Consider the following 55,760-nt stretch of genomic DNA (forward strand, 5'->3'; position numbering starts at 1 on the left):
GGCGCGGGAGCCTGCGCGCTCCAGCCATTCCGTAGGATTTCCTCAAGGTTCCTCTTCCTCCTCTCGGGGATCTCTCGACGGACGCGGCGCGGGTCCGCCAGTGAATACGCACCGCACCGGCGCGAGGTTCAACGGTGTCCGGCAGACGTCACTTTTTCGCGCCTCCGAAATTCATCGCCGCGATGGTGCTCCCGGGACGCCGCCGACCACGCGGAGCGCCAATGCAGGGCACATCGCGACGGCCTTCTGCACGTCCTTCTCCAGCCATTCCGGGATGTCGGTGCCGAGCACCACGGGAAAGCCGTACCGGTCGAGCTGGATCAGTTCGGGGACGAGGTAGGCGCACAGCCCGTGCCCGTCGCAGCGGCTCCAGTCGATCGCCACCCGGCCCTCGGAGCCGTCCGGCACCGGCAGCGGCAGCACGCCGTAGGTGGACAGGCCGCAGCCGCCGCCCCAGCGGTGCGCGTCGATGTCGGCGCCGAACGCCTCCATCGCCGACAGCACGAACCGCGCCGTCCCGTCCGGGTGGGTGCAGGCGCCGCGGCCCCGGCCGACCCCGGCGGCGCGGCGCACGTCCTCCACCGTCCCGGCGCCCTCGGTCAGCGCGTTCAGCGACCGGACGACGTCCGGCAGCCCCAGCCGGCACGGGCCGCACTGCCCGGCGGACTGCGCCGCGAGGTAGGACGCGATGCGGGTGACCTCGCCGAGCGGGCAGGTGCCCTGCGTGAGCGGGAGGATGATGCCGGCGCCGACCGTCCCGCCGACGCGCCGCATCCCGGCTCGCGACAGCACGGCCCGCGCCACCCCGGCCGGGCCGAGCCACATGCCGTGGTAGCCGCCGACGAGCACGCCCGGCGACGGCGGCACCTGGCAGTGGTCGAGGACGGTCTGCAGCGGCGTGCCGAGCGGCGCCTCCACGACCTGGGTGCCGCCGATCGTGAGCAGCGTGGTGCCGGGCTCCTCCTCCGTCCCGGCCGAGGCGTACAGGTCGGAGCCGAGCGAGACCAGCACCGCGAGCTGCGCGAACGTCTCGGTGTTGGACAGCAGCGTCGGGAAGCCGTCCACCCCGGAGTCGGACGCGCGGACCTTGACGCCCGGCGGGATCGGCGTCTCCCCGTTGATCGCGCGGATCACCGCGCCGCTCTCCCCGGAGATGAACCGCTCGGTCAGCCGGACGACGCGGGCCGGCATCCGCCGCTCGCTTATCGCGGCGCGCACGGAGCGGGCGGCCTCGTCGTCCTCGACGGCCACGACGATCCGCTGCGTGCCGAGCGCGGACGCGGCGATCTGCGCCCCGTCCAGGACGAGGTGCGGGGCCCGGCCGAGCAGCACCTTGTCCTTGGCGCTGCCGGGCTCGCCCTCCGCGCCGTTCACGACCACGACGACGTTCTCGCTGGAGCCGCGCTCGTCGGCGCGCTCCCCCGGCAGCAGCGCGGTCTGGTCGGCGGCGGGGTGCCTGATCCGCGCCGCGACCGCCATCAGCTTGCGCGCGAAGGGGAACCCGGCCCCGCCGCGCCCCCGCAGGTCGACCTGCTCGGCCATGCGGATCAGCTCGTCCAGTCCGGGCGCGCGGAGCTTGCCGTGCACCGCCAGGTGCCGGTCGATGTCCAGCCGGTCGAACCGGTCGAACCCGAGCGTCAGGCGGGGGCCGCCGATGCCCGAGACCGTGACCGTCGACGTCATCGCAGCACCTCGGTGTCGCGGCCGGGCCCGGTGAGCGGCACGCCGCGCGGGTCGCGGGTGGTCCGGCGCGGATCGTCGTAGCCGTCCCGCTCGCCGAAGTCCCGCTCGGCGAAGTCGCGGCCGCCGAGGTCGCGGGCCGCCGCCGCGGCGCGCCCCTCGTCGTGCGCGCGGGCCGCCATCGCCCGCCGGTCGCGGGCGCGACCGGCGCCGTCCGGCACCGCGAACGGGTCGATCTCGGCGCCGGCGCGCGGCAGCTCCCGCGGCCTGATCACCACGATCATGCGGGTGACCAGCGCCAGCACGACCAGCACCACGCTCATCACGTAGCTCAGCACCACCCAGTTCGCCGCGGACCGGCCGGTGATGAGGCCGTGCACGATCGCCATCGGCCAGGCGATGTAGGCGAGCACGTGCGCCGACCGCCACATCCAGGTCTTGCCGCGGACCGCGAACCGGGCCCGCACCATCCCGGTGACCAGGACGAGCACCATCAGCTCGGCGGCGATCGTGCCGAGACCGACGGCGCCGCCGTCGGGGACGACGACCTGCGCCGGCAGCGCCAGCCCGTTCATCACCTTCACCGAGACGTGCGCGACGAGCATCGCGGTCGCCACGACGGCCGCCGCGCGGTGCACCGCCTGCGCGAGCACCCGGTGCCGGATCTTCAGGATCAGCCGCTCGGTGGCGAGGAGCCCGCACATCACGGCGGTGGTGTAGGAGACGAGCGCGAACACTCCGGCGTAGAAGTTGAGGAAGTACTGCACGTTCGCGACCGCGACCGCTCCCGGCGGGGTCGCCGCGCCGACGAGCACCAGCACCGCGCCGGCGAGCACGACGCGCAGCACCCAGGTGGGCACCGCGGGATCATCACTGCTGCGAGTTCGCACCGTTCGCACTCCTGTTCTCGGTTGCGGCCGCCGCCGGGGCGGCGGCCGTTCCTGCGCCGTCCGCCGGCGAGGGGGCGGGGGACGGTGACGGCGGCGCCGGCTCCTCCTCTTCCGCCGCCGGGACGGGGCCGAGGTTGGCCATCAGGCCCCCCGGGAGCACTTGCAGGGCGCCGCGCTCGGCGAACCCGAGCAGCGGCTTGGCCCGCTCCCGGAACGTCCAGCCGCCGATCTCGGCGCCGTCCAGCGGTACGGTCCCGGTGCCGCCGCGCAGCCCGAACCCGACCTCGGCGCGCGGCGCCTCCGCACCGCCGCAGGGCCGCTCGGTGCCGGTGCCGCCGAGCGCGCCGCCCTGCGCGACGACACCGCCGTCGCGCAGCCGGGTCACGTTCCGCAGCCGGTAGTAGGTGGTCGCGAGGCCGCTCGGATGGATCAGCATCACCATCGCGTTGCCGGACGCGTTGCCGCAGAACCGGTAGAGCCTGCCCTTGGCGGCCGCGACCACGCGGCCGTCGCCGCCGGAGAACGCCAGCGAGGCCAGGGGGCGGGCGGAGCCGTCCGAGGTCGTCATCGCCCAGACCTGGCCGATCTTCCACGGCAGCATCAGCCGGTCGCCGGCCCGGGTGCCGTTGACGAGCGCGGCGGCCCCCTCGGCGGTGACCGTCCCGTACTCGCGCAGCAGCCGGCCCTCCGCCGCCGGCATCACGGCCGCGGGCATGTCGCCGAGCAGCGTCGCGAACGCCGCCCCGCCGGACAGCCCGACCTGCCACCGCTCCCCGGTCCAGTGCGCCGCGTAGAACGCGACCTCCGGGTTGGCGGCGCTGGACTCGGGGACGGGGATCGCGGTCGTGCCGAACACCCAGGTCCGGTCGGCGCTGGTCCGGGTGGCGCCGACGATCGGCGGCTGCGTCGGCGCCGCGCCGTAGGCCTGCCGCGCGGCGGCGCCGCGCTCCTCCAGCGTCAGCTTCCGGACCTGCGCGGCGAGCACCCGCAGGCTGGGGCCGTCCGCCACCGGTCCGGCACCGCCGCCCTCGACGGGCTGCCGGGACGGCTGCCCCGGCTGCGCGGGCGCGTCCGTGCCCGGCTTCGGCGGCTGGATCGCGCGCTGCGAGCCGACCGGCCCGGACGTGCCGCCGAGCGGCCCCCCGTCCAGCAGCGCCCGCTCGGCGATGCCGAGCAGCGAGAGCCCGACGGCGGTGGATAGCACGATCGCGCCGATGCCCAGCCGGTCGCTGGGCCGCCGGCCGCGCCGCGGCCGCGCCTTGGGCCCGGACCGCGCCCCCCGCCGCTCCACCCGCCGCGACCGCCCGACCCCCTCGGCCCGCGCGTCGAACCGCGCCGTCCGCGCGTCAGACCGCGGCCTGCGAACCTCACCCGCGGCCCGCGCATCACGCGCATCGAACTGCGCCGTCCGCGCGTCACGCGCGTCAGACCGCGGCGTACGGGCATCACGCGCGGGCCGCGCCCTCCGCGCGTCACGCGCGTCGAACTGCGCGGTCCGCGCGTCAGACTGCGGCCTGCGGGCATCGCGCGTGGGCTGGGCCCTCCGCGCGTCACGCTCAGGCCGTGGTGTGCGGGCGTCGCGCGCGGGCTGTGCCGTCCGGGCGGTGCGTGGGGCCGGGGTGGGTGGTGGTGCAGCAGGTTGCACCGTCGGTACGTCGGTCCGCGTGGCGCGGGAGTCGGACGGGCGGGGGGTGCGCCGGTTGCGGGCCTCGAAGGGGTCGGCGCGGCCGGAGCCCTTGTTGCGCACGGCGAACGGGTCGGACCTCCCGTCGCGCCGCTTCGCGGGCGGCTCGCGCCGTTTCGCGGGCGGCTCGCGCCGTTTCGCGGGCGGCTCGCGCCGTTTCGCGGGCGGCTCGCGCCGCCTGGTGGGCGGGTCGGGCCGCTCCTCCGCCTCGCGGCGCGCGCGGGACCTGCCCTCGCGCCGCTTCGCCTCGCGCCGGCCGGGTTCGCGGCGGGCCGCCTTGCGCCCGCGCTCGAACCAGTCCGGCTGCTCCGACCACCAGGACCCCTCGGGCCACTGGGGCTCCTCGGACCAGCTCGCCTGCCCGGCGGCCGGTCTCGATGAGGGGCGCGCGGGCGTCTCCGCCCACGATGAAACATGCGTGTCGCCCCGGGACGCATGCCCGTTATCGCGTCGCGCCATGCCCTCTCCTGTGGAGGAGACGGAGGGCTCGGCGAACGCCGGTGGCTCCGCGCCGCCGGGCCTCGGGCCCGGCGGCGGTTCCGCTGAGACATCACGGGACCGCGGTGTCGGAGCCCGCTCGCTCCCACCGCGTTCCCCGGACGGATTCTCGGCGAACCCGCCCGATCACTCCGGGAGCATACGCCCTAGGAGTCGTTCTGACGGCAATTGGTGCCAAGAAACCGTCCCGGCCCTATCACCCGGCCGTTCCACTCTCCGGACGAGTACGCATGAACGGCGCAACGGGTTCATTTCTTCTGGCACCTATCGCAGGAACTTCGCGGCGAGGGGCGCCGCCACTTCCGGCCCGGACCCGCCGCCCTGGACGAACACCGCGAACGCGACGTCGTCCCGGTACCCGATGAACCAGGCGTGCGTCCCGCCGGCGAACTCCGCGGTGCCCGTCTTGCCCGCCGTCCCGCCGGGCAGGCCGGCGCCCGCCGCGGTGCCCTCGGTGACGACGGCCCGCATCATCGTGCGCAGCGCCGCCGCCCCGGGCACCGTGCGCGGTGCCGGAACCTCTCCCCCGCCCTCCCGGATCAGCTTCGCCGGCAGCAGCCGGGGCGGGCGCCATGTGCCGTCCGCCGCCGCCGCGGCGACCGTCGCCATCAGCAGCGGGCTCGCCTGGACGCGGCCCTGCCCGATCGCGGCCTCGGCCAGTTCCGCGCCGCTCTGCGGGTCGGGGAAGCTCCCCGCGGCCGCGTCGACGCCGGGCGCGAGGGGGGCGCCGAACCCGAAGCGGTGCGCGCTCGCCGCCAGCTTCGCGGCGCCGAGCCGCTCCACCGCCAGCCGCGCGAACGTCGTGTTGCAGGACGCGGCGAACGCGCCGCGCAGCGTCGTCCGGCCGAGCGCGTGGTCCTCGTCGTTGCGGATCGTGCGCTGCGCGGTGACCACCGAGGCCGGGCAGTCGGCGCCCGTCCCGGCGCCGGCCCCGTCGGCGACCAGCCCGCCCGCCGTGACCACCTTGAACGTCGAGCCGGGCGGGTAGAGGCCGGCGAACGCGCCGAGGCCGCCGAGGCCGTCCGCGACCGCGAGGACCTCCCCGGTGCCGGGCCGGACGGCGACGATCGCGGCCTGGCCGGAAGCGGACGCGACCGCCTTCTCCGCCGCCGCCTGCAGCCGCCGGTCCAGCGTCGTGCGGACCTTCCGGCCCTTCGGCACGTCGAACAGCTTCACCCGGCGCGGCGGCGCGTCGCCGTCCCGCAGCACGATCGCGTACCCGACCTCCTCCTCGTCCGCGTCGAGGCCCGCGGTGATCCCGTCGAGGTAGGGCGCGAGCAGCCCGTCGCGCGGCAGGGCCTTGCCGTCCCGCGCCGCGAGCGTCACCGCCGGGACGCGGACCTGCCCCACCGTCCACGCCCCCTTGCCCTTCAGGCCGGGGTACAGCGTCGCAGGCGTCCACAGGACCCGCCACCGGCCGTCCACGCGGCCCAGCCGGAGCACCGCCTGGAAGGTCCAGTTGCCGTGCCCGGACAGCGTCCGCGTGACGGTGAACGCGGCCTGCGCCGCGTCCTTCCCGGACCGGACGACCGGGCGCGGCTCCACCGCGATCGCCGTGACCAGGAGCCCCCGCGACAGCGCCCGGTACTGCTCGGCGAAGTCGGCCGGCGGGTCGGCGACCAGCTCCCGCATGCCGTCGAGGTCGCCCTCGCCCCAGGCGGTGAAGAAGCCCGCCGCGACCTCCTCGGGCGTGTCGTCCCGCCCGCGCCGCAGCACCCATCCGGCCGTGAGCCCCGCCACCAGCACGACCGATAAGACCACGGCCAGCACCACGACACCGCGAGACCGCATGACCCCTCCTCCACCCCGCCCGCCGTTCGAACACTTGATCATCCCAGTGTCCGAATATTCCGTACATGCGACATAGAGCCGTTTTTGTGGCCGAAACTGGAAGGCGGCTTAGCGACGACTCATCCGTCCCTTAAACCCGCTTTAACGGCGCCCCCGAAGCACCGAAACGCCCCTACCTTCGGAAACGTCAGCGACCGCGGACGGAACGGCGGCAGGGAGGTGGCCCCATTGCATCGATCACCGCGACAAGGGATCGGCCCGGGGGCCGCCCGGCCCCCGGAGCCGCGGTCGGGCACCGCCGAAGGAGCGATCCTCGCGGTGCCGGACGCCGCGGGCCGTGCCCCGCGCTCCCGTCCCGCGGACCCGGTCCGGCGGGCCGGCCCACCACGGCGCACCCCACCTCCAGGTCCTCCACGAGGGCGCCGGGCCGGCCGCGACCGGATCACACCCATCCCCCTCGGCAGGGGCGGGTCCGCGCGGAACGGCCTCCGGGCGCGGGGCACGACCCGGTTCACCCGTCCCCGGCCACACCCAGGGACCGGGCCCTGCCCACGGCGCGGGGGCAGGGCCCTCCTTCTACCTCTCAGCTCGTCCAGGGCAGGCGGACGGCCTCCAGCGCCGGATCCGTCAGGACGGCCTCGATGAGGGACGTCGGGCCGACGATCTTCGTGCCCCACAGGTCCCAGTCGCAGTAGACGACCCAGGACCGGTCCTCGGCCCACAGGTCGGACGGGCAGCTGTTCAGCCCGGGATGGTCGTACAGCGCGGTCGCGTCGCCGAGGCGGCCCGCGAGGACGGTGTCGTCGTCCCAGTCGTTGGTCACCAGCGGGCAGTAGTAGGCCAGGCAGCGGGTGTCCGCGTCGGACGGGCTGTGCCGCAGCAGCACCCCGATGAGCCGGTGCCAGCTCTCCCGGTCCAGGCAGCCCTCCGCGGGCGGCCGGACCGCCGCCGACCAGCTGCCCGCCGGGTGCCCCTGGCGCAGGCAGCGGCTCCCCGGCAGCGCCCCGTCCGGGACGACCGGCTCACCGAAGCCGCGCGCGAGCTCACGCCAGCGCAGCCGCCGCCACCCCGCGCCGGGGTCGCCGGTGCGGCCGAGGTCGACGCCGGTGACGATCGCGCCCTCCAGCAGGTCGCCCACGTCGGACGGACCGGTCAGCCCCGCCGCCGCCACCGACTGGTGGACATCGTCGTGCGTCGTGGTGACCAGGCCGCCCTCCCACACGTACATCGCGTGCAGGAGCCAGGCGGCGTCGGGGCGGCGCGGCGGCTCGAACCCCGAATGGCCGTGGGCCGGATCCAGCTCGCGCAGCCACCGGGCGGCCTCCCCCGGAACGCGGGCCCATGCGTCCTCGATGTCCATAGCCGCATCCTGCCATCTCAGGGCGTCAGCAGGCCGCCCAGCCGGGCGGCCTGGACCTCCCAGCGCCACTCGCGCTCGATCCAGGCGCGGCCCCGCTCCCCCATCGCGCGGGCGCGCGCCGGGTCGGCCAGCAGCCCGGTGAGCGCGGCGGCGATCCCGGCGACCGAGCGGCCCGGCACGACCAGGCCCGTCTCGCCGTCCAGGACGGCGTCGGGCGCGCCGCCGGAGTCGCCGGCGACGACGGGCAGCCCGGTCGCCGACGCCTCCAGGTAGACGATGCCGAGCCCCTCCACGTCCAGGCCGCGGCGGCGGGTCCGGCACGGCATCGCGAAGACGTCGCCCGCGTCGTAGTGGGCGGGCAGCTCCTCCCAGCTCACGCCGCCGGTGAAGACCACGCTGCGGTCGACGCCGAGGGACGCCGCGAGGCGCTGCAGGCGATCCCGGTAGGGGCCGCCGCCGACGAGAAGGAGGGCGGCGTCGGGCTGCTCCCGCAGGACGCGCGGCCACGCGTGGATCAGCGCGTCCTGGCCTTTGCGCGGCACCAGCCGCGACACGCACACCACCACCGGCCGGTCCGCGAGCCCGTGCCGGGCCCGGATCTCCTCGCCGCCCGTGTTCCGGTGGAAGACCTTCTCGTCCACGCCGGGGGCGAGCCGCGCCAGCCGGGCGGCGGCGCCCGGTGCCAGCGCCCGCGCCAGCCGGGTGCGGGTGTACTCGCCGAGGTAGGTCAGCACGTCCAGGTCGTCGCCGATGCGGCGGAGCAGGTGCCGCGCCACCGGGAGCGCCGCCCAGCCCGCCTCGTGGCCGTGCGTGATGCCGACGAGGCGCTCGGCGCCGCGCCGCCGCAGCGCCGGGGCCAGCAGGCCGAGCGGCGCCGCCGCGCCGAACACGACCGAGTCGCAGCCCTCAGCGCGGAGCACGTCCGCGGCCCGGCGCAGCACGCCCGGCTCCGGCAGCATCAGCGAGCCGGGATGCCGGACGACCGGGAACGGCTGCCGCGCGTCGAACTCCGCGGCGCCCTTCCACGCCGGGGCGTACACGACCACCGAGCCGGCCGGGCGGCGGGCCGCGAGGCCGTGCACGAACGCCTGGATGCCGCCGGGCCGCGGCGGGAAGTCGTTGGTGACGAACAGGGTCTTGGTCATCGTCCGGCCAGAATACGGAGAGGCCCGCCACCGCTGCTGCGGTGACGGGCCTCCGACGAGCGTGCGGTCAGTGGCTGATCTCCTGCGACTTGCGGCCGCCCTCGATCTCCTCGTGCTCGTGCTCCTCGACGGGGATGTCGTCGAAGGTCCACGCCCGGTTGAGCCGCGACCGCAGGTGGCCGATCGGGCCCTTCGCCCCGGGCGCCGGGATGCCCGCGGCGTCCCGGTCCGGCGGCTCCGGCCGCGTGTTCTCCTTCGACAGCAGGACGTGCCGCTCCTCGTCGCGCGCCGGCTCGTGGCGCTCGGAGAACTTGCCGTCCGGCGACATCAGGATCACGCCGCTCTCCACGCCGTGCCCGACGATGTCGGCGTCCTTGCGCTGCAGGCCGAGGCAGATCCGCTTCGTCACGATGAACGCGATGACCGGCCCGACGAAGAACGTCACCCGGAAGAACCACGTCGTGGCGAACAGCGACAGGTGGAACTTGTCCGCGAGGACGTCGTTCGCGCCCGCCAGCCACAGCAGCCCGTAGAACGTGACCGCGGCGACGCCCGTCGCAGTGCGGACCGGGGCGTTGCGGGGCCGGGTGTTGACGTGGTGGTGCCGCTTGTCGCCGGTCACCCACGCCTCGATCCACGGCCAGGCCGCCGCGCCGCCGAACACGATGCCGAGCGGCAGGGCCGCCGGGATCAGCACGCTCAGGCTGAGCGTGTGGCCCCAGGCGTTGATCTCCCAGCCCGGCATGATGCGCAGCGAGCCCTCCAGGACGCCCATGTACCAGTCGGGCTGGGAGCCCGAGGAGATGGCGCCGGGGTCGTACGGGCCGAACAACCAGATCGGGTTGATCTGCGCGAACGCCCCCAGCAGCGCCAGGACGCCGAAGGTGAACAGGAAGTAGGCGCCCGTCTTGGCCATGAAGACCGGGTAGAACGGGTAGCCGTAGACCTGCTTCTCGGACTGGTTCTTGACCGGCATCGCGGTGTGCTTCTGCACCCACATGATCATCATGTGCGCGGTGACCATGCCGAGCAGCAGCGCCGGGATCAGCAGGATGTGCACCATGTACAGGCGCGGCACGATGTCCTGGCCGGGGAACTCACCGCCGAACAGGAACATGTACAGGTAGGTGCCGACGATCGGGATGCCCTCGGCCACGCCCTGCGTGATGCGCAGGCCGGTGCCGGACAGCAGGTCGTCCGGCAGCGAGTAGCCCGCGAGGCCCTCCAGCATGCCCAGCGTGAACATGCCGATGCCGATCAGCCAGTTCAGCTCGCGCGGCTTGCGGTAGGCGCCGGTGAAGAAGACCCGGAGCATGTGCGCCAGGATCGACGCCATGAACAGCAGCGCCGCCCAGTGGTGGATCTGCCGCATGAGCAGGCCGCCGCGGACGTCGAAGCTGATGTGCAGCGTCGAGGCGTACGCCTCGGACATCTTCACGCCGTTCAAGGGCTTGTAGGAGCCCTCGTACACGACCTCCACCATGCTCGGCTTGAACCAGAGCGTCAGGAACGTCCCGGTCAGCAGCAGGATGATGAAGGAGTACAGGGCGATCTCGCCCAGCATGAAGGACCAGTGGTCCGGAAAGACCTTCTTCATATTGCGCTTGAAGAAGGTGGTGGACCCGAGGCGGTCGTCGAGGAACGTCAGCGGGGCCTCGACCGCCTTGGGTGCTGTCGCCTCGCTCATCCGCGCTCCCAGAAGCTCGGGCCGACGGGTTCGTGGTAGTCGCTCGTGGCGACGATGTAACCGTCCTCGACCGACAGCGGCAGCTGCGGCAGCGGCCGCGCCGCCGGGCCGAACACGACCTTCGCGGCGTCGGTGGCGTCGAACGTGGACTGGTGGCACGGGCACAGGATGTGGTGCGTCGTCTGCTCGTACAGGGCCGCCGGGCAGCCGACGTGCGTGCAGACCTTCGAGTACGCGACGATCCCGTTGACGTGCCAGTTCTCCCGGCCCTTGGCGGGCTTGAAGTCGCCGGCCGGGACGTTGATCAGGATCGTGACGGCCTTCGCGACCTGGGTGAGCACCTCGTCCTCGGGCAGGTGCTCCTCCATGCCCTCCGGCAGCACGGTGATCATCGAGCCGGGCGCCGAGAAGTCGCTGACCTTCAGCGGCACGTTGGTGCCGTCCACCACCAGGCGGACGCCCTTCTTGCCCTGCGCCTTCGCCTGCTTGACGGCCTCGCCCCAGAAGGTGTGCCGGAGCCTCTTCTCCGGCAGCGGGCCGAGGTCGCGCAGCAGCACCAGCGGGGCCAGCCCGAGCGGCGCGGCGGCGAGCAGCAGCGTGCGGCGCAGCAGCGGCCGCTTGGTGATGCCGCTGTCCTCCGCGCCCTCCATGAAGTCCCGGCTGAACGCCTCCCGGGTCTCCTCGTCCGCCGCCAGCTCGTGCCGCTCCTGGATGATCGGCTTGCTGGTCATCAGCCGGCGCACCCAGATGGTGACGCCGACCGCCATCGACAGGAAGGCCAGCGCCATCGTCCCGCCGAGCCAGAAGTTGTTCTCGCGGGCGTCCAGCAGGCCGTGCATGCCGCCGTCGCGGCCGCTCCAGCCGATGAAGTAGGCGATGAACGCCACGCTCGACACGAACGCGAGCAGGAAGAACGCCGCGACGATGCGCTCGGCACGCTTGGCCGACTGCTCGTCGAGCTGCTCCCCCACGCCCGCGGGCGCCGAGATGTCGTCCTCGGCGAGGAGGGCCTTCTCCCTCGCCGGGGACGGCGTGCCGATCACGCGCTCGCGTCGGCCGCCGTCCTCGCGCGGGCCCGTCGAGCCCGCGGTCTCCTTGTTGTCGTCGCTCATGACTTCTTCAGCTTCTTCGGCTTCTTAGCGGTGATCCACATGGCCGCCAGCACCATCAGGCCGAGACCCACCAGCCAGGCGACCAGGCCCTCGCTCACCGGGCCGATGCGGCCGAGGCCGTTGCCGCCCGGGTTGGGCTCCTCGCGCGTCTGCACCAGGTAGGAGATGATCGCCTGCTTGTCCTCGGGCCGCAGCGTGGTGTCGTTGAACACCGGCATGGCCTGCGGACCGGTCAGCATCGCCTCGTAGATCTGGGTGGGCGTGACGTCGCTGTTGGACAGCGGCGGCGCGTACTTGCCGCCCGTCAGCGCGCCGCCCTGGCCGGTGAAGCTGTGGCACTGCGCGCAGTTGGTGCGGAACAGCTTCCCGCCGAGCGCCACGTCGCCGTTCTTCGGGTCCACGGCGGACGCGGGCGGAACCTCGGGCCCACCGCCGAGCGAGGCGATGTAGGCCCGCAGGTCGGCCAGGTTCTTCTCGGCCTGGGCCTTCTGCTTCTCCGCCGCCTCCCGCTTCTCCGGCTCCTCGTAGTCGGTCTTGATCGAGGTGTTGAAGGTGGGGATCGGCGTCTTGCGCGGCACCTGCGCGCCAGGGTTCATCGCGGGCATGCGGCCCGTGCTGACCTGGAAGTCGACGGATGCGGCGCCCACCCCGATGAGGCTCGGCGCGATGGAGTTGCCCTCGGCGTCCTTCGTGCCCTCGGCGTTCAGCCCGTGGCAGCTCGCGCAGTTCTTGTTGAACAGCTGTTGCCCGTGCTTCAAGTCCTCCGCGGCCTGCGCGGTGCTCTGCGCCTCGGCGCGGTCGGTCTGCGGCGAGAAGCCGGCGTAGATCACGCCGATCGCCGCCAGGGCCGCCAGCACGACGGCGTAGCCCGCCCACGGGCGCCGTCGCCATGCGGTGATCCTTTTCACGGAAATCCCCGTTCGGGTCATGTCGTCGGGATGGGGTCAGAGGTCGAGCAGGTAAACGACCGAGAACAGGCCGATCCACACCACGTCGACGAAGTGCCAGTAGTAGGACACGACGATCGCGCTCGTCGCCTGCTCGTGGGTCCAGCGCTTGGCGGCGTAGGTCCGCCCGAGCAGGAACAGGAACGCGACCAGGCCGCCGATCACGTGCAGACCGTGGAAACCGGTGGCCAGGTAGAACACCGAGCCGTAGGCCGAGGACGAGAAGGTCAGCCCGTCGTGCACGACGAGGTTGTAGTACTCGTACGCCTGGCCCGCGACGAAGTAGGCGCCCATGAGGAACGAGAGGATGTACCACTCGCGCAGACCCCACCGGGCCGGGTTCAGCAGGCTGCCGTCACGCCCGACCTTGCCCGCCTCGGCCTTGAACACGCCCATCTGGCACGTCACCGAGGACAGCACCAGGATGGTCGTGTTCACCGCCGACAGCGGCAGGTCCAGCGGGGCGCCCGGCCACGCGTCTTCACCGGACTGGCCGATCGTCACGGAGCGGATCGTGAAGAACATCGCGAACAGCGCCGCGAAGAACATCAGCTCGGACGACAGCCAAACGATCGTCCCCACGCTGACCAGATTGGGACGGTTCGCCCGTGCGTGAGGTGTTGTCTCTATCGCGGATGCTGTCACGGGCAGCATTATTGCGCCCCCATCCCGTGAGTGACGCATGACCCCCCTCCTAGGGTTCCCCGAGCGTGTTGCCGGAGCCCCCGACCCGGTACCCTCACGTGCATGAGCACCACCCCGGAGAGCCCGATGAAGGTCCTCGTCTACAGCGACGACGCGAACACCCGCGCCCAGATCCGGCTGGCCGTCGGGCGCCGGCCCGCCGCCGACCTGCCGAAGGTCGAGTTCGTCGAGGTCGCCACCCAGCCGGCCGTGGTGGAGCGGCTGGACGAGGGCGACATCGACGTCGCGATCGTCGACGGCGAGGCGCAGCCCGCGGGCGGCCTCGGCGTCTGCCGGCAGGCCAAGGACGAGGTCTACGACTGCCCGCCGTTCCTCGCCCTCATCGCCCGCCGCGACGACGGCTGGCTCGCCACCTGGTCGCGCGCCGACGCCGTCGCGAGCCTGCCGATCGACCCGATGGCGCTGGCGAACGCCCTCGCCGGGCTGATGCGGCAGCGCCTGGAGAACCGCCTGCCCGCCCTGTAGCCCCCGCGCCCGTCCGCCGAAGGGGCGGCCGCACGACACGACGACCCGGTAGGGGACATGGACGCCCGCACGAACTGGCCCGCACTGCTCAACGCCCTCCTGTCGGGCGAGTCGCTGTCCAGCGAGGAGACCTCCTGGGCCATGAACAGCATCATGGCCGGGGAGGCCACCGACGTGCAGATCGCGGGCTTCGCCGTCGCGCTGCGCGCCAAGGGCGAGACCGTCGAGGAGGTCACCGGCCTCGCCGACGGCATGATGGACAACGCCACCCGCATCGAGGTCCCCGGGCACATCGCCGACCTCGTCGGCACCGGCGGCGACCGGGCCCACACCGTCAACATCTCCACGATGGCCGCCGTCGTGGCCGCCGCGTCGGGCGTCCGCGTCGTCAAGCACGGCAACCGCGCCGCCTCGTCCTCCTGCGGCGCCGCCGACCTGCTGGAGCACCTCGGCGTCGCCATCGACCTCCCGCCCGACGCCACCGCGCGCGTCGCCGAGGAGACCGGCATCACCTTCTGCTTCGCGCCGCTCTACCACCCGGCGCTGCGGTACGCGTCCCGGACGCGCAGCGAACTCGGCACGCCGACGGTGTTCAACTTCCTCGGCCCGCTGACGAACCCGGCGCGCCCGTCCGCGCAGGCCGTCGGCGTGTTCCACCCGCGAATGGCGGGCGTCATCGCGGGCGTGTTCGCCGCCCGCGGCTGCTCGTCCCTGGTGTTCCGCGGCGACGACGGCCTGGACGAGCTCACCACCACCGGCACCTCCACCGTGTGGGTCGTCCGCGACGGAACCGCCACCGAGACGACCTTCGACCCCGCCGACCTGGGCATCCCCCCGGCCCAGCCGGACGACCTCCGCGGCGCCGACGCCGAGTTCAACGCCCGCGTCGCACGCGACACGTTCGCCGGCGCCGAGGGCCCGGTCCGCGACATGGTGCTGCTGAACGCGGCCGCGCTCATCACCGCCTACGAGGGCACCCCGCCCGCCGCCGACCTCACCAAGGCCCTCCGAACCGGCTACGACCGCGCAGCCGAAGCCGTCGACTCAGGCAAGGCGAAGGACCTGCTGGCCCGCTGGGTAGAGGTGTCAGCTTCTCTGCGCTGAGTATCGACGCAGGAGGCAACTGGCTCCCCCGCTGTGGGGACGACCTCACACCTTCCGACATCACTGCGCATCGCAGACGCTCTGCCACCCCATGCCCCGTTGTAGGGCTCGCACAACACCAAGCCGCCACCCGCTTGTCGGGGGGGTAGGGGGCGAAGCCCCCACCGGGGGCGTGGGGGCGGAGCTCCCACCGGGGGTTGCCCCGGCGCCTGTAGCGAAGCGCTAGCGAAGCCGGAAGGCGCAGGGGCAACCCCCGACCGCGGGGGGCGTGGGGGGTCGCCCCCCCACAATTAATCAGCGTCCGGTAGGCCCAGCGCGAACGCCTGCTCCAGGTCGTGCTGCGAGTACGTGCGGAACGCTATGTGGGTTTCGGTGCCGACGATGCCCGGGACCTTGTTGATGCGGCCGGGGATGACGTCGTTCAGTTCCTCGTGCCGGCGTACGCGGACCATCGCCATGAGGTCGTGGTCGCCGGTGACGGAGTAGACCTCGCTGACGCCGTCGAGCGCGGCGATCGTCTCGGCCACCTCGTGGATGCGCGCGACGTCGGCCTTGACGAACACGATCGCAGTGACCACTTCACCCTCCCCCTCAGACACGGAACTCTCCGACCCTATCGGGCGCGGGTCAGCCGCGGCTCAGCGCGGCCGGGCGGCGGGCGGGGCCGGCTCGGCGGGCGAGGAGGGCGAAGGCGACGCCGGCCACGAAGCCGTAGATGTGCGCGGTGTAGGCGACGTTGCTCTTCTCGTCGCCCAGTGACAGCCATTGCAGGACGAACCAGTATCCCAGCACGACCCAGACGGGCAGGCGGACGACGATGACGGGTGGTACCCAGCTGACGATGCGGCCTCGCGGGTTGAGGATCACGTAGGCGCCCATCACGCCGGCGATGGCGCCGGACGCGCCGATGAGCGGGACGGTCGAGCCGGGTGAGGTCCATGCGAAGCCGTAGACGGCGACCAGGCCGAACGCCAGGTAGCTCAGGAGGTAGCGCCAGCGGCCGAGGCGGTCTTCGACGCCCATGCCGACGACGAACAGCGCCACCAGGTTGCCGAGCAGGTGCAGTGCCCCGGAGTGCAGGAACATCGAGGTGAACGCGGAGGTCCAGGGCGCCTTCTCGAAGGACGCGGGACCGCATTCGCGGACGATGTCGGTCGGCAGCGGCTGCTGGTCGCCGGTGGTCAGCTCTTTGGGCACCGCGCCGTACTCGTAGGTGAAGTGCGCCGCCCGGCATTCGCGGACGCGGTCCTCGCCGTACCAGGTCGCGAAGTTCGACATGGGCGTGAGCAGGAAGACCACGACGTTGGCCGCGACGAGCAGGTACGTCACCCACGGGACGCGGCGCGCCGGCTGGCTGTCGTAGAGGGGCAGTGCCACAGGGTCACCTTAGTGGGCGGCCGGGGCGCGAGCGGGACGTCTCGGGCCGCTCGTAGGGTCGTTCGTAGGCCTTGTCGATCCATTCGCGCAGGCCCTCGGCGCCGTGCACGGGGCACGTCCACGGGCCGTCGACCTCGACGAGCCGGACGCCGGGCAGGTCGAGCCATCGCAGCACGCACTCCATCTCCTCGGCGGTGGCGCCCGCGGAGGGGGGCGCGCCGAGGGGGACGCCGCCGGGCGCCTCGCCGGAGGGCGGGAACACGGTTTCGGCGGTGGCGATGAGCGCGTCCACGTACGGGCGGGGGTGGGCGCGCGGCGGGACGGTGCCGGCGGCGGCGAGCCGGCCGTAGCGCACCACCGAGAGCTCCCAGCCGCCGTCGAAGGCGGGCCGGGCCGCCACGAGCTCCGGCAGCCGGGACAGGGCGGCGAGCCGCTGGCCTCGCGCGGCGGCCCGGACGAACGCGGCGAGCCGGTCGCGCTGCGCGGCGGCCTCCTCGTAGCGCAGTTCGGACGCGAGCCGGTCGATGCGGACCTGGGCGGCGGCCATCACGGGGCGGACGTCGCCCTCCATGACGGCGCGGGCCGTCCCGGCGTGGACGGCGTAGGCGTCGGGGGACTCGCGGCCGTCGCAGGGCGCGCCGCAGCGCCCGATCTCGGCGAGCGCGCACGCGCGGGCCTTGCCGCGCTCGATCAGCCGGAGCGTCAGCCGCTGGGTGCACTGGCGCAGCGGGACGGCCTCGTGGAGGGCAGCGCGGGCCTCTTCGGCCTGCCGCCGGGACGAGATCGGCCCGAGGTAGCGGGCGCCGTCGGCGCGGCATTCCCGGACGATCGACAGCCGCGGGAAGGGTTCCACGGTCAGTTTCAGCCAGATGGCCCGCTCGGGGAACTTCGAGCGGCGGTTGTAGCGCGGTTTGTGCTCGGCGATCAGCCGCAGTTCGCGGACTTCGGCCTCCAGGCCGGTGGCGCACACGATCGTGCGGACGTTCTCGGCGAGGCCGACCATCTCGCGGACGCGCCAGCGCGTCTCCGAGCCGGTGAAGTAGCTGCGGACCCGGGAGCGCAGGTCGCCGCTCTTGCCGACGTAGAGCACCTCGCCCGCGGCGTCTTCGAACAGGTAGACGCCGGGGGTGCTGGGCACGTCGTCGGCGAGGTGCCGCTTGCGGCGCTGCTCGGGGGTGGGCGCCTTGGCGAAGCCGCGCATCTCCTCCAGCGAGGTGACGCCGAACGAGCCGAGCCGCTCGATGAGGCCGTGCAGGACCTCCGTGGTGGCGCGGGCGTCGGCGAGGGCGCGGTGCGTCGGCTCGTTGGACGTCCGGAAGAAGCGGGCGAGGGTGCCGAGCTTGCAGTTGGGCACCTCGTCCTTGGACAGGACGCGGCGCGCCAGGTCGACGGTGTCGACGACGGGGAAGGCGGGCCAGGCGTACCCGTTCGCGGCGCAGGCGGTCTTCAGGAAGCCGATGTCGAAGGGGGCGTTGTGCGCGACGAGCACGCAGCCGCGCGCGAACTCCAGGAACGCGGGCAGCACCGACTCGATGCGCGGCGCGGCCGTGACCATCGCCGTGGTGATGCCGGTGAGCGCGGTGATGAACGGCGGGACGGGCCCGCCGGGGTCGACCAGCGTGCCGAAGTCGCCGAGTTCCTCGCCGCCGCGCACCTTCACCGCGCCGATCTCGGTGATGGCCGAGTCGGCGGCCGAGCCGCCCGTCGTCTCCAGGTCGACCACCACGAAGGTGACCTCGGCGAGCGGCGTGCCGAGGTCGTCAAGCGTCCCCTGCACTCCCTCAACACCGTGCGCAGCCGTCATGTGCGCGACCGTAGAGGACCCCACCGACAGAAGCCGGGGCCGCTAGGGTTGGGGGGCGCCGGCACGTCCCGCCGGGCGGGGGCCGCGGGGGACGGCTCGGGGGAGCCCGGCGCGCCCCGTCCGTTCGCGCGTCCGCCCTGGTCGGCGCCGGTTAGGACGCGGGGCGGCAGGGAAGACAGAGCCCACCGGCGGCGTAGCCCGGAAGGAGCGGGATCATCGACAGCGGCCCCGAAGCGACCCCCGGCTGCGCGGAGTCCGACGAGAAGCTGGGCAGGCCCCTCCCCGAACCGGTCCGGCAGTCGGTGGTCGAGGCCGCCGCCGAGCTGATCGGGACGCTGCCCGCCGACGAGGTCCCGGTGCCGCTGCGCCGGTTCGCGCGGTTCGAGCGCCGCAAGCGCGCCAAGCTCGCGGGGCAGCACATCGCGGCGGTGCTGGAGAAGGACGCCGCGTTCCGCGGCCGGGTCGCCGAGCCGCTGCGGGAGGCGCAGGCCGACCTGGTCGGGGAGGTCGAGGCGGGGCGGGTGCCGCCCGCCGCCGACCCGGTCCGGGTCGCGGTGCTGGCGTACCTGCTGCGGCCCGCCGGCTGGACGGGGCTCGTCGACGCGGCTCGCGCCGAGCTGGAGCGCTCCGCGAGCGCGTCGGAGGAGGAGGCGGCCGAGCGGCGCGTCGCGGCGCTGAAGGAGGAGCTGGCCGCCGCGCGCTCCGCGCGCTCCGCCGAGCACGAGAAGCTGCGCGCGGAGCTGCGCGAGGTCAAGGCCGAGGTGGCCGAGCTGCGCCGCAAGCTGCACGACGCCCGGACCCGGTACCGGGCGGCGGAGGAGCGCGCGGACACGGTCGTGGCGGACGCCGAGCGGCGGCTGGCCGCGGCCGGGGAGTCGACCGCCGCGGCGGAGAAGGAGGTGCGCAAGCTGCGCGCCCGTGCCGAGCGGGCGGAGACGGCCGCGGAGGCCGCCAAGAGGGCCGCGAGGGAGGGGCGCAACGTCGACGACGTCCGGCTGCGGATGCTGCTCGACACGCTCGTGGACGCGGCGCAGGGCGTCCGGCGGGAGCTGGCGCTGCCCGCGACGATCGTCCGGCCGGCGGACGTGGTCGGCGGGCTGGAGCCGGACCGGCTCGCGCACCGCACGCTGCCGGGCCGGGCCCTGTCCGACAGCGACCCGCAGCTGCTCGACCGGCTGCTGGCGCTGCCGCAGGTGCACCTGATCGTGGACGGCTACAACGTCACGAAGACCGGCTACGGGGAGCTGCCGCTGTCGGACCAGCGCAGCCGGCTCGTGTCCGGGCTCGGCGGGCTGGCCGCGCAGACCCGCGCCGAGGTGACCTGCGTGTTCGACGGCGCGGAGCTGGACGCGCCGGTGGCGATCGCGGCGCCGCGCGGCGTCCGGGTGAAGTTCAGCGCCCCCGGGCAGACCGCGGACGAGCTGATCGGCGAGCTGGTGCAGGCGGAGCCGCCGGGCCGTCCCGTGGTGGTGGTGTCCTCGGACCGCGAGGTCGCCGACGCGGCGCGGCGCGCCGACGCCCGGCCGTGCCCGTCCACGCTGCTGCTGCGCCGGCTCGGCCGGTCCTGACCGGGCGCCACCGGTTAAGGACGGTTTAAGGCCGCGATAAGGGACGGGTCGCAATCCGTGACCTGCCCCTCACGGAAAGTGGACGTAGCCCGTCGATCTCCATCAAAGAGTGACGAATCGGTTGTGACGGTTGTTGCCCCTCGCTAATGTCGTCCGCTGACGTCGTGGACGAGAGGGGCGAATCCGACCGTGGCCAAAGATCTCATCGGGGCACCGGCACGCGAGCGTGACCGGAGGGGCGGCCCCGCGAGCAGAGGCGCCTCCCGCCGCCTGGCGGCCGCCGCCTGCCTGACCGTGACCGCCGCCCTGGTCTCCCCCCCGGTGGTGGCGCACGCCGACCCCAGGCCGACCAAGGCCCAGGCCCAGAAGAAGCTCGACAAGCTGAGCGAGCAGTTCGACCAGGAAGTCGAGAAGTACAACCAGAACCGGGAGAAGCTCAAGGTCGCCAAGAAGAAGTACGACGCGGCGACCAAGGCGAGCAAGGAGGAGCAGGCCACCTTCGAGCAGCAGCGCTCCAAGATCGCCCAGATGGCGGCCGCCGCCTACAAGAACGGCGACTCCACGGACGTGACGGGCTTCGTGGGCAGCAAGGACCCGCAGTCGATCCTCGACCAGGCGGCCGTCTTCTCCCACCTGTCGCACGAGCGCAGCTCCCAGCTCACCCAGTTCCTCGCCACCGCGCAGCGGCTCCGCCGCGAGCAGTCGCAGGCCAAGGCCGCCTACGACGAGGTGAAGCAGAAGCAGGCGGAGCTGAAGAAGAAGAAGGTCGAGCTCGACAAGCAGGTCGAGAAGCAGAAGGCGCTGGTCCGGCGGCTCGGCGGCGGCTCGTCGTCGTCCTCCGGCGGCGGGCCGACCGGCGGCACCTACACCGGCCCGGCGAGCGGCGCCCCGCGCGCGGCGCTCGACTTCGCCTACGCCCAGCTCGGCAAGCCGTACCAGTACGGCGCCGAGGGCCCGGGCTCCTACGACTGCTCGGGCCTGACCATGAAGGCGTGGGCCGCGGCGGGCGTCAGCATCACCCGCACCACCAACTCGCAGTACGCCGCCACCAAGCGGGTGGCCAAGAGCGACCTGCAGCCGGGCGACCTGGTCTTCTTCAGCAGCCTCGGCCACGTCGGCCTGTACGTGGGCGGCGGCAAGATGATCCACGCCCCGCGCACCGGCAAGAACGTCGAGGTCGTCAGCATCACCTCGGGCTACTACCTGAGCAACTACTACGGCGCCGGACGCCCCTGACGCGTCCCGCCGCGCCCCGCCACAGGGGCGCGGAACGGCTCCCCCCGACAACGGACCAGGGTTGACCTGGTCCGTTGTTAATTTTGGGGGGGTTTGCCTTCTCTTGGGGCTTTGGTACGTTGTCCTCACTCACGGCGCCCTCCAGACGCCGTGGTCACGCGACGCCCACCAGGCGCCGCGGCCCCACGCGGCGCATCAGTCCGCCGCGTGACGGCGGCGCGAGCCACGCGCCGCACCCCCTCGGGACGGCACGGCCCACGCGCCGTCCCCGCGGCGCCCTCAGGGTGCCGCAGCGGTCCGCACGCGGACCGCGGCCGGCCCGGCCCACCGTGCGCACGCCCGCAGCGGCATGGCGCTGAGAGCGCGGCCACGGCGGTCCATCCGGGTCAGCCTCCCCGGACGTCCCCCCTTCAACGGGACGGTCGTCCGTGCACAACATCAGGCGCCGCTCGTTCGCACGCGGGAGACAGGTCCCGCGCCGGGCCCCATCTCGCCCCCAGGAGCGCAGCGGCAGCGCCGAATCCGCCGCAGCGCGGAACCGGGGAACCACATCGCCGGAGTCCGGGAGTCCTCCCGGACGGGCATTCCGGCACCCGGGGTGAATCGGTGCGTCTCTCCCGGCCCCGTTCCGGTGGAGCCCGCCGTAGGGCCAGCTTCCTCGCCCGAACCCGTCAGCTAACCCGGTAGGCGTCTGGAAGAGCGAAGGAGAGATTCCGCAGCGTTACCTGGGCGTGGCCGCCCATCATGCGGCCACGCCCGGACCCCCTGCGCTCCGCGGGCCCCGCCCGCCGAGCGCTCCCCATCCGAACCGGCGTGCCCGATGGCGGGCACGTCACCGCCGAGTCCGCGGCCGCGCCGGCGCGCCGTCCGCGGAGCCGGGGACCCATCCAGTCCCATCACATCGGGGTGAATCGGCCTGCCCAAGGGCGGCCGTAGGGCGGCTTCCACGCCCGAACCCGTCAGCTAACCCGGTAGGCGGCATGGAAGTCGAGGAGACCCCCCGTGCCAGGCGCACATCGCAAGAAGATCCCGGGCAAGCACCGCAAGGCGCGCCCCCTGTCCCTCCCCTGGCGGACGACCGGCGGCGTCCTCGTCGGCGCCGCCGTACTCGGCACCGCCGCGGTGACCGCCCAGGCGTCCGTCCTGCCGTTCGGCTCCGCCCCGGCGGCGACCACGGCGGCCGACGCCGCCGTCGCCAAGAAGGCGGACAAGGGCTCGTCCGGAAACTCGTCCAAGGACGCCTCCAAGGGCGGGCGCAGCGGCAAGGCCGCCAAGACGCCGAAGCCGTCCGCGCCGTCCCCCGGCAAGACCGCGAAGGGCGAGCCGGAGCCGGCCGCCGCCGGACCGCAGGCCGCGGCCTCGCGGCCCACCGCCGATCAGGCCATCGCGCTCGCCCGGTCCCAGGTGGGCGTGAAGGAGGACGACGGCGGCGAGACCAAGTTCCAGCAGTGGTACATGAGCACCTCCCGCGCGCAGCAGACCCTCGCGCGCGACGGCGGCTCGCTCGGCGGCTACAGCGACGCGAACTGGTGCGACATGTTCGTCTCCTGGGTCGGCGAGCAGATCGGCTTCACCGACCAGATCGGCAGCGACGCCTGGACGGTCGCCCACGCCCGCTGGTTCCAGGAGCACGGCCGCTGGGGCACCGAGCCCAAGCCGGGCGCGATCGTCTTCTTCGCCTGGGACGGCGGCAAGAAGGTCACCGACATCCGGCACGTCGGCATGGTGATCAAGAAGGTCGGCGACGGCACCGTCCAGACCGTCGAGGGCAACACCGGCAACGCCGTCAAGGTCAAGGTGCGCTCCGCCGCCGACATCGTCGGCTACGGATACCCCGACTACAAGTCGTGACGGCCTCCCCGGCGGCGCGGGCTGCATAGGATCGCGCGCATGGAGGACGCTCGGGACCAGGACGATCCGGAGCGGGACGCCCCCGAGCGGGACGGCCCGCGGCACGGCGGTCCCGTCACGCGGCGCAGGGCCCTGGTCCTCGGCGCGGGCGGGACCGCCGCGCTGCTCGCGGGCGGCGCCGGGCTCCTCGGCGCGCGGGCCGGCGCCGGCGCGGCGCCGCAGGCCCGCGCCGCCCGGGACGGCGCGTCGCGCGCGGCCGGGCCCTTCAGCCTCGACGCCGCCGGGACCGTCCTCGCCAACCGCGCCCGGGCCGTGCGGACCGGCGACCGCTTCGCCTTCCTCGCCACCGTCGGGGACGCGCCCGAGACGTTCCAGGACGCCCAGTCCCGCATGTACGACAACCTCCGCAGGCTGCCCCTCGAAGGCTGGGAGGAACGCGCCGTCGACGTCCAGGCCGCGTCCGAGGACGGCGCCGTCCTGCGCGTCGAGGTGCGCTACCGGCTGCGGGGCTTCGACAAGGGCCACGTCGCCCGCACCCGCTACCTCGCGATGGCCCCCGGCTCCGGCACCTGGACGATCGCCGGGGACGGGACGTCCCGCGGCCTCACCGACGACGCCGAGATCTGGGACGGCGGGCCCCTGACCGTGGTCAAGGGCCGCGGCAGCCTCGTCATCGGCGACACCACCGGCCTCGACGGCATCGCCGCGCGCCTGGACGCCGCCGTGCCGGTCGTGACCGGCGTCGTCGGCCGCGGCTGGGCGCAGCGGGTCGTCGCGCTGGTCCCCGCCGACGCGGGCCTGGCGTCCGCGCTCGCGGGCCCGGGGCAGAGCCTCGGCGAGATCGCCGCGCTCGCCACCGTCGCGCCGGCGGGCGGCACCGGCCGCGGCGAGGACCGCGTCATCGTCTCCCCCGGCACCTTCGGCCGCCTCAACGGCCTCGGGCGCGACGTCGTCCTCACGCACGAGCTGACCCATGTCGCCACCGGCGGCGCCCGCGACCGGCGGACCCCGCTGTGGCTCATCGAGGGCTTCGCCGACTACGTCGGCTACCGGCGCGTCAAGATCAGCGTCCGGTCGGCGGCCGGCGAGCTGCGCCGCGAGGTCGCCGCCGGGCGGCTCCCGGCCGCGCTGCCCGCGGCGGCCGCCTTCGCGGGCGGCTCCCCGCGCCTGTCCCAGGCGTACCAGGAGTCCTGGCTCGCGTGCCGGATGGTCGCCGACCGGTACGGTGAGGCGACGCTCGTGCGGCTCTACCGGGCCGCCGGACGCGTCCCGGAGGCCGCCGCGCTGCGCGACGTGCTCGGCCTCGGCCGGGACCGCTTCACCGCCCTGTGGCGCGAATACGTGAAGAAGGAGCTCGCATGAGTGAGCGGAGCGAGTCGGGGGGCGTGGGGGGTCGTCCCCCCACAAAGAACACGACTGAGCGGAGCGATGCGGGGGGCGTGGGGGGTCGTCCCCCCACAAAGAACACGACTGAGCGGAGCGAGTCGGGGGGTGTGGGGGGTCGTCCCCCCACAAAGAACACGACTGAGCGAAGCGGGTCGGAGGGCGTGGGCGAGGCTGGGGTGGGTGGGGGCCGAGCTGATGGAGACCCGGCCGAGAACGACGGCGCGGGGATGCGGCGGCCTCGGGTCGCCGCCGCCGTTGCCGCCGGGGTGCTGTTCGCGGCCGTGGCGGCCGTGCTGGCGCTGACCACGCCGTGGAACCCGCTGCCGGGGCACGTCCCGGGCGGGCATGTGAAGGCCGACCCGGCGCTCGACTTCTCCCCCGCCGAGATCGCCCGGTCCAGGGCGTTCGACTCGGCCGTGAACCCGCCCGCCTACGCGGGGCTGCTGGTGGGGCTCGCGGTGGTGCTGGCCCTCGGGTTCACCCCGCTCGGCGCCCGCCTCATCGGCCGGGTCACCGCCCGCACCCGCCGCCGCCCCCTCAAGATCGCGCTCGCCGCGGTGGTCCTCATCACCGTGCTGCGCCTGGCAGGGCTGCCGTTCGACATCTGGCACGAGTCGGTGCTGCGCCGGTACGGGCTGTCGACGCAGAGCTGGTCCGCGTGGCTCGTCGACCAGCTGAAGTCCCTCGGCGTCAGCTGGGTCATCTACACGGTCGCGCTGCTGCTCCTGTACGCGGTCGTACGGCGGTTCCCGCGCTACTGGTGGACGGGCGCCGCCGCCGGCGGGTTCGCGCTCGTGGTGTTCGTGTCGTTCATCTACCCGATCGCCGTCGAGCCGGTGTTCAACAAGTTCCACTCGCTGCCGCAGGGGCAGTTGCGCACCGACCTGCTCGCCATGGCGCAGCGGGACGGTGTCCCGGTGAAGGACGTCCTGGTCGCCGACGCCTCACGCCGGACGACGTCGCTGAACGCCTACGTGTCCGGGTTCGGCTCCACGCGGCGGATCGTCCTGTACGACACGCTGCTGAAGTCGCCGCGCCCGCGGATCGAGTCGATCGTCGGGCACGAGCTCGGCCACGCGAAGCGCAATGACGTCCTGTGGGGGACGCTGGTGGGCGCGCTGGGCGTGGCCGGGGCGCTGTGCCTGCTGTACCTCCTGATGACCTCTCCGCGGCTCCTGCGGCGCGCCGGGGTCGATCCCGGCGGCCCGCCCGGGGACGCGTCCCGCGGGCGGGCGGCGGCGGACCCGCGCACCGTCGCGCTGGTGCTCGCGCTCGTGGCGGCCGGGACGCAGGTCTCGGCCCCCGTCCAGAACCTGGTGAGCCGGCACATCGAGGCCCGCGCGGACGCGCACGCCCTCCAGCTCACCCGCGACCCGGCGACCTTCGTGTCGATGCAGCACGAACTGTCGGTGCGCAACATCTCCGATCTGAGCCCCGACGCCGCGGAGCGCGTCCTGTGGATGACGCACCCCGCGGGGCCCGACCGGATCGCGATGGCCCGCGACTGGGCCCGGATGAACCGCGTCCCGGTTCCGCCGCCGCTCCGCTGAGGGCGCGTCAGTTGCCCTCGGCGCCCTGCTTGTGCGGTGCCTTCGGCTGGGCGCCCTGCCCCTGCTGCGCGGACAGGGTCGCCGCATCAGGGCGCGGTGCGGTCGTCACCGGCCGCTTCAGCGCCCCGCCCTTCACCCAGTCGTTCCAGCCGACCTGCCAGAAGCCCCAGCCGTTGTCGGGCTCCAGCTTCCGGCTGGTGCCCGTCACCTCGACGGGGTCGCCGCGGTAGCTGAGGTTGTAGAACCACTTGGCGTTGGACGGGCTGATGTTGATGCAGCCGTGGCTGACGTTCTCGCTCCCCTGGGAGCCGACCGACCACGGCGCGCTGTGCACGTACTCGCCGCTGTTGGAGATGCGCACGGCCTTGTACACGGTCAGGCTGTAGCCGCCGGGGCTTCCAGGGCTGACGCCCATCCACGACGACGTCATGACGGTGGGGTCCTCCTTGGCCATCGTCAGGTGGACGCCGTTGGTGGTGGTGTACATGCGGGACCCGCCGCGGCCCATGCTGGTCGGGATGGTCTTGACCTTCTTGCCGTTGACCTTCACGACCATCTTGTGGTTGTCCTCGCCCGCGGTGGACACGTGCGAGTCGCCGATCTTGAAGTCGACGGCGTAGTTCTTGCCGCCGTAGACGTCGCCGCCGGTGCGGACGCCGGCCAGGTGCGCCCGGAACCGCACGTTCGTGTGGGCCGGCCAGTACTGCCTGGTGCGGAACACGACCTGCTGGTCGCTGAACCAGTGCCAGGCGCCCTCGACGGTCCGGTCCGCCGTGACCTCCAGCGCCCGCTCGACCGCGGCCCGGTCCTTCACCGGCTCCTTGAAGTTCATGATGATCGGGATGCCGACGCCGACGGTCTCCTTGTTGTACGGCGCCTCGACCGTCACGCCGTTGGTCTTCGCGGCCTCGGCCGTGGTGAACTGGCTGGACACCGTGCGGGTCCGGCCGTCCCGGCCGAGCGCCGTCGCGGCGACCGTGTAGGTCTTCCCCGGTTCCAGCGACCAGCGCGACCGCCACTGCGTCCGGTCGGCGCTGAGGTCCCCCTCGACCTCGCCCTTCCCCGTCGTCACCGTGACGTTCTCGATCGTGCCGCTGTGCGACCTGACGTCGATCTGGCTGTCCGGCTTGAGCTTCCCGCCGCCGCTCACCGGTGACACCGCGAGCCGTACCGTGTCGCCGGCCTCCGGCTCGCCGCCCGAGCACGCCGCGGCACCCGCCACGACGCTCGCGCCGACGAGCACGGCGGCGGTTCGCCGGCCCCGCTCCCCCGGTCCTGAGCCACCCACCCGCATGTGGACCCCCCGGTCGTCCTCCTGGGCGATCGGTCCGCCTTGCCCAGCCCGGTGGCTGGAACGGCGCCCAGTATGTGAAAGGGCCGGTACCCGCTAAAAAGCGGACACCGGCCCCTGATGGGAGTCTTTTACCGACTAGTGGGCGAAATGACCCCGATAGTACTCGAACACCAGACCGATGGTCGTGAGGATCGCGCTGGCCACGCCGAGGATCACCAGCCACCAGCCGAACACGATGCCGAGCGCCACCGCGGTGGCCGACAGCGCCACCCACAGCGGCCACCAGCTGTGCGGGCTGAAGAAGCCCAGCTCACCGGCCGCGTCCGCGATCTCGCCCTGCGGGTCGTCCTCGAACAGCGGGCCCGCGTTCGCCCGCTCCAGGCGGCGGATCGTGAAGTGGACGTAGAACCCGATCAGCCCGGCGAGGCCGACCGCGAGGCCGAGCGCCGTCGTGCCCGTCCAGTCCTTGGACCAGAGCCAGTACACGACGTCGGTCGCGAGGAAGAAGACCGCGCAGCCGTAGAACATGAACGCCTGGACGCGCATCCGCTACTCCCCCTTCGCCCCGGCGAGCTCGCCCTTGGCACCCACGTGCGGGTGGTGCAGGTCGAACGCCGGCCGCTCGGAACGGATCTTCGGAATCGAGTTGAAGTTGTGCCGCGGCGGCGGGCAGGACGTCGCCCACTCCAGCGAGTTGGAGTAGCCCCACGGGTCGTCGACCTCGACCTTCTTGCCCTTCTTCCACGTGATGTAGACGTTGTAGAAGAACGGCAGCATCGAGGCGCCGAGGATGAACGAGAAGATCGTCGAGATCTCGTTCAGCCCGTGGAACTCGGCGGCGTAGTCGGCGTACCGGCGCGGCATGCCCGCCGCGCCCAGCCAGTGCTGCACGAGGAACGTGCCGTGGAAGCCGATGAACAGCAGCCAGAAGTGCACGTGGCCGAGCCTGTCGTTGAGCATCTTGCCGGTCCACTTCGGCCACCAGAAGTAGAAGCCCGCGAACATCGCGAACACCACGGTGCCGAAGACGACGTAGTGGAAGTGCGCCACCACGAAGTAGGAGTCCGACAGCTGGAAGTCCATCGGCGGGGAGGCCAGGATGACGCCGGTGAGACCGCCGAACAGGAACGTCACCAGGAAGCCCAGCGACCACAGCATCGGCGATTCGAACGTCAGTTGTCCTCGCCAGATGGTTCCCACCCAGTTGAAGAACTTCACCCCCGTGGGCACGGCGATGAGGAACGACATGAAGGAGAAGAACGGCAGCAGGACCTGGCCGGTCACGAACATGTGGTGCGCCCACACCGTGATGGAGAGGCCGGTGATGCTGATGGTCGCGAAGACCAGGCCGATGTAGCCGAAGACCGGCTTGCGGCTGAACACCGGGAGGATCTCCGTCACGATGCCGAAGAAGGGCAACGCGATGATGTAGACCTCCGGATGCCCGAAGAACCAGAACAGGTGCTGCCACAGCAGTGCGCCGCCGTGCGCGGCGTCGAAGATGTGCGCGCCCAGCTTGCGGTCGGCCTCCAGGGCCAGCAGCGCGGCGGCGAGGACCGGGAACGCCAGCAGGACCAGGATGGAGGTCAGCAGGACGTTCCAGGTGAAGATCGGCATCCGGAACATCGTCATGCCCGGCGCGCGCATGCACAGGATCGTGGTGATGAAGTTGACCGCGCCCATGATGGTGCCGAAGCCGGACATCGCCAGGCCCATCACCCACATGTCGCCGCCGATGCCCGGCGAGCGGACCGCGTCCGACAGCGGGGCGTAGGCGAACCATCCGAAGCTGGCCGCGCCGCCCGGGGTCAGGAAGCCCGCGATGACGATCAGGCTGCCGAACAGGAACAGCCAGTACGCCAGCATGTTCAGCCGCGGGAACGCCACGTCGGGGGCGCCGATCTGCAGCGGCATGATCACGTTGGTGAAGCCCGCGAACAGCGGCGTCGCGAACATCAGCAGCATGATCGTGCCGTGCATGGTGAACAGCTGGTTGTACTGCTCGTTGCTGACGACCTGCAGCCCCGGCTCGTACAGCTCGGCGCGGATGAGCAGCGCGAGCACACCGCCGAACAGGAACATGAAGAACGAGGTGATCAGGTAGAGGTAGCCGATCACCTTGTGGTCGGTGGACGACATCCAGGAGGCGATGAGGCGCCCCTTGCTCGTCCGCGGCGCGGCGATCGGCGCGCTCGGGGCGTGACTCGTCGCGGTCACTTCCCACCTCCCGCGGCCAGTGCTTGCTTCGAATCTGCGATGAACTTGTCGTACTGCTCCGGCGTCACGACGCGCAGCTGGAACAGCATCCTGCTGTGGTCCACGCCGCAGAGTTCGGCGCAGCGGCCCTCATAGGTGCCGAGCTTGTTCGCCGTGAACTCGAACTCGTTGACGTACCCCGGCATGACGTCCTTCTTGTAGATCAGCGCGGGGACCCAGAACGAGTGGATGACGTCGTTGGAGTGCAGCTTCACCCGGACCGTCTTGCCGGCGGGGATCGTCATGACCGGCTTGCCCGGAGCGGGCCCGTTGGGGGCCACCGGCACGCCGGTGACGGTGGCGACGGTCTTGCCGTTCTCCTTGTAGTCGAACTGCCAGCTCCACTGGTACGCCGTCACGTCGACGACCACCGCGGGATTGTCGGTGGTCTTCTCGACGAAGTTCTCGTCGCGTGCGGTGAAGTAGAACAGGACCGCGATGATGACGAACGGGACCGCCGTATAGAGGATCTCGATCGGCATGTTGTAGCGGACCTGCGGCGGCAGGTCGTCGGAGCGCTTGCGGTGGAAGAGCACCGCCCAGATGATCAGGCCCCAGACGACGCCCCCGACCGCGAACGCCGCGATCCAGGAGCCCTGCCACAGGTGCAGCATGCGCTCGCCTTGAACGCTGATCGGCTCGGGCAGGCCCAGCCGGGAACCACTGCAGCCGGTGGCGGCGAGCGCCAGCAGCCCTAGCGCACCGGCGCTTTTCAATGCGCGGCGACTGCGCACAGGCGTACGCCGCTCCCTAGAGCGGGTCGGACTCACGGAATGCCTTCCCCACGGATGAAGCCCGGTCGGCCGGGCGGTGAGATCACTGTTTACACGTGTGGTGGACACCCTAGCGCGAGGGTCGGCGGAACCCCCGATCGGGTGCCCGGTTAGTGTTTGAGCGTGGCCGATACGAGCACGGCGGGCGCTCCGTCCGGGGTCGCCTACTTCGACGCCGCGTCCACCGAGGCGCCGCACCCGGCCGCCCGGGCCGCGCTGCTGGAGGCGCTGGACGCGGGCTGGGCCGACCCCGCGCGGCTGTACGGGCCGGCGCGCGCCACCCGGCTGCTGCTCGACCGCGCCCGCGCGCGTGTCGCGGACGTGCTCGGCGCGCGCCCGGACGAGGTGTCGTTCACGTCCTCGGGCACCCAGGCGGTGCACCTGGCGGTCCTCGGGGGGCTCCAGGCGCGCCGGCGGGTCGGGCGCCACCTCGTGGTGAGCGCCGTGGAGCACTCCAGCGTGCTGCACGCCGCCGAGGCGCACGAGCGCGGCGGCGGCGAGGTGACCGTCGTCGGCGTCGACCGCGGCGGGCGGGTCGACCCGGCCGAGTTCGCCGCGGCGCTGCGGCCCGACACGGCGCTCGCGTGCCTGCAGTCGGCCAACCACGAGGTCGGCACCGTGCAGCCGGTCGCCGAGGCGGCGCAGGCGTGCCGCGCCGCCCGGGTCCCGCTGTTCGTGGACGCCGCGCAGTCCCTCGGCCGGGCGGACGTCCCGGCCGGCTGGTCGTTCCTCGCGGGCAGCGCGCACAAGTGGGGCGGTCCCGCGGGCGTCGGCGTGCTCGCCGTCCGCAAGGGCACCCGGTGGCGCTCCCCGCTGCCGGACGACGAGCGCGAGGGCCGCCGCGTCCCCGGGTTCGAGAACGTTCCCGCCATCGCGGCGGCGGCGGCCGCGCTGGAGGCGTACCGTGCGGACATGGCGGCGGACGCGCCGCGGGTCTCGGCGCTGGTGGACCGCATCCGCGCGGAGGTGGCGCGGAGCGTCCCCGACGTGGAGGTGGTCGGCGACCCGGTCCGGCGGCTGCCGCACCTGGTGACCTTCTCGTGCCTGTACGTCGAGGGCGAGGCGCTGCTGACCGAACTGGACCGGCTGGGTTTCGCGGTTTCCTCCGGGAGCTCGTGCACGGCGGATACGCTGCGTCCCAGTCATGTGCTGGAGGCGATGGGGGTGCTCACCCATGGGAACGTCCGGGTATCGCTGCCGCGCGGCGTCGCCGCGGCGGACGTCGACCGCTTCCTCGGCGTGCTGCCCGCCGCCGTCGCCCGGCTCCGCGAGACGCTGAGGGCCGCGACATGACGAGCCGTGAGATGACGAGCCGCGACATGACGAGCCGCGACATGACGAGCCGCGACGGGACGGGCCGCCGTACGGTCGGCACCTTCGAGACGGGGAGGCGGTCGCGCCCATGAGGTTCCGAGGACGCGGCAGGAACGGGACGCCGCCGGCGGACGCCGCGCCGGCGCCCGAGCCGGCCCCCGCCGGCCCGCCGCCCGTGCTCGTCATCGACGCGCTCGGCCGCAAGTGCCCCATCCCGATCATCATGCTCGCCGAGCGGATCCGCGAGGTCCCGGTCGGGCAGGTCGTGGCCGTCCTCGCCGACGACGCCGCCGCCCGCACCGATGTCCCCGCCTGGTGCCGGATGAAGTCGCAGGACTTCGTCCGCGAGGAGACCCTCCAGCAGGGCGGCTGGGGCTTCCACATCCGCCGCACGTACTGACGCGCCCGCCGACGCGCCGGAGGGCCGCGCCGGGCGGCGCGGCCCTCCGGTGTGCGGTGCGCTACGGGTTCGGGCAGGTGAGGTGGGCCGCGACGTCGGCGGCGGCTTCGGCGCCGTAGGCGGCGCTGAAGCGGTCGAGGAACGCCTGCGTGGCGAGGGCGTACTCCTGCGGGCCGGCGGCCTCCAGGGCGTGCGCGGCGATGGCGCAGCCGACCTGCGCGGCGCGCTCCAGCGGCAGGTTCCAGGCCGTCGCCGACAGGAAGCCGGCGCGGAACGCGTCGCCCACCCCGGTCGGGTCGGCGACCTTCTCGACCGGGACGCAGGGGACGTGCACGCCCTCCTCGCCCTCGCGGTCGATGACGACGCCCTTGGCGCCGAGGGTGGTGATGCGGACGCCGACGCGGGACAGGATCTCCGCGCCGCTCCAGCCGGTCTTCTCCTCGGCGAGCGCCTTCTCGTACTCGTTGCTGAACAGGTAGGCGGCGCCGTCGATGAGGCGGCGCACCTCGGGGCCGTCCATGCGGGCGAGCTGCTGGGACGGGTCGGCGGCGAACGGGATGCCGCGGGTGCGGCACTCGTCGGTGTGCCGGACCATCGCGTCCGGGTCGTTCGGGCTGATGACGACGAGGTCGAGCCCGCCGACGCGGTCGGCGACCGGCTTCAGCTCGATGGAGCGGGCCTCGCTCATCGCGCCCGCGTAGAACGTGGCGATCTGGTTCTGGTCCTGGTCGGTGGTGCACAGGAACCGGGCGGTGTGGTGGACGTCCGAGACGTGCACGGACGCGGTGTCCACGGCGTGGCGCTCCAGCCAGGACCGGTAGTCGGCGAAGTCGTCGCCGACGGAACCGACGAGGATCGACTCCTTGCCGAGGCTGCCCATCCCGAAGCAGATGTTGGCGGCGATGCCGCCCCGGCGGATCTCCAGCTCGTCCACCAGGAAGGACAGCGACACCCGGTCCAGCTGGTCGGGCAGGAGCTGGTCGGTGAACCTGCCTGGGAAGGTCATCAGATGGTCGGTCGCAATGGAGCCAGTCACGGCGATGCGCACGGCGTCGCTCTCCTCGTCGTGGTCGTCCGGCTGTTTCACCGGCTGTTTCGAACCCCGAAAGACTACTTCCCCATCGCACCACAGATCGTCGCCGTGCCCCAGCGGGCGGGGCGAAAACGCCCGCCGCCGGGCATGCGGAGGGGCGGCCCGGGCCGGGGCCCGGACCGCCCCTCCGGGACGTTCCACTCGGACGCGACCGCTCGGGTCGCGCCCGCTCGGCGCGGCGCCGCGGCCGCGCCGGCTCCTCAGTTGAAGGAGTCGCCGCAGGCGCAGGAGCCCGACGCGTTCGGGTTGTCGATCGTGAAGCCCTGCTTCTCGATCGAGTCAACGAAGTCGATGGTGGCGCCGGTGAGGTAGGGGGCGCTCATCCGGTCGACGCGCACGTTGAGGCCGCCGAAGTCCTGCACCAGGTCCCCGTCCATCTCCCGCTCGTCGAAGAAGAGCTGGTAGATCAGGCCGGAGCAGCCGCCCGGCTGCACGGCGACACGCAGCGCAAGGTCGTCGCGGCCCTCCTGCTCGAGCAGGCCCTTGGCCTTCTCGGCGGCGGCGTCGGTCAGGACGACGCCCTGCTGCGTGGTCTCCTGCGTGGTCTCGCCTGAAACCGTCATGTGTTCAGCTCCCGGGTCTCACTGCGCCGCGGGTGCGGCGGGCTGTCGCTTGTCCGAGGACGTGATGCGCCTCTTCCCGTAGGACAACGTACCTCGGTACAGGGCCATTCCGCTTATCGGCCGGGTTTAACTCCCCGCCATGGTGCGTTCTACGTCACACCGCCGCCGGCCCCGGGATGTGCCATCATTAGTCGTCAAAGCGACGATAAGTCCCGTCGCCGAAGGGAGACTCCCGATGACCACCCCGGTACGCGACCTTCCGCTGCTCCTGCTCGGCACCGGCGCCGACCCCGCCAGCGAACGCGGCGTGGACTGCCCCGGCGAGCTGCCGCCGGCGTCCGACCCCGCGCTGGTCGAGCGCGCCCGCGCCGCCAAGGCGTCCCTCGGCGACCGGGTGTTCGTCCTCGGCCACCACTACCAGCGGGACGAGGTCATCCAGTTCGCCGACGTCACCGGCGACTCCTTCAAGCTGGCGCAGCAGGCGGCGGCCCGCCCCGAGGCGCCCTACGTCGTGTTCTGCGGCGTGCACTTCATGGCGGAGTCGGCCGACATCCTGACCGCCGCCCACCAGCGGGTGATCCTCCCCGACCTCGGCGCCGGCTGCTCCATGGCCGACATGGCGACCTTCGACCAGGTCGAGGACTGCTGGGACGTCCTCGAGGACGCCGGCGTCGCCGACGACGTCGTCCCGGTCACGTACATGAACTCCTCCGCCGACATCAAGGCGTTCGTCGGGCGGCACGGCGGCGTGGTCTGCACCTCGTCCAACGCCGAGCGCGCCCTGGACTGGGCCTACGGCAAGGGCAAGAAGGTCCTGTTCCTGCCCGACCAGCACCTCGGCCGCAACACCGCCGTCCTGGAGATGGGCTTCTCGCTGGACGACTGCGTCGTCTACAGCCCGCACCGGCGCGAGGGCGGGCTCACCCACCAGGAGCTGCGCGACGCCAAGATGATCCTCTGGCGCGGCCACTGCTCGGTGCACGGCCGGTTCACCAGGGAGTCGGTGGACGAGGTCAGGGAGCGCGTCCCCGGGGTGAACGTCCTCGTGCACCCCGAGTGCCGCCACGAGGTCGTCACGGCCGCCGACCAGATCGGCTCCACCGAGTACATCATCCGGACGATCGAGGCCGCCGAGCCCGGCTCGTCCTGGGCGATCGGCACCGAGCTGAACCTCGTCCGGCGGCTCGCGAACGCCCACCCGGACAAGAACGTCATGTTCCTCGACAAGACGGTCTGCTACTGCTCGACGATGAACCGCATCGACCTCCCGCACCTGGTGCTGTCGCTGGAGTCGCTGGCGGCGGGCGACGTCCAGAACGTCATCGAGGTGGACGCGGAGACCGCGCACTACGCGCGCGCCGCCCTCGACCAGATGCTCGCCCTGCCCTAGCCGAGCCCGCGGGGCGCGCCCGGCCGGTCACAGGCCGGGGGCGTCCCATACCGGGAACCACCGGGCCCTGTCCGGCTCGATCGGCAGGGTGCCGGTGAGCGCGTCCCTGGTGCGGGTCTCGACGAGGTTGTTGCGGCCGCGGGAGGCGGCGTCGGCGATGCCGTCCGGGCCGTCCGGCGGGCGCGGCGCGAACGGGTAGAACGCGTCCCGCACCGGCGCGTGGACCAGGAAGAGCCGCTGGCGTTCCGCGCCCCTGCGGAATCCCGCGACCGAGCAGAGCAGGTAGCGCCCGTATCCGGCGTCCGCGAGCGTCGACTCGATGAGGTGCAGGTCGGCGACCAGGGCCTCGAAGTCGTCCGGCGGGCGCGTGACCTGGATCCACCCCCAGCCGTGCGGATCGGCGCTGACGCCCGTCCGCCGGGCCGCGTCCCCCGACAGCAGCCGTTCGACCTCGCGCTGCGCGCGCCCGAACGCGCCGAACGGCCCGCCCTCCACGAGGCGGTGGCAGACGCCGCCCTCCCCGGTCGGGACGAAGCCGGTCGCCGCCTCCAGCACCGGCGCGGCGGCCGGGAGGCCGAACAGCCGGCCGGTGCCGGACGCGGGCGCGGGCGCGGGCCTGCCGAGGAGCCCGTCCAGGAGGCCCACGCTCATCCCCCGCTCGCGAGCCGCCAGGAGAGGCCGGTCAGCCGCTCCTTGCGCCGCGCCGTCGGCGGGTGGGTGGCCAGCAGCCCGGACACGCCGCCGCCGCGCGCCGCGACCACGCAGCGCGCCGCGGCCGGACGCAGCGCCCGCAGGTCGTCGCGGGACGCGTCGCGCAGCTCATCGGTGATCTTGTCGAGCGCGGTCGCGAGGTCGGCGGGCCGCCCGGTCAGCAGCGCCCCGGTGGCGTCGGCGCACAGCTCGCGCTGCCGCGCCAGCGCGAGCAGCACCAGCGTGCCCGCCGCGTACAGCACCGCGGCCACCGCGGCGAGCGGCAGCAGGACGACCCCGGCGGGCAGCGCGGCGACGCGTCCCGCGGCGCTCCTGCCGCGGCCGGTCAGCAGGCCCGCCCACCAGTCGAGGAAGAGCCCGGCGACCAGGCTCGGGAACGAGGCGACCGCCGCGACGAGCACGTCCCGGTTCGCGACGTGCGCGGTCTCGTGCGCGAGGACGGCGGCGAGCTCGGCGGGGTCGAGCCGGGCGCGCAGCCCCTCGGTGACGCACACGACCGCCGAGCCGGGGCCCGAGCCCGCGGCGAAGGCGTTGGGCGCGGCCACGGCGGAGACGGCGAGGCGCGGCCTCGGCAGCCCGGACGACATGCACAGCCGGTCGAGGACCGCGTGCAGCTCCGGCTCCTCGGCGGCGGTCACCTGGCGGGCGTCCATCGCGCGCAGGACCAGCCCGTCCGCCGCCCGCGCCGAGCAGACCGCGACGGCCGCGGCGGCGGCCACCGCGGCCGCGCCCCAGACCGGTCCGGCGAGGAACGCGGGCAGCACGGCGGCCGCGTAGACGAGCGCGACGAGGCCCGTCGTGGCGAGCATCCGCCACGTCAGGCTCGGCTCGTCCGCGTCGCGGGAGGGCGTCATGGCCTGACAGTAGACCGGCGCGGGAGAGGATTCAGCGTCGTGCGACGCAGAAGCGGGTGACGGGACGGCTACAGGCCGGGGGCGCCCCAGACGGGGAACCAGCGGCCGAGGTCCTCCTCGAAGGGGAGGTCGGCGCCGATCGCGCCGCGCACCTGGAGTTCGAGCGCGTTGTCGCGCTTGTCCCCGGGCAGCGGCGCGAACGGGTAGAAGGTGCCGCGCTTGTAGAGGTAGACGAGGGCGAGCCGCTGGCCCTCCGGGCCGCGGAAGCCCGCGAGCGAGCACAGCAGGTGCGGGCCGAACCCGCCGGACTCCAGCGTGGAGTTCACCGCGTGCAGGTCGGTGACGAGGTCGGGCAGCTCCTCGGGGGCGTGCGTGTCGAGCAGCCAGGTGTACCCGTAGGCGTCGTTGCTGATCTCCACCTTGGGGCCCTGGTCGGCGTCGAGCAGCTCCTGGACGTCGGCCTGCAGCCGCGCGAACGCGCCGCCCTCGGCCGCGCGAAAGCACACCGAGCCGCGGCCCGTCGGGCGGAAGCCCGTCGCCGCCTCCAGCGTGATCGCGGCCGACGACAGCCCGAAGATCTGGTCGAGGTCGGGCTTGGCCGGCTTGGAGCGGCCGAGGAGGGTGTCCAGGAAACCCACGGGATCAGACTCCCCTGCTGAGCTGGGCGGAGATCTTCGAGAGCTGGGCGAGCCGCTTGTCCAGCGGCGGGTGGGTGGAGAACAGCGTCGCGACGCTGGCGCCGCGGCCGAACGCCGGGGTGAAGAAGAACGCGTTGAACGCCTGCGCGGACCGCAGGTCGTTGGTCGGGATCCGGGCGATCTCGCCGCTGACCTTCGTCAGCGCGCTGGCGAGCGCGGAGGGGCGGCCGGTCAGCAGCGCGGCGGCGCGGTCGGCGGACAGCTCGCGGTACCGCGACAGGGCGCGGGTGAGCAGGAAGCTGACCGCGTAGGCGAGCGCGCTGGCCGCGACGACGGCGAGCAGGATCAGCCCGGTGTTCTGGTCGTTGCTGCGGCGCGAGAAGCCGCCCCACAGGCCCCACTGCAGGCCGAAGCGCGTGATCAGGCCGGCGCAGATGCCGAGGAACGAGGCGATCGTCATGACCGCGACGTCGCGGTGGGCGACGTGCGCCATCTCGTGCGCGAGCACGCCCTCCAGCTCGACGGGTTCGAGCCGGCGCAGCAGGCCGGTGGTGACGCAGACGACCGCCTTCTTCTGGTTGCGGCCGGTGGCGAACGCGTTCGGCACGTCGGTGTCGGAGATCGCGACCTTCGGCTTCGGAGCGTCCGACATCGCGCAGATCCGGTCGATGACGCCGTGCAGTTCCGGCGCCTCCTCCGGCGAGACGACGCGGCCGTGCATGGCGAACAGCGTCATCCGGTCGGAGAAGAAGTACTGGGCGAACAGGAACGCCACTGCGACGCCGAGGGCGACGAACGCCCACTGCGGCACGAAGACGAAGAAAGCCCCCACGAAGACGACGTAGACCAGCCCCAGCAGGAACATCGTCATGAGCATCCGCGATGTCAGCCCCCGGTCGGAGGCGTAGCGCGTCCTGGCCATGCGGCCACCCCCAAGTCTTGCTCTATTCATTTGTACCAACGCACGAGACCCGGGTTTTGTGCCTGTGTGTCCAGAACGGCTGTCCGGACCGGCCGGCACACCCGGGGCCCCGCGGCGTCGTGTCACGGGACGTCCCCTTCCCCCGGTGCGCGGGGTCAGTCCGGGATGAGCCCCTCGTCCCCGAGCATGGAGCGCACCTCGTCGATGTGCGCGTCGGCCGGCGGCAGGATCAGCTCCGACGGCTCCAGGCTGTCGGCCGGCAGCGGCCTGCCCACCTTGCGGACGTTCTCCAGCAGGGCGTGCAGGGCGGCGCGGAACGCCGTCTCGTCGCCCGACTCGATCGCCGACTCCAGCTCGGAGTCGAGGGCGTTGAGCGAGGACAGGTCCTCCTCGGCCACGTCCAGCTGGCCCTCGCCCATGAGGCGGACGATCACTGGGCACCCCCGGGGTTGTTCGGCCACGGGGCCTGCTGGGGGGTGTCCTGCTGCTGCTGTTGCGGCTGCGCGTTCGGGCTGCCCTGGTTCAGCTGCTTGGGCGCGGGGGCCTGGCCCAGTTCGGCCTTGAGCTGCTCCAGCTCCAGGTCGACGCCGGGGCCGGAGCCCATCCGGTCGAGCTCGGCCTGGATGTCGTCCTTCGGACCGGAGAAGTCCTCCAGGGCGCCGGAGGCCAGCAGCTCGTCGATCGCGCCGGCGCGCGCCTTCATCGTGTCGGTCTTCTCCTCGGCGCGCTGGATCGCCAGGCCGACGTCGCCCATCTCCTCGGAGATGCCGGAGAACGCCTCGTTGATCTTCGTCTGCGCCTCGGCGGCGGTGTAGGTCGCCTTGATCGTCTCCTTGCGGGTGCGGAAGGAGTCGACCTTGGCCTGCAGCCGCTGGGAGGCGAGCGTGAGCTTCTCCTCCTCGCCCTGGAGCTGCTGGTACTGGCCGCGCAGGTCGTTCAGCTGGCTCTCCAGCCCGGCCCGGCGGGTCAGCGCCTCGCGGGCGAGGTCCTCGCGGCCCACCTGCAGCGCCTTCTTGCCCTGGTCGGTCAGCTTGCTCTGCTGCTGCTCGAGCTGGTTGATCTGCAGTTCGAGACGCTTGCGCGAGGTGGCGACGTCGGCGACCCCGCGACGAACCTTCTGCAGCATCTCCAGCTGACGCTGGTAGGAGTAATCGAGGGTCTCCCGAGGATCTTCCATGCGGTCCAGGGCTTTGTTCGCCTTGGACTTGAAGATCATCGACATTCGCTTCATCACGCTCATCGCGCGGCGCCGGTCCCTTCGTGCTGTCGCCTCAGTCGTGAACTGGGCTCATTGACCACTGCTGGGGTTCTTATCACCCTACGCGTTAACGCGCGAGGCAGCCACGATGTTCGCAGCCGGTAGTCTGATCCCGTGTTCAAGCGTCGTACCCCGGAGCCCCCGGCGAATCCTCCTCAGGTAGTAAAGCCGGGAGGCAAGGGCCGTCCCACCCCGAAGCGGAAGGACGCCGAGAAGCGCCGCCGCCAGCCGATCACCGCACCGGCCTCCGGTAAGGAGGCCTACAAGCGGCGCCGCGCGCAGCTGGCGGAGGAGCGCGCCAAGGCGCGCCAGGGCATGGCCCAAGGCGACGAGAAGCACCTGCTCAAGCGGGACAAGGGCCCCGTGCGGCGGATGGCCCGCGACTACGTCGACTCCCGGCGCACCGTCGGCTCGTACCTCATGTACGCCATGTTCGCGATGGTGCTGCTGAGCATGCTGCCGATCCCGGCCGCCCGGCTGCTGGTGCTGTTCGCGCCGCCGCTGCTGCTGATCGTCGTGTTCGGCGAGGGCTTCTGGCTGAGCCGCGGCATCAAGCGGCTGGCCGCCGAGCGCTTCCCGGAGGAGGACGCCAAGGGCGTCGGGCTGTACGCCGCCATGCGCGCCATGCAGATCCGCCGGCTGCGCGTCCCGAACCCGCAGGTGCGGATCGGCGAGAAGGAGAAGGTCTGACCGGACGCGGGCCGGGCGCCGCCCGGCCCCCCGTCTGCGGCCTGGGAACGGCGATCATCTCCGGGCTAGGGTCGGAGACATGGAGTTCCGAAACCTGGGCCGGAGCGGTCTGAAGATCAGCGAGATCGCGTACGGCAACTGGCTCACCCACGGCTCCCAGGTCGAGGAGGACGCGGCGCACGCGTGCGTGCGGACCGCCCTCGACGAGGGGATCACCACCTTCGACACCGCCGACGTCTACGCCGGCACGCGCGCCGAGGAGGTCCTCGGCCGCGCGCTCAAGGGGCGGCGCCGCGAAGGGCTGGAGATCTTCACCAAGGTCTACTGGCCCACCGGGCCCGGCGTGAACGACCGGGGCCTGTCCCGCAAGCACATCTTCGAGTCGATCCACGGCTCCCTGCGCCGCCTCGGCACCGACTACGTGGACCTCTACCAGGCCCACCGGTTCGACTACGAGACGCCGCTGGAGGAGACCCTGCGCGCGTTCGACGACCTCGTCCGGCAGGGCAAGGTGCTGTACGTCGGCGTGTCGGAGTGGCGGGCCGAGGAGATCGAGCGGGCCCTCAAGATCGCCGACGAGATGGGCTTCGACCGGATCGTCTCCAGCCAGCCCCAGTACTCGATGCTGTGGCGGGTCATCGAGGAGGAGGTCGTCCCGCTGTGCGAGCGCGAGGGGGTCGGCCAGATCGTCTGGTCGCCGATCGCGCAGGGCGTGCTGACCGGCAAGTACAAGCCGGGGCAGCCGCTGCCCGAGGGGTCGCGCGCCACCGACGACAAGGGCGGCGCGGACATGATCAAGCGCTATCTGAACGACGACCTGCTGACCCGCGTGCAGGAGCTGCGGCCCATCGCGGACGAGCTCGGGCTGTCGATGGCGCAGCTGGCGATCGCCTGGACGCTGCAGAACCCGAACGTGTCGGCGGCGATCGTGGGCGCGACCCGTCCCGAGCAGGTCACCGACAACGTGAAGGCCGCCGGGGTGAAGCTGGACGCCGACGTGATGAAGCGGATCGACGACGTGCTCGGCTCGGCCGTCATCCGCGACCCCGCCAAGACCGCCAGCCCGCGCAAGCGCCCCTGACCGGGCCCGCGCTCCCGTCCGGGCCCGCGGGCCCGGACGGGCGCTGACAGGGGCCGCGGAGCCGCCGGCTCCGCGGCCCTCGCGTCACTCGGGGTCCTGCAGGCTCATCTCGTACACGAGCGTCTCGCCGTCCAGCAGGACGACCTTGTCGACCTCGTCGGCGCGCAGGCCGCGCCAGTTCTCCCCCAGCCAGCTCTCCGCGTCCGCCTGGGTGGAGAAGGTCTCCTCCGACATGCCGATCGCGCGCCCGTCGGCCCGCTCCAAACGCCAGCTCCACGCCATCGCGTCGACCTCCCTCGTCGCGGGTGAGACTAGCCGGTCACGAGGCGGCTTCGATGGCGCGGCGCAGCGCCTCGGGGCTCTCGGTGTCGGACGTGTCGAGCGTGCGCCCGTTCACCCGCACCGTGGGCGTGCCCTGGATCCCGGACGATATGTAGCCCTTGCTGACGGTCTTCACGCTGGCGGCGTAGCGCCGGCTCTTCACACAGGAGGTGAAGTCGTCTCCGGTGAGCCCGAGGGGTTCGGCCAGGGAGAGCAGCTGCACCACGGTGTAGCCCGTGGAGGTCTCGCTCTCGGGCTGGTTGGCGTAGAGGGCGTCCTGGTAGGAGAGCCACTGCGCGCCGTCGCCGACGCAGCGGAGGGCGGACGCGGCGCGCAGCGAGTTGTCGTGCGCCGGCTGGGAGCTCTCTCCGAAGATCAGCATCGGGTGGAACACGACCTTGGCGCGTCCCGCGACCACGAGCTGCTTCAGCATCGGGTCATGCTTGCTGTCGAACGCGCCGCAGGGCGGGCACGCGAAGTCCTCGTAGATGTCGACGACCGGGGCGGTGACGCCGGGCCTGGACATGACGAGGCTGCCGTCGGCGAGCGGCACCGCCTCCGCGCCCCCGGCGATCTTGCCGGCCCGCAGCTGGACGTCGCCGCCGCCACCGCCGCCGCCGTCGTCGCTCTGGAGGGCGAGCACCACCACCGCGGCGATGATCAGCACGACGACGAGGCCGCCGCCGACCAGCGCGAACACCAGCCCGCCGCCGCCCTTCCGCCTGGGCGGAGGCGGCCCGTAGGGCGGTCCGTGGGGCGGTCCGGGCGGTGGGCCGTAGCCGCCGGGCATGCCGGGCGCGGGACCGCCCGGCGGGACGGGAGGCGGGCCGTAGGGCGGCGGGCCGCCGGGACCGGGCTGCCCCGGCTGATGCGGCCAGGGACTGTTCGGGGGGTTGCCCACCGGGCTCCTCCTGTCGGGGGCGAGGTGATCCTTCCAGGGGAGCGTAACCGTAGAGTTCCGACCGGTATGAACATCGAGCTTCGCGGCATCGCCGCTGCCCAGGGCTGGCCCGCGCCGGGCTGCCGGTGCGCGTCCTGCAACCGGCTGCGCGCCGCCGGCGTCCGGCACGAGCCGCTCACGGGCCTCGTCGACGGCGTGCCTCTGGACGACCTGCCGCGCACGGAGGTGCCCGGCGGTCACGAGGTCCGCTCCCCCGGCGGCGCGCGAGTCCTGGTGGCGGCGGGCCCGGGGGCGAGGCCGGAACCGGTCTCCGGGGTGCGGTACGACGCCGTACTGCTCGACCTCGCGGGCTCCCCCGAGCATCTCGGCCACCTCCGCCGCGTCGGAGCGGTGACGGCCGCGACCCGGGTCGCCGCCGTCCACGTGGACCACCGGCTGCCGTCCCCCGCCGAGCTGGAGCGCCGAATGGCCTTCTGGAACCGGCCCGCGGACGGCCCGTTCCGCACCCTGCTGCTCGGCGGCAGCCGGTCGGGGAAGTCGGCCGAGGCGGAGCTGCGGCTGGCCGCGTGCCCGGACGTCCTCTATGTCGCGACCGGCCCCGTCCGCGACGACGACCCCGCCTGGGCCGAGCGGGTCGACGCGCACCGGCGGCGCCGCCCGCCCTGGTGGCGCACCGCCGAGACGACGGCCCTGGCGGACGTCCTGGCATCCGCGACGGGCGCCGTCCTGGTGGACGGCATCGGCACCTGGCTGGCCGCCGCGATGGACGAGTCCGCCGCCTGGGACGACCCGTCGCGGGCACTGCCCCGCCTCGACGAACTGGTCGAGGCGTGGCGCGGGACGGCGGCGCGCGTGGTCGCGGTCAGCGACGAGGTCGGGCTGTCCCTGGTGCCGACGACGGCGTCCGGACGGGCCTTCCGGGACATGCTCGGGCTGGCCAACCAGCGGCTCACGGCCGAGTCGGAGGAGGCGGCCTTGGTCGTGGCGGGACGCGTCACGGAGCTCCGGTGATCGAGGGGCTGCGGCTGGCGGTGACGCTGCTGACCGTCGTCCCGTTGGGCCGGGCGCGGGTCGACCGGGGCACCGCGCGCGCCGCGATGCTGCTCGCCCCGGCCGCCGGCCTGGTCCCCGGCGGCGCCGCCGCGCTGGTCCTGCTCGCGGGCGGCCCGCTCGGCCTGCCCGTCCTCCTGGCGGCGGTGCTCGCGGTGGCCGCGACGGCCGTTGCGACCCGGGCGCTGCACCTGGACGGGCTCGCCGACCTCGCGGACGGGCTCGGCAGCGGCCGTCCCGCCACCGACGCCCTCGCCATCATGAAACGCTCCGACATCGGCCCGTTCGGCGTGGTGACGCTGCTGCTGACCGTGCTGGCCCAGGTCGCTGCGCTGGCTTCGGCCCCGCACCCGGCCGTCGCCGTGCTCGTCGCGTCGGTCGCCGGGCGGGCGGTGCTCCCGTGGGCCTGCCGCAGCGGAGTGCCGTCCGCGCGTCCCGGCGGCCTGGGAGCGCTCGTGGCGGGGACCGTCGGCACGCGCGCCGCACTGGCCGTCACGGCGGCCGTCCTCGCCGCCGCCGCCGGCGCCGGAGCAGCCACCGGCGGGCCGGGCGGCGCCGTCCAGGCCGCGGTCGCGGTACTCGTCGCGCTGGCCGCCGCGCTGGTAATGCTGCGGCACGCCGTCCGGCGGCTGGGAGGCGTGACCGGCGACGTCCTCGGCGCGCTCGTCGAGATCGCCGTCACGGCCGCGCTGGTCGTCCTCGCCGCGCGGCCCTGACGGCCCACCGCACGGCCCTGACGGCCACGGGCGCGCCGGGACCGGCTCCGGGCCGGGCAATGCTTGATCCAAAAGGACGAAACCGGTCACCGGGAGGACTACCATCGTGCTACGTGACGAGCATCAGCCTTGACAGCGCAGCCCTGGCCAGTCTTGACACCGACGCGATCGTGATCGGGGTCACCCCAGCCGGGGCGGGTGCCGCCCCGGCCGCCGGCGCGGAAGACCTCGACCGCGCCTTCGACGGCCGCCTCGCGGACGCGCTCGGCGCGCTCGGCGCCACCGGCAAGGCCGGTGAGATCACCAGGCTGCCGACGCTCGGCGCCGCCACCGCCAAGGTCGTCGTCGCCGCCGGGCTCGGCGAGGACCCCTCCGCCGAGGACCTGCGCCGCGCCGCCGGCGCCGCCGTCCGGTCCCTCGCCGGCACCGCCCGGGTCGCCGTGGCGCTGCCCGCGCCGTCCGCCGAGACCGTCGAGGCGGTCGCGCTCGGCGCGCTGCTCGGCGCCTACTCCTTCGACTCCTTCCGCACCGGCGGCGACCGCAAGGCCCCCGTCGAGGAGATCCGGCTGGCGGCGCCCGCGGCCGAGGAGGCCGCCGTCGCCCGCGCCCGCACCCTCGCCGCGTCGGTGAAGCTCGTCCGCGACCTGGTCAACACCCCGCCCTCGCACCTGACGCCCGAGGACCTCGCCGCCGAGGCGGGCCGCGTCGCGGCCGAATCCGGCCTCGCCATCGAGGTGCTGGACGAGAAGGCCCTCGTGGACGGCGGCTACGGCGGCATCGCCGGCGTCGGGCAGGGCTCGGTGAACCCGCCGCGGCTCGTCCGGCTCGCCTACACCCACCCCGAGGCGTCCCGGACGCTCGTGCTGGTCGGCAAGGGCATCACGTTCGACTCCGGCGGCCTGTCCCTCAAGCCCACCGAGGCGATGGACTGGATGAAGTCCGACATGGGCGGTGCCGCGGCGGTGCTCGGCGCGCTCGACGCCATCGCCGAACTCGGCCCGAAGGTCAACGTCGTCGGCTACCTCGCCATCGCCGAGAACATGCCGAGCGGCACCGCGCAGCGCCCGTCCGACGTGCTGCGCATCTACGGCGGCAAGACCGTCGAGGTCCTCAACACCGACGCCGAGGGCCGCCTCGTCATGGCCGACGCCATCGTCCGCGCCGGCGAGGACTCCCCCGACCTCATCGTGGACGTCGCCACGCTGACCGGCGCGCAGCTCGTCGCGCTCGGCACCCGCACCACCGGCGTCATGGCCAACGACGACGACGTCCGCGAGAAGGTCGTCGCGGCGGCCGAGCGCGCGGGCGAGCCGTCCTGGGGCATGCCGCTGCCGGCGGAGCTGCGCAAGGGCCTGGACTCGGCGGTCGCCGACATCGCCAACATCAGCGGCGAGCGCTGGGGCGGCATGCTCGTCGCCGGGACGTTCCTGAAGGAGTTCGTGCCGGAGGGCGTCAAGTGGGCGCACCTCGACATCGCCGGCCCGTCCTTCAACAAGGGCGAGGCGTACGGCTACACCCCGAAGGGCGGCACCGGCGCGGCGGCCCGCACGCTGGTCCAGATCGCCGAGGACGTCGCCGCGGGAATTCTCTAGCGAACCCCACCGCTGTCACCCGGCGGAGAACAGAATAGGTTTCTCATGGCGGCGGGGGCCCGCCGACGGTGCTCCCCGCCCCGCCCTACCACTACGGGCGCCCCGATCCACGCGGGCGCCGCGACAGGGGAAATGGAGCGTCCAGTGGCCAACAACGGCACCTTCGACATCGTCGTCCTAGGCGCCGGCAGCGGCGGTTACGCGTGCGCGCTGCGCGCCGCCGAGCTCGGCAGGTCGGTCGCGCTCATCGAGCGGGACGAGTCCCTCGGCGGGACGTGCCTCAACCGCGGGTGCATCCCCACCAAGGCGCTGCTGCACGCGGCCGAGGTGGCGGACCACGCGCGGGACGCGGCGAACTTCGGCGTCAAGACCACGTTCGAGGGCATCGACGTGGCCGGTGTGAACGCCTACAAGGACAAGGTCGTCTCCACGACCGTCAAGGGCCTCACCGGGCTGATCAAGGCCCGCGGCATCGAGGTCGTGCACGGCAGCGGGCGGCTGACCGGGCCGACCACCATCGAGGTCACCGCGCCCGACGGCGCGACCAGCGTGATCGAGGGCGGGCACATCGTGCTCGGCACCGGCTCGCAGCCCAAGAGCCTGCCCGGCCTGGAGATCGACGGCGAGCGCGTCATCTCCAGCGACCACGCGCTGCGGCTGGAGCACGTCCCCGCGTCCGTCGTCATCCTCGGCGGCGGCGTGATCGGCGTCGAGTTCGCCAGCGTGTGGCGCTCGTTCGGCGCCGAGGTCACGATCGTGGAGGCGCTGCCGCACCTGCTGCCGCTGGAGGAGGAGTCCAGCTCCAAGCGGCTGGAGCGCGCGTTCCGCAAGCGCGGCATCAAGTTCGAGACCGGCACCCGGTTCGAGAGCGCCAAGCCGACGCAGGGCGGCGTCTCCGTCACCCTCGAAGGCGGCAAGACCATCGACGCCGAGCTGCTGCTCGTCGCGGTGGGGCGCGGCCCGGTCTCCGACGGCATCGGGCTGGCCGAGGCCGGCGTCGAGACCGAGCGCGGGTTCGTGAAGGTCGACGAGTACTGCCGGACGAACGTCCCCACGATCTCCGCGGTCGGCGACCTGATCCCGACCCCGCAGCTCGCCCACGTCGGCTTCGCCGAGGGCATCCTCGTCGCCGAGCGGCTGAGCGGGCTCACCCCGCCGCCGATCGACTACGACGGCGTGCCCCGCATCACCTACTCCGACCCCGAGGTGGCCTCGGTCGGCATCACGTCCGCGGTGGCCCGCGAGCGCGGCCACCAGATCAAGGAGGTCGTCTACGACCTGGCCGGCAACCCCAAGAGCAAGATCCTGGGGACGCAGGGCGAGGTCAAGGTGATCGCGGCCGTGGACGGCCCCGTCCTCGGCATCCACATGGTCGGCGCGCGGGTCGGCGAGCTCATCGCCGAGGGCCAGCTCATCTACAACTGGGAGGCCCTCCCGAGCGAGGTCGCCCAGCTGATCCATCCCCACCCGACCCAGTCCGAGGCGGTCGGCGAGGCACATCTCGCCCTCGCCGGCAAACCACTGCACGTGCACGGCTGAACGCCGCACAAGTAATACGAAGGAGTCGCTGAGACATGCCGGTCTCCGTCACCATGCCCCAGCTCGGCGAGAGCGTCACCGAGGGCACCGTCACCCGCTGGCTCAAGAAGGAGGGCGAGCGCGTCGAGACCGACGAGCCGCTCCTTGAGGTGTCCACCGACAAGGTGGACACCGAGATCCCCTCGCCCGCCTCGGGCATCCTGACCAGCATCACCGTCGCCGAGGACGAGACCGTCGAGGTCGGGGCCGAGCTGGCCGTCATCGGCGACGAGGGCGAGGCGCCGTCCGGCGGCGGCGCCCCCGCCGCCGCCGAGCAGCAGGCCCCGGCCGCGCCGGAGCCCCCGCAGGAGGCCCCCCAGCCGCCGGCGCCGCAGGGCCCGCCGCCCGCCGCGTGGCCGCCGCCCGCGCAGCAGCAGGCCCCGGCGCCGCCCGCGCCGCCGGCCCCGCCCGCGCCCGCCCCGCAGCAGGCGCCGCAGCAGCCGGCCCCGCAGGCGCCCGAGCCGGCCCCGGCCGCCCAGGCCCAGTCGGCGGCCCCGTCCGGCGAGGGCCCGTACGTGACGCCGCTGGTGCGCAAGCTCGCGGCCGAGCACAACGTCGACCTCGGTACGGTGAAGGGCACCGGCGTCGGCGGCCGCATCCGCAAGCAGGACGTCCTGGAGGCCGCCCGCGCCGCGCAGGAGGCCGCCGCCCGGCAGCAGGCCGCGCCCGCCCCGGCCGCCCCCGCCGCGCCGGTGCAGGCGCCGGCCGGCCGGCACGCCGCGCCCGCCCCCGCGGGCGCCCCGGCCGAGCAGCTCGCGCTGCGCGGCCGCACCGAGAAGATGTCCCGGATGCGGCAGACGATCGCCCGCCGCATGGTCGAGTCGCTGCAGGTGTCGGCGCAGCTCACCACCGTGGTCGAGGTGGACGTCACGCGGATCGCGCGGCTGCGCGAGCAGGCCAAGGCCGACTTCGAGGCCCGCGAGGGCGTCAAGCTGTCGTTCCTGCCGTTCTTCGCGCAGGCGGCGGTCGAGGCCCTCAAGGCGCACCCGAAGCTGAACGCGGTCATCAACAGCGAGACCAACGAGGTCACCTATCACGACGTCGAGAACCTCGGCATCGCGGTGGACGTGCAGGAGCGCGGCCTCATGGTCCCGGTCGTGCACAACGCCGGGCAGCTGAACCTGGGCGGCCTCGCCCAGCGGATCGCCGACCTCGCCGAGCGCACCCGCGCCGGCAACGTCAGCCCGGACGAGCTGGCCGGCGGCACGTTCACGCTGACCAACACCGGCAGCCGCGGCGCGCTGTTCGACACCCCGATCCTCAACCAGCCGCAGGTCGGCATGCTCGGCACCGGCGCCGTGGTGAAGCGCCCCGCCGTCATCGACGACCCGCAGCTCGGCGAGGTCATCGCGGTCCGCTCGATGGTCTACCTGGCGCTGACCTACGACCACCGGCTGATCGACGGCGCGGACGCCGCCCGCTTCCTCGCCACGATCAAGCACCGCTTGGAAGAGGGCAACTTCGACGCCGACCTCGGCCTGTAGCAGCCTGTAACTAGGGCGTCTGGTCGCTGGAGCCCCGCCGCGCTTTATGGGCGGCGGGGCTTCGGCGCGTCCGGGGAAACGCGGGACCGGGGTGAGAATCTCACCGTCCGTGGCATCGTCCGCCTAGTGTGGGGTGCATGAGGGTCACCGTCACGGGCTCGTCGGGCCTCATCGGCTCGGCGCTGGTGCAGTCACTGCGGGAGGACGGCCACGACGTCGTCCGGCTGGTCCGGCGGGAGCCGGCGCGCGACGACGAGGCGCGCTGGTCCCCGGCGGACGGCTGCGTCGAGAAGGACTCCCTGGAGGGCGCGGACGCGGTCGTGCACCTGGCGGGCGCCGGGGTCGGCGACCGGCCGTGGACGAAGGCGTACAAGCGCAAGATCAGGGAGAGCCGGCTGGCCGGCACCCGGACGCTCGCGGAGGGGATCGCGGCGGCGAACCCGCGGCCCCGCGTGCTGGTGTGCGGGTCGGCGATCGGCTACTACGGCGACACCGGCGACCGGGAGGTGGACGAGGACTCCCCCGCCGGGCGGGGGTTCCTCGCCGACCTCGTCCGCGACTGGGAGGCGGCGGCCGAGCCGGCGCGGGAGGCGGGCGTCCGCGTCGTCCTGCCGCGCACCGGGGTCGTGCTGGCCCGCGAGGGCGGCATGCTCGGGCGGACGCTGCCGCTGTTCCGGCTGGGGCTCGGCGGCACGCTCGGCGACGGCCGCCAGTGGACGAGCTGGATCTCCCTCGCCGACCAGGTCGCGGCGCTGCGGTTCCTGATCGACGAGGAGATCGCGGGGCCGGTCAACCTGACCGCGCCGAACCCGGTGACGAACGCGGCCTACACGCGGGCGCTCGGCCGCGTCCTGCACCGGCCGGCGCGGCTGGCGGTGCCGCGGTTCGCGCTGCGGGCGGCGCTGCTCGGGTTCGCCGACGAGGGTCCGCTGGTCAGCCAGCGGGTGCTGCCCCGGCGGCTCACCGCCGCGGGGTTCCGGTTCGCGCACGAGCACGTGGACGAGGCCCTCGCCGCCGCCCTGTGAGTCCCAAGATTCGTCAAAGTCCCGGCCGGCCCCATTCGGTAGTCATACGGTGACATCGGGACAGCCCGGCTCAAGAGGAGAGTGAATGAGCACTGACGGACAGCCGCACATCCTCGCGATCGGCGGCGGCACCTTCGTGCCCGACGGCCGGGACGGGCTCGCGCCCAGCCCGCTGCTGCGCTACGCGTTCGACCTGACCGGGCAGGACCGGCCCCGCGTCTGCGTCGTCGCGACCGCGATGGGCGACGCCCCCCAGCCGATCGCCCGCTCGTACGCGGCGTTCTCCGCCCTGGACGCCGAGGTCAGCCATCTGGCGCTGTTCCCGATGCCGAACGTCGCCGACATGCGGGCGCACCTGCTCACCCAGGACCTCGTCTACGTGGGCGGCGGCAGCGTCGCGAACCTGCTGGCGCTGTGGCGGCTGCACGGGCTCGACGAGATCATGCGGGAGGCGTGGCAGGAGGGCGTCGTGCTGTCCGGGCAGAGCGCGGGCGCGCTGTGCTGGCACGTCGGCGGCAACACCGACTCGTTCGGGCCGCAGCTCGCGCCGATGACCGACGGCCTCGGGCTGCTGCCGTTCTCGTGCGGGGTGCACTACGACAGCGAGCCGCAGCGCCGGCCGCTGCTGCAGCAGCTCGTCGGCGAGGGGACGCTGCCGGGCGGGTACGCGGCCGACGAGTCGGTGGCGCTGCACTACGTCGGCACCGAGTTCGTCCAGGCCGTCTCCTACCGGCGGGACGCGGGCGCCTACCGCGTCGAACCGGACGGGCCGGGCACGGCGAAGGAGACGCGGCTGGAGCCGCGGCTGCTCGCCGCCCTCTGAGGAGCGGCCGCGCCGCCCGCGGCATAAGCTGGCCGGGTGAGCGATGTGGACGTACGCGAGCTGGTGGTGGTGCACGCGGGGTTCGGCGAGGCGGCCGTCCCCTACGAGGCGGGCTGGGAGCTGCAGAAACGCACCCACGCGCTGCGGGTGGACGACGCGATCCCCGACACCGTGCTGCTGCTGGAGCACCGGCCGGTCTACACGGCGGGCAAGCGGACCGAGGCGCTCGACCGGCCGTTCGGCGACCCCGGCGCACCGGTGATCGACGTCGACCGCGGCGGCAAGATCACCTGGCACGGGCCGGGGCAGCTCACCGGCTACCCGATCGTCCGGCTGCCCGACCCGGTGGACGTCGTCGGCTACGTGCGGCTGCTGGAGCGGATGATGATGGACGTCTGCGCCGAGCTCGGGCTGGCGACGGCGACCGTGGAGGGGCGCAGCGGGCTGTGGGTGCCGGGCGCGCCCGACCGCAAGATCGGCTCGATCGGGATCAGGGTGGCGCGGGGCGTGGCGATGCACGGCTTCATGCTGAACTGCGACAACGACATGGGCTGGTTCGACAAGATCGTCCCCTGCGGGATCCGGGACGTCGGGTCGACCAACCTCAGCCGGGAACTCGGCCGGGAGGTCACGGTCGCGGAGGTCGTCCCGCTGGTCGAGCGGCACCTCGCCGCGGTGCTCGGCGCGGCGGAGACGTTCCACCGCACCACGGCGCAGCTCGGCGTGTCAGCGGATCAGGCCATGACCTTGTAGACGGCCTGGCCCTCGGCGGCCGCCGCCGCGAAGAACCGCGTCAGCCCCTCGTAGGCGGGCTTGAGCACCTTGTCGCGGGCGGCGCCGTCGAGCCGGCCGGCGTCCTGCACCCCGGCCCTGTTCATCGCGGCCGGGTCGAACCGGCCCGCGACCTTCGCGAACGGCGTCGCGGCCAGATGGTCGGCGGTGGGCTTGACCCGGTCCGGCGCGAGGAAGATCACATCCATGCCGAGCTCGTCGGCGCCGTCCTCGGTGAGCAGCCGGCCGCCGCACACGACGTCCGCCTCGGGCTGCCGCCCGTCCCACGGGTCGCCGGTGACGAGGTAGTGCACCGCCTGCCACGCCCAGCCCAGCTCGAACAGTCCCGGCGCGCCGCGGCGGCGCCAGTCGGGGGCACCGAAGATGTGGCGGGCGACGCGGCCGGGATCCGGCTCCCCCTCCAGCACCGGCGGCACCCTGAGGTACGACATTGCCAGACCCACTGCGGTCCTCCTGCTAACGCTGTTGCGTGACGACAGGGAGTCACCCTAGAGAGAACCGCTGTCGACCATGGCCGAAACACGCGAATCGGCTACGCTACCGGGGTACTGTCATACGTTCGAGATCGCTCCGATACGCCATCGAGGCCCCGTCGGCCGAGGTGCCGCCACCGGAGATCGGGACGTAGTCTGGGACGCGTGACGACGGTGACACCCGAGGGACGCAAGCTCCTGCGCGTCGAGGCGCGCAACAGCCAGACCCCGATCGAGCGCAAGCCAGAGTGGATCAAGACCCGGCTGAAGATGGGCCCGCAGTACCGCGAGCTCATCGGGCTGGTGAAGTCCGAGGGCCTGCACACGGTGTGCCAGGAGGCCGGCTGTCCCAACATCTTCGAATGCTGGGAGGACCGCGAGGCCACCTTCCTCATCGGCGGCGACCAGTGCACCCGGCGCTGCGACTTCTGCCAGATCGACACCGGCAAGCCGAAGGCCCTCGACCGCGACGAGCCGCGCCGCGTCGCCGAGTCCGTCGCGACGATGGGGCTGAAGTACGCGACCGTCACCGGCGTCGCCCGCGACGACCTGGAGGACGGCGGCGCCTGGCTGTACGCCGAGACCGTCCGGCAGATCCACGCGGCCGTCCCCGGCTGCGGCGTGGAGCTGCTGATCCCCGACTTCAACGCCGTGCCCGAGCAGCTCGCCGAGGTGTTCTCCACCCGGCCGGAGGTGCTGGCGCACAACGTGGAGACCGTCCCGCGGATCTTCAAGCGGATCCGGCCCGGGTTCCGCTACGAGCGGTCCCTGGAGGTCATCACCCGGGCCCGCGAGGACGGCCTGGTCACCAAGTCCAACCTGATCCTCGGCATGGGCGAGACCCGCGAGGAGGTCTCGCAGGCGCTGCGCGACCTGCACGAGGCGGGCTGCGAGCTCATCACGATCACCCAGTACCTGCGGCCGAGCCCCCGCCACCACCCGGTGGAGCGGTGGGTGAAGCCGGAGGAGTTCGTGGAGCTGTCGGCGGAGGCCGAGGAGATCGGGTTCGCCGGCGTCATGTCCGGGCCGCTCGTCCGGTCCAGCTACCGCGCCGGGCGCCTGTACCGGCAGGCGATCGAGGCGCGCGCCTAGCGGGGGTTGTCGGGTCAGGCGACCGACCCGACTATCCTTGTATTCATGTCGAAAAAGCCCACGGACGGGGCCCAGGAGCGTCCGGGCCGCCTCAAGCAGATCCGCATGGTCGCCCAGGTGCTCCGCCAGGCCGACCCGAAGGCGCTGCCGATCGTGTTCGCCTCGGCGATCGGGACCCTGGTCGTCGTCATCGTCATCGGGCTGCTCGCCGGCCAGCTGTGGTTCTTCATCCCGCTGGGCATCCTGGCGGCGCTCGCCGTCGGCATGATCGTCTTCGGCCAGCTGGCGCAGCGCGCGCAGTACAAGGTGATCGCGGGGCAGCCGGGCGCGGCCGCCGCGATCCTGAAGAACATGCGCGGCAACTGGACGGTCACCGAGGCGGTGAGCGGCAACCGCAACCTCGACATGGTGCACCGCGCGGTCGGCCGCCCGGGCGTGATCCTCGTGTCGGAGGGGCCGCGCAACCGCGTCGGCCCGCTGCTCGGCGCCGAGAAGAAGCGCATCTCCCGCGCCGCCCAGCAGGTGCCGATCTACGACGTGCAGGTCGGGGACGACGAGGGCCAGATCACGGTGGACAAGCTGCAGCGCCACCTGATGAAGCTGCCCCGCAACCTCACCAAGGGGCAGGTCGCCGAGCTGAACGACCGGCTCCAGGCACTTCCCCGGTCGATGCAGATGCCGAAGGGGCCCATTCCGAAGGGCGTGAAGATGCCGAAGGGCCCCAAGCCGAAGACGCGGTGAACCGAGAACGCACCGCGCAGGAAAGCGATGAGCGAGAGCGCCCCCGCGGGGGCGCTCTTCTCGTTTCCGGTGAGAAGTCCGCCGAGGCTAGATGTTGACGACGGCCGTGTTGCTGGCGCGGTCGTGCAGGCCCCGGTAGTCGCGGTCCCAGAACAGCGCGGGCAGCACCAGCAGGAGGAGCGCCGCCCGGGCCAGGCCGAAGCCGAGCCCGACGGGCCGCCCGTCCAGCCGGACGACGCGGATGCCGGCGAGCCGCTTGCCGATCGTGATGCCGAGGAACGCGGTGAGCACCCACGCCTGCAGCCCGAAGATCGCCAGCGTCCACAGGCTGCGCTCGGCCGGCTCCCAGCCGAACCCGCGCGCCAGCAGGCTCGCGACCAGCATCGACAGGCCCCAGTCGAGGAACAGCGCGATGAGCCGCCGGCCGTAGGAGGCGACGGCGCCGCTGCCCTGCTCCGGCAGCCCGAGCCGCTCCCCGGGCCGGCCGAGGTCGGCGCCCGCCGCGCCCGCGCCGCTCAGCCACGTCTGCGTCCACCGGGGCCCGGCCGCCCGCCCCTTACCACCGCTCATGGCGTCTACGCTATCCCGTCCGCCGCGGCGCTCCGACGGGCCCCGAGTGACGCGTAACACAGCGGAAACATACGAGACACGGCCGGGAAACGGCGCCGACCTAGCTTTTCAAGAAGCCGAGATGCGCCTTGAGGAGGCCGGATGTTCACCAGCGCCGACGAGGTACTGAGCTATATCAGGAACGAAGGTGTGCGATTCGTCGACTGCCGGTTCGTGGACCTGCCCGGCAAGATGCAGCACTTCACGTTCCCGGTGGAGAGCTTCGGCGAGAGCGTCTTCACCGAGGGGCTGATGTTCGACGGCTCGTCCGTCCGCGGCTTCCAGGAGATCCACGAGTCGGACATGCTGCTGCTCCCGGACCCGACGACCGCCGTCGTCGACCCGTTCCGCCAGCACAAGACCCTGAACCTGAACTTCTTCGTGCACGACCCGCTCACCGGCGAGCCGTACAGCCGCGACCCGCGCAACGTGGCGAAGAAGGCGCAGGACTACCTGCGCGGCACCGGCATCGCCGACACCTGCTACTTCGGCCCCGAGGCCGAGTTCTACATCTTCGACGACGTCCGCTTCGAGACGAAGCAGAACGCGGGCTACTACTACCTCGACTCGGTCGAGGGCGCCTGGAACACCGGCCGCGAGGAGCCCGGCGGCAACCTCGGCGCCAAGCCCCCCTACAAGGGCGGCTACTTCCCCGTCCCGCCGATGGACCACTACACCGACCTGCGCTCGGAGATGGTGGCGCAGCTCCTCGACGTCGGCATCCACGTCGAGATGCAGCACCACGAGGTCGGCACCGCCGGCCAGGCCGAGATCGACTTCCGCTTCGACACGCTGCTGAAGACCGCCGACCAGCTCCAGCTCTACAAGTACATCGTCAAGAACGTCGCGCGCGCCGCCGGCAAGACCGTCACGTTCATGCCGAAGCCGATCTTCGGTGACAACGGCTCCGGGATGCACTGCCACCAGTCCCTCTGGAAGGACGGCGCGCCGCTGTTCTACGACGAGGTCGGCTACGCGGGCCTGTCCGACAACGCCCGCTACTACATCGGCGGCCTGCTGAAGCACGCCCCGTCCCTGCTGGCGTTCACGAACCCGACGGTGAACAGCTACCACCGGCTCGTCCCCGGCTACGAGGCCCCGGTCAACCTGGTCTACTCCCAGCGCAACCGGTCGGCCTGCATCCGCATCCCGATCACCGGCTCGAACCCGAAGGCCAAGCGGGTCGAGTTCCGCGTCCCGGACCCGTCCTGCAACCCGTACCTGGCCTTCTCCGCCATGCTCATGGCGGGCCTGGACGGCATCCGCAACAAGATCGAGCCGGCGGAGCCGGTCGACAAGGACCTCTACGAGCTCCCGCCCGAGGAGGCCCGCGCGATCCCGCAGGTGCCGGGTTCCCTCCCCGAGGTCCTCGCGGCCCTGGCCGACGACCACGACTACCTGCTGGAGGGCGGCGTCTTCACCCCGGACCTCATCGAGACCTGGATCACGATGAAGAACGAGTTCGAGATCGACCCGATCCGCCTCC

The 55,760-nt window shown here is 73.1% G+C and carries 53 protein-coding genes and 2 riboswitches (2 of these 55 cut by a window edge); of the genes, 23 read left to right on the top strand and 30 right to left on the bottom strand.

Annotated features, from left to right (window positions below):
- The 11 genes from ACGFI1_RS02425 to ctaE all read right to left on the bottom strand — a co-directional run.
- Window positions 1-28: the beginning of a DUF4142 domain-containing protein gene (locus ACGFI1_RS02425; RefSeq protein ID WP_138641950.1), read on the bottom strand. It extends 587 nt beyond the left edge of the window; the window shows 28 of its 615 coding nt (coding positions 1-28); its start codon is at window positions 26-28; the stop codon falls past the left edge of the window.
- Window positions 29-171: 143 nt separating this feature from the next.
- Entirely contained in the window at window positions 172-1,683 is a 1,512-nt protein-coding gene (locus ACGFI1_RS02430) for a ferredoxin (RefSeq protein WP_392782167.1), read from the bottom strand.
- On the bottom strand, window positions 1,680-2,540 hold the full coding sequence (locus ACGFI1_RS02435) for a hypothetical protein (protein ID WP_392740581.1): 861 nt from the start codon (window positions 2,538-2,540) through the stop codon (window positions 1,680-1,682). Before ACGFI1_RS02435 ends, ACGFI1_RS02430 begins: the two co-directional genes overlap by 4 nt.
- Before the next feature lie 10 nt (window positions 2,541-2,550).
- Window positions 2,551-3,861, bottom strand: coding sequence for a hypothetical protein (locus ACGFI1_RS02440; protein ID WP_392782173.1), 1,311 nt, complete (start codon window positions 3,859-3,861; stop codon window positions 2,551-2,553).
- A gap of 1,155 nt (window positions 3,862-5,016) precedes the next feature.
- The gene (locus ACGFI1_RS02445; RefSeq protein ID WP_392782177.1) at window positions 5,017-6,543 is read right to left on the bottom strand and encodes a penicillin-binding transpeptidase domain-containing protein; all 1,527 of its coding nucleotides are present in this window, start codon (window positions 6,541-6,543) and stop codon (window positions 5,017-5,019) included.
- Between the two features lie 583 nt (window positions 6,544-7,126).
- Entirely contained in the window at window positions 7,127-7,903 is a 777-nt protein-coding gene (locus ACGFI1_RS02450) for a hypothetical protein (protein WP_392782179.1), read from the bottom strand.
- 17 nt (window positions 7,904-7,920) lie between these two features.
- Entirely contained in the window at window positions 7,921-9,048 is a 1,128-nt protein-coding gene (locus ACGFI1_RS02455; RefSeq protein ID WP_392740572.1) for a glycosyltransferase family 4 protein, read from the bottom strand.
- A gap of 67 nt (window positions 9,049-9,115) precedes the next feature.
- Complete coding sequence (qcrB, locus tag ACGFI1_RS02460; RefSeq protein WP_138640572.1) at window positions 9,116-10,735, bottom strand: cytochrome bc1 complex cytochrome b subunit; 1,620 nt, start codon at window positions 10,733-10,735, stop codon at window positions 9,116-9,118.
- On the bottom strand, window positions 10,732-11,847 hold the full coding sequence (gene qcrA, locus ACGFI1_RS02465) for a cytochrome bc1 complex Rieske iron-sulfur subunit (RefSeq protein WP_364552918.1): 1,116 nt from the start codon (window positions 11,845-11,847) through the stop codon (window positions 10,732-10,734). The genes qcrB and qcrA overlap by 4 nt, the downstream gene beginning before the upstream one ends.
- The gene (gene qcrC, locus ACGFI1_RS02470; protein WP_138640570.1) at window positions 11,844-12,755 is read right to left on the bottom strand and encodes a cytochrome bc1 complex diheme cytochrome c subunit; all 912 of its coding nucleotides are present in this window, start codon (window positions 12,753-12,755) and stop codon (window positions 11,844-11,846) included. The genes qcrA and qcrC overlap by 4 nt, the downstream gene beginning before the upstream one ends.
- A gap of 36 nt (window positions 12,756-12,791) precedes the next feature.
- Entirely contained in the window at window positions 12,792-13,478 is a 687-nt protein-coding gene (ctaE, locus tag ACGFI1_RS02475) for an aa3-type cytochrome oxidase subunit III (protein WP_449201425.1), read from the bottom strand.
- Window positions 13,479-13,541: 63 nt separating this feature from the next.
- Here ctaE and ACGFI1_RS02480 point away from each other — a divergent pair, with 63 nt between their 5' ends.
- Together ACGFI1_RS02480 and trpD are read left to right on the top strand one after the other, a co-directional pair.
- On the top strand, window positions 13,542-13,964 hold the full coding sequence (locus ACGFI1_RS02480) for a response regulator transcription factor (protein ID WP_138640568.1): 423 nt from the start codon (window positions 13,542-13,544) through the stop codon (window positions 13,962-13,964).
- A 57-nt stretch (window positions 13,965-14,021) separates the two neighbouring features.
- Complete coding sequence (trpD, locus tag ACGFI1_RS02485; protein ID WP_301178165.1) at window positions 14,022-15,068, top strand: anthranilate phosphoribosyltransferase; 1,047 nt, start codon at window positions 14,022-14,024, stop codon at window positions 15,066-15,068.
- Between the two features lie 290 nt (window positions 15,069-15,358).
- On the opposite strand, the gene ACGFI1_RS02490 is transcribed toward trpD, so the two are convergent.
- From ACGFI1_RS02490 to ACGFI1_RS02500, 3 genes are read right to left on the bottom strand one after another with little or no spacing between them, the layout of a single operon-like run.
- The gene (locus tag ACGFI1_RS02490; protein WP_346046534.1) at window positions 15,359-15,646 is read right to left on the bottom strand and encodes an Lrp/AsnC family transcriptional regulator; all 288 of its coding nucleotides are present in this window, start codon (window positions 15,644-15,646) and stop codon (window positions 15,359-15,361) included.
- A gap of 49 nt (window positions 15,647-15,695) precedes the next feature.
- Window positions 15,696-16,445, bottom strand: coding sequence for a rhomboid family intramembrane serine protease (locus ACGFI1_RS02495; protein ID WP_386868975.1), 750 nt, complete (start codon window positions 16,443-16,445; stop codon window positions 15,696-15,698).
- Window positions 16,446-16,449: 4 nt separating this feature from the next.
- Window positions 16,450-18,249 carry a DEDD exonuclease domain-containing protein gene (locus tag ACGFI1_RS02500; protein ID WP_301178106.1) on the bottom strand — a complete coding sequence of 600 codons (1,800 nt, stop codon included), beginning with the start codon at window positions 18,247-18,249 and terminating at the stop codon, window positions 16,450-16,452.
- A gap of 302 nt (window positions 18,250-18,551) precedes the next feature.
- Here ACGFI1_RS02500 and ACGFI1_RS02505 point away from each other — a divergent pair, with 302 nt between their 5' ends.
- The 5 genes from ACGFI1_RS02505 (at window position 18,552) to ACGFI1_RS02525 (ending at window position 25,840) form a co-directional block, all read left to right on the top strand.
- On the top strand, window positions 18,552-19,817 hold the full coding sequence (locus ACGFI1_RS02505) for an NYN domain-containing protein (protein WP_392782186.1): 1,266 nt from the start codon (window positions 18,552-18,554) through the stop codon (window positions 19,815-19,817).
- A 189-nt stretch (window positions 19,818-20,006) separates the two neighbouring features.
- The gene (locus tag ACGFI1_RS02510) at window positions 20,007-21,053 is read left to right on the top strand and encodes a C40 family peptidase (protein ID WP_392782189.1); all 1,047 of its coding nucleotides are present in this window, start codon (window positions 20,007-20,009) and stop codon (window positions 21,051-21,053) included.
- A 504-nt stretch (window positions 21,054-21,557) separates the two neighbouring features.
- Window positions 21,558-21,758: riboswitch (cyclic di-AMP (ydaO/yuaA leader) on the top strand.
- 156 nt (window positions 21,759-21,914) lie between these two features.
- A riboswitch (cyclic di-AMP (ydaO/yuaA leader) is annotated at window positions 21,915-22,039 on the top strand.
- 16 nt (window positions 22,040-22,055) lie between these two features.
- Window positions 22,056-22,904, top strand: a complete 849-nt coding sequence (locus tag ACGFI1_RS02515) for a CHAP domain-containing protein (protein ID WP_392782193.1) — start codon at window positions 22,056-22,058, stop codon at window positions 22,902-22,904.
- Window positions 22,905-22,943: 39 nt separating this feature from the next.
- Window positions 22,944-24,266: a hypothetical protein gene (locus ACGFI1_RS02520; protein WP_392782196.1), complete on the top strand. Its 1,323-nt coding sequence runs from the start codon at window positions 22,944-22,946 to the stop codon at window positions 24,264-24,266.
- Between the two features lie 251 nt (window positions 24,267-24,517).
- A complete protein-coding gene (locus ACGFI1_RS02525) occupies window positions 24,518-25,840 on the top strand; it encodes a M48 family metallopeptidase (protein ID WP_392782199.1) in 1,323 nt (440 codons plus the stop codon).
- Window positions 25,841-25,847: 7 nt separating this feature from the next.
- Here the strand turns inward: ACGFI1_RS02525 and ACGFI1_RS02530 are convergent, their stop codons facing one another.
- The 4 genes from ACGFI1_RS02530 to ctaC all read right to left on the bottom strand — a co-directional run bounded on the left by ACGFI1_RS02530 (window position 25,848) and on the right by ctaC (window position 30,124).
- Window positions 25,848-27,134 (bottom strand): L,D-transpeptidase, encoded by a 1,287-nt coding sequence (locus ACGFI1_RS02530; protein ID WP_386868987.1) that lies wholly within the window; start codon window positions 27,132-27,134, stop codon window positions 25,848-25,850.
- Window positions 27,135-27,269: 135 nt separating this feature from the next.
- Window positions 27,270-27,680, bottom strand: a complete 411-nt coding sequence (locus ACGFI1_RS02535) for a cytochrome c oxidase subunit 4 (protein ID WP_138639267.1) — start codon at window positions 27,678-27,680, stop codon at window positions 27,270-27,272.
- Window positions 27,681-27,683: 3 nt separating this feature from the next.
- Window positions 27,684-29,351: an aa3-type cytochrome oxidase subunit I gene (gene ctaD / locus ACGFI1_RS02540; RefSeq protein ID WP_386868990.1), complete on the bottom strand. Its 1,668-nt coding sequence runs from the start codon at window positions 29,349-29,351 to the stop codon at window positions 27,684-27,686.
- A complete protein-coding gene (gene ctaC, locus ACGFI1_RS02545; RefSeq protein ID WP_392782204.1) occupies window positions 29,348-30,124 on the bottom strand; it encodes an aa3-type cytochrome oxidase subunit II in 777 nt (258 codons plus the stop codon). The genes ctaD and ctaC overlap by 4 nt, the downstream gene beginning before the upstream one ends.
- 162 nt (window positions 30,125-30,286) lie before the next feature.
- Here ctaC and ACGFI1_RS02550 point away from each other — a divergent pair, with 162 nt between their 5' ends.
- Together ACGFI1_RS02550 and ACGFI1_RS02555 are read left to right on the top strand one after the other, a co-directional pair.
- Window positions 30,287-31,456: a cysteine desulfurase family protein gene (locus tag ACGFI1_RS02550; protein WP_301177296.1), complete on the top strand. Its 1,170-nt coding sequence runs from the start codon at window positions 30,287-30,289 to the stop codon at window positions 31,454-31,456.
- 109 nt (window positions 31,457-31,565) lie between these two features.
- The gene (locus ACGFI1_RS02555; protein ID WP_138639263.1) at window positions 31,566-31,877 is read left to right on the top strand and encodes a sulfurtransferase TusA family protein; all 312 of its coding nucleotides are present in this window, start codon (window positions 31,566-31,568) and stop codon (window positions 31,875-31,877) included.
- Window positions 31,878-31,938: 61 nt separating this feature from the next.
- Here ACGFI1_RS02555 and ACGFI1_RS02560 read toward each other — a convergent pair whose 3' ends face one another.
- Both ACGFI1_RS02560 and ACGFI1_RS02565 read right to left on the bottom strand, forming a co-directional pair.
- Window positions 31,939-32,925, bottom strand: a complete 987-nt coding sequence (locus ACGFI1_RS02560) for a carbohydrate kinase family protein (RefSeq protein ID WP_386869078.1) — start codon at window positions 32,923-32,925, stop codon at window positions 31,939-31,941.
- A gap of 245 nt (window positions 32,926-33,170) precedes the next feature.
- Window positions 33,171-33,533: a HesB/IscA family protein gene (locus tag ACGFI1_RS02565; RefSeq protein ID WP_089324013.1), complete on the bottom strand. Its 363-nt coding sequence runs from the start codon at window positions 33,531-33,533 to the stop codon at window positions 33,171-33,173.
- A 235-nt stretch (window positions 33,534-33,768) separates the two neighbouring features.
- Here ACGFI1_RS02565 and nadA point away from each other — a divergent pair, with 235 nt between their 5' ends.
- Window positions 33,769-34,923, top strand: coding sequence for a quinolinate synthase NadA (gene nadA, locus ACGFI1_RS02570; RefSeq protein ID WP_392782207.1), 1,155 nt, complete (start codon window positions 33,769-33,771; stop codon window positions 34,921-34,923).
- 27 nt (window positions 34,924-34,950) lie between these two features.
- Here the strand turns inward: nadA and pspAB (ACGFI1_RS02575) are convergent, their stop codons facing one another.
- The 6 genes from pspAB (ACGFI1_RS02575) to ACGFI1_RS02600 all read right to left on the bottom strand — a co-directional run bounded on the left by pspAB (ACGFI1_RS02575) (window position 34,951) and on the right by ACGFI1_RS02600 (window position 39,288).
- A complete protein-coding gene (gene pspAB / locus ACGFI1_RS02575) occupies window positions 34,951-35,574 on the bottom strand; it encodes a PspA-associated protein PspAB (protein WP_386869000.1) in 624 nt (207 codons plus the stop codon).
- Window positions 35,571-36,488 carry a M48 family metalloprotease gene (locus ACGFI1_RS02580; protein WP_392782211.1) on the bottom strand — a complete coding sequence of 306 codons (918 nt, stop codon included), beginning with the start codon at window positions 36,486-36,488 and terminating at the stop codon, window positions 35,571-35,573. Before ACGFI1_RS02580 ends, pspAB (ACGFI1_RS02575) begins: the two co-directional genes overlap by 4 nt.
- 68 nt (window positions 36,489-36,556) lie before the next feature.
- The gene (pspAB, locus tag ACGFI1_RS02585) at window positions 36,557-37,126 is read right to left on the bottom strand and encodes a PspA-associated protein PspAB (protein ID WP_138639260.1); all 570 of its coding nucleotides are present in this window, start codon (window positions 37,124-37,126) and stop codon (window positions 36,557-36,559) included.
- Window positions 37,127-37,130: 4 nt separating this feature from the next.
- Window positions 37,131-38,048: a zinc metalloprotease HtpX gene (gene htpX / locus ACGFI1_RS02590; protein ID WP_138639259.1), complete on the bottom strand. Its 918-nt coding sequence runs from the start codon at window positions 38,046-38,048 to the stop codon at window positions 37,131-37,133.
- A gap of 155 nt (window positions 38,049-38,203) precedes the next feature.
- Entirely contained in the window at window positions 38,204-38,482 is a 279-nt protein-coding gene (gene pspAA / locus ACGFI1_RS02595; protein WP_301177290.1) for a PspA-associated protein PspAA, read from the bottom strand.
- Window positions 38,479-39,288, bottom strand: a complete 810-nt coding sequence (locus tag ACGFI1_RS02600) for a PspA/IM30 family protein (RefSeq protein WP_138639257.1) — start codon at window positions 39,286-39,288, stop codon at window positions 38,479-38,481. The genes pspAA and ACGFI1_RS02600 overlap by 4 nt, the downstream gene beginning before the upstream one ends.
- Window positions 39,289-39,420: 132 nt before the next feature.
- Between ACGFI1_RS02600 and ACGFI1_RS02605 the strand changes: the two genes are divergently transcribed.
- Together ACGFI1_RS02605 and ACGFI1_RS02610 are read left to right on the top strand one after the other, a co-directional pair.
- Window positions 39,421-39,996 carry a DUF3043 domain-containing protein gene (locus ACGFI1_RS02605; RefSeq protein ID WP_138639256.1) on the top strand — a complete coding sequence of 192 codons (576 nt, stop codon included), beginning with the start codon at window positions 39,421-39,423 and terminating at the stop codon, window positions 39,994-39,996.
- Window positions 39,997-40,075: 79 nt separating this feature from the next.
- Window positions 40,076-41,077, top strand: a complete 1,002-nt coding sequence (locus ACGFI1_RS02610) for an aldo/keto reductase family protein (protein WP_387070196.1) — start codon at window positions 40,076-40,078, stop codon at window positions 41,075-41,077.
- 84 nt (window positions 41,078-41,161) lie between these two features.
- Here the strand turns inward: ACGFI1_RS02610 and ACGFI1_RS02615 are convergent, their stop codons facing one another.
- Both ACGFI1_RS02615 and ACGFI1_RS02620 read right to left on the bottom strand, forming a co-directional pair.
- Window positions 41,162-41,359, bottom strand: coding sequence for a hypothetical protein (locus ACGFI1_RS02615; RefSeq protein ID WP_176196247.1), 198 nt, complete (start codon window positions 41,357-41,359; stop codon window positions 41,162-41,164).
- A 37-nt stretch (window positions 41,360-41,396) separates the two neighbouring features.
- Window positions 41,397-42,299 carry a DsbA family protein gene (locus ACGFI1_RS02620; RefSeq protein WP_392782214.1) on the bottom strand — a complete coding sequence of 301 codons (903 nt, stop codon included), beginning with the start codon at window positions 42,297-42,299 and terminating at the stop codon, window positions 41,397-41,399.
- Between the two features lie 66 nt (window positions 42,300-42,365).
- Here ACGFI1_RS02620 and ACGFI1_RS02625 point away from each other — a divergent pair, with 66 nt between their 5' ends.
- From ACGFI1_RS02625 to lipB, 8 genes are all read left to right on the top strand, one after another.
- Window positions 42,366-43,310: a bifunctional adenosylcobinamide kinase/adenosylcobinamide-phosphate guanylyltransferase gene (locus tag ACGFI1_RS02625; protein ID WP_392782217.1), complete on the top strand. Its 945-nt coding sequence runs from the start codon at window positions 42,366-42,368 to the stop codon at window positions 43,308-43,310.
- Complete coding sequence (locus ACGFI1_RS02630; RefSeq protein WP_392782220.1) at window positions 43,307-44,065, top strand: adenosylcobinamide-GDP ribazoletransferase; 759 nt, start codon at window positions 43,307-43,309, stop codon at window positions 44,063-44,065. Before ACGFI1_RS02625 ends, ACGFI1_RS02630 begins: the two co-directional genes overlap by 4 nt.
- 59 nt (window positions 44,066-44,124) lie before the next feature.
- Entirely contained in the window at window positions 44,125-45,657 is a 1,533-nt protein-coding gene (locus tag ACGFI1_RS02635) for a leucyl aminopeptidase (RefSeq protein WP_392782223.1), read from the top strand.
- 132 nt (window positions 45,658-45,789) lie between these two features.
- A complete protein-coding gene (gene lpdA / locus ACGFI1_RS02640; RefSeq protein ID WP_386869014.1) occupies window positions 45,790-47,196 on the top strand; it encodes a dihydrolipoyl dehydrogenase in 1,407 nt (468 codons plus the stop codon).
- 35 nt (window positions 47,197-47,231) lie between these two features.
- A complete protein-coding gene (gene sucB, locus ACGFI1_RS02645; RefSeq protein WP_386869016.1) occupies window positions 47,232-48,719 on the top strand; it encodes a 2-oxoglutarate dehydrogenase, E2 component, dihydrolipoamide succinyltransferase in 1,488 nt (495 codons plus the stop codon).
- A gap of 137 nt (window positions 48,720-48,856) precedes the next feature.
- A complete protein-coding gene (locus ACGFI1_RS02650) occupies window positions 48,857-49,744 on the top strand; it encodes a TIGR01777 family oxidoreductase (RefSeq protein WP_392782230.1) in 888 nt (295 codons plus the stop codon).
- An 85-nt stretch (window positions 49,745-49,829) separates the two neighbouring features.
- Complete coding sequence (locus ACGFI1_RS02655; RefSeq protein WP_387070206.1) at window positions 49,830-50,567, top strand: Type 1 glutamine amidotransferase-like domain-containing protein; 738 nt, start codon at window positions 49,830-49,832, stop codon at window positions 50,565-50,567.
- A 36-nt stretch (window positions 50,568-50,603) separates the two neighbouring features.
- Complete coding sequence (lipB, locus tag ACGFI1_RS02660) at window positions 50,604-51,320, top strand: lipoyl(octanoyl) transferase LipB (RefSeq protein WP_240808481.1); 717 nt, start codon at window positions 50,604-50,606, stop codon at window positions 51,318-51,320.
- Here the strand turns inward: lipB and ACGFI1_RS02665 are convergent.
- A complete protein-coding gene (locus ACGFI1_RS02665; protein ID WP_138640938.1) occupies window positions 51,302-51,802 on the bottom strand; it encodes a DUF1877 family protein in 501 nt (166 codons plus the stop codon). The genes lipB and ACGFI1_RS02665 overlap by 19 nt on opposite strands.
- Before the next feature lie 195 nt (window positions 51,803-51,997).
- On the opposite strand from ACGFI1_RS02665, the gene lipA reads away from it, so the two are divergent.
- Together lipA and ACGFI1_RS02675 are read left to right on the top strand one after the other, a co-directional pair.
- Window positions 51,998-52,924, top strand: a complete 927-nt coding sequence (lipA, locus tag ACGFI1_RS02670; RefSeq protein WP_364553763.1) for a lipoyl synthase — start codon at window positions 51,998-52,000, stop codon at window positions 52,922-52,924.
- Window positions 52,925-52,969: 45 nt separating this feature from the next.
- Entirely contained in the window at window positions 52,970-53,665 is a 696-nt protein-coding gene (locus ACGFI1_RS02675; protein WP_138640940.1) for a DUF4191 domain-containing protein, read from the top strand.
- Window positions 53,666-53,752: 87 nt separating this feature from the next.
- On the opposite strand, the gene ACGFI1_RS02680 is transcribed toward ACGFI1_RS02675, so the two are convergent.
- A complete protein-coding gene (locus ACGFI1_RS02680) occupies window positions 53,753-54,235 on the bottom strand; it encodes an RDD family protein (RefSeq protein ID WP_301177455.1) in 483 nt (160 codons plus the stop codon).
- 141 nt (window positions 54,236-54,376) lie between these two features.
- Between ACGFI1_RS02680 and glnA the strand changes: the two genes are divergently transcribed.
- Window positions 54,377-55,760, top strand: partial view of a type I glutamate--ammonia ligase gene (gene glnA / locus ACGFI1_RS02685; protein ID WP_364553766.1) — the 5' portion only. 41 nt of this gene lie beyond the right edge of the window; only the first 1,384 of its 1,425 coding nucleotides appear in the window; the start codon lies at window positions 54,377-54,379; its stop codon lies beyond the right edge, outside the window.

Origin of the sequence: Actinomadura geliboluensis, from assembly GCF_043197915.1 — a bacterium.
GTDB classification, from domain to species: domain Bacteria; phylum Actinomycetota; class Actinomycetes; order Streptosporangiales; family Streptosporangiaceae; genus Spirillospora; species Spirillospora geliboluensis.

Excerpts from the sequence above, each read along its gene's own strand:
- ACGFI1_RS02430 (WP_392782167.1), bottom strand. The coding sequence starts at position 1,683 with ATGACGTCGACGGTCACGGTCTCGGGCATCGGCGGCCCCCGCCTGACG.
- ACGFI1_RS02445 (WP_392782177.1), bottom strand. The coding sequence starts at position 6,543 with ATGCGGTCTCGCGGTGTCGTGGTGCTGGCCGTGGTCTTATCGGTCGTG.
- ACGFI1_RS02450 (WP_392782179.1), bottom strand. The coding sequence starts at position 7,903 with ATGGACATCGAGGACGCATGGGCCCGCGTTCCGGGGGAGGCCGCCCGG.
- ACGFI1_RS02455 (WP_392740572.1), bottom strand. The coding sequence starts at position 9,048 with ATGACCAAGACCCTGTTCGTCACCAACGACTTCCCGCCGCGGCCCGGC.
- qcrB (WP_138640572.1), bottom strand. The coding sequence starts at position 10,735 with ATGAGCGAGGCGACAGCACCCAAGGCGGTCGAGGCCCCGCTGACGTTC.
- qcrA (WP_364552918.1), bottom strand. The coding sequence starts at position 11,847 with ATGAGCGACGACAACAAGGAGACCGCGGGCTCGACGGGCCCGCGCGAG.
- ctaE (WP_449201425.1), bottom strand. The coding sequence starts at position 13,478 with ATGCGTCACTCACGGGATGGGGGCGCAATAATGCTGCCCGTGACAGCA.
- ACGFI1_RS02480 (WP_138640568.1), top strand. The coding sequence starts at position 13,542 with ATGAGCACCACCCCGGAGAGCCCGATGAAGGTCCTCGTCTACAGCGAC.
- trpD (WP_301178165.1), top strand. The coding sequence starts at position 14,022 with ATGGACGCCCGCACGAACTGGCCCGCACTGCTCAACGCCCTCCTGTCG.
- ACGFI1_RS02500 (WP_301178106.1), bottom strand. The coding sequence starts at position 18,249 with ATGACGGCTGCGCACGGTGTTGAGGGAGTGCAGGGGACGCTTGACGAC.
- ACGFI1_RS02520 (WP_392782196.1), top strand. The coding sequence starts at position 22,944 with ATGGAGGACGCTCGGGACCAGGACGATCCGGAGCGGGACGCCCCCGAG.
- ACGFI1_RS02525 (WP_392782199.1), top strand. The coding sequence starts at position 24,518 with ATGCGGCGGCCTCGGGTCGCCGCCGCCGTTGCCGCCGGGGTGCTGTTC.
- ACGFI1_RS02530 (WP_386868987.1), bottom strand. The coding sequence starts at position 27,134 with ATGCGGGTGGGTGGCTCAGGACCGGGGGAGCGGGGCCGGCGAACCGCC.
- ACGFI1_RS02535 (WP_138639267.1), bottom strand. The coding sequence starts at position 27,680 with ATGCGCGTCCAGGCGTTCATGTTCTACGGCTGCGCGGTCTTCTTCCTC.
- ACGFI1_RS02555 (WP_138639263.1), top strand. The coding sequence starts at position 31,566 with ATGAGGTTCCGAGGACGCGGCAGGAACGGGACGCCGCCGGCGGACGCC.
- ACGFI1_RS02565 (WP_089324013.1), bottom strand. The coding sequence starts at position 33,533 with ATGACGGTTTCAGGCGAGACCACGCAGGAGACCACGCAGCAGGGCGTC.
- nadA (WP_392782207.1), top strand. The coding sequence starts at position 33,769 with ATGACCACCCCGGTACGCGACCTTCCGCTGCTCCTGCTCGGCACCGGC.
- pspAB (WP_386869000.1), bottom strand. The coding sequence starts at position 35,574 with ATGAGCGTGGGCCTCCTGGACGGGCTCCTCGGCAGGCCCGCGCCCGCG.
- ACGFI1_RS02580 (WP_392782211.1), bottom strand. The coding sequence starts at position 36,488 with ATGACGCCCTCCCGCGACGCGGACGAGCCGAGCCTGACGTGGCGGATG.
- htpX (WP_138639259.1), bottom strand. The coding sequence starts at position 38,048 with ATGGCCAGGACGCGCTACGCCTCCGACCGGGGGCTGACATCGCGGATG.
- ACGFI1_RS02600 (WP_138639257.1), bottom strand. The coding sequence starts at position 39,288 with ATGAGCGTGATGAAGCGAATGTCGATGATCTTCAAGTCCAAGGCGAAC.
- ACGFI1_RS02610 (WP_387070196.1), top strand. The coding sequence starts at position 40,076 with ATGGAGTTCCGAAACCTGGGCCGGAGCGGTCTGAAGATCAGCGAGATC.
- ACGFI1_RS02615 (WP_176196247.1), bottom strand. The coding sequence starts at position 41,359 with ATGGCGTGGAGCTGGCGTTTGGAGCGGGCCGACGGGCGCGCGATCGGC.
- ACGFI1_RS02625 (WP_392782217.1), top strand. The coding sequence starts at position 42,366 with ATGAACATCGAGCTTCGCGGCATCGCCGCTGCCCAGGGCTGGCCCGCG.
- ACGFI1_RS02635 (WP_392782223.1), top strand. The coding sequence starts at position 44,125 with ATGCTTGATCCAAAAGGACGAAACCGGTCACCGGGAGGACTACCATCG.
- lpdA (WP_386869014.1), top strand. The coding sequence starts at position 45,790 with ATGGAGCGTCCAGTGGCCAACAACGGCACCTTCGACATCGTCGTCCTA.
- sucB (WP_386869016.1), top strand. The coding sequence starts at position 47,232 with ATGCCGGTCTCCGTCACCATGCCCCAGCTCGGCGAGAGCGTCACCGAG.
- ACGFI1_RS02650 (WP_392782230.1), top strand. The coding sequence starts at position 48,857 with ATGAGGGTCACCGTCACGGGCTCGTCGGGCCTCATCGGCTCGGCGCTG.
- ACGFI1_RS02655 (WP_387070206.1), top strand. The coding sequence starts at position 49,830 with ATGAGCACTGACGGACAGCCGCACATCCTCGCGATCGGCGGCGGCACC.
- ACGFI1_RS02675 (WP_138640940.1), top strand. The coding sequence starts at position 52,970 with ATGTCGAAAAAGCCCACGGACGGGGCCCAGGAGCGTCCGGGCCGCCTC.
- ACGFI1_RS02680 (WP_301177455.1), bottom strand. The coding sequence starts at position 54,235 with ATGAGCGGTGGTAAGGGGCGGGCGGCCGGGCCCCGGTGGACGCAGACG.